The sequence below is a fragment of the Microcoleus sp. Pol12B3 genome, from assembly GCF_036701355.1.
GTDB lineage: Bacteria > Cyanobacteriota > Cyanobacteriia > Cyanobacteriales > Microcoleaceae > Microcoleus.
In genome coordinates, this window is the sequence record NZ_JAUBQS010000034.1 from 1 (window position 1) to 57,671 (window position 57,671).

General features: G+C 45.1%; 51 protein-coding genes, 1 tRNA gene and 3 pseudogenes (1 of these 55 running past the window's edge). 30 read left to right on the forward strand and 25 right to left on the reverse strand.

The annotated features are described in order from the left end of the window. A pseudogene (locus QUA53_RS17820) lies at positions 1-189 on the forward strand (transposase); the annotation flags it as partial. 268 nt (positions 190-457) lie between these two features. Here QUA53_RS17820 and QUA53_RS17825 read toward each other — a convergent pair. Continuing rightward, positions 458-1,063: a Uma2 family endonuclease gene (locus tag QUA53_RS17825; protein ID WP_333098851.1), complete on the reverse strand. Its 606-nt coding sequence runs from the start codon at positions 1,061-1,063 to the stop codon at positions 458-460. A gap of 190 nt (positions 1,064-1,253) precedes the next feature. On the opposite strand from QUA53_RS17825, the gene QUA53_RS17830 reads away from it, so the two are divergent. Together QUA53_RS17830 and QUA53_RS17835 are read left to right on the forward strand one after the other, a co-directional pair. Next, the gene (locus tag QUA53_RS17830) at positions 1,254-1,445 is read left to right on the forward strand and encodes a hypothetical protein (protein WP_333098853.1); all 192 of its coding nucleotides are present in this window, start codon (positions 1,254-1,256) and stop codon (positions 1,443-1,445) included. A gap of 21 nt (positions 1,446-1,466) precedes the next feature. Then, a pseudogene (locus tag QUA53_RS17835) lies at positions 1,467-1,799 on the forward strand (Uma2 family endonuclease); the annotation flags it as partial. Between the two features lie 62 nt (positions 1,800-1,861). On the opposite strand, the gene QUA53_RS17840 reads toward QUA53_RS17835, so the two are convergent. Then, a complete protein-coding gene (locus tag QUA53_RS17840) occupies positions 1,862-2,536 on the reverse strand; it encodes a methyltransferase domain-containing protein (protein WP_333098855.1) in 675 nt (224 codons plus the stop codon). Between the two features lie 50 nt (positions 2,537-2,586). On the opposite strand from QUA53_RS17840, the gene rfbC reads away from it, so the two are divergent. The 4 genes from rfbC to QUA53_RS17860 all read left to right on the forward strand — a co-directional run bounded on the left by rfbC (position 2,587) and on the right by QUA53_RS17860 (position 6,971). Then, entirely contained in the window at positions 2,587-3,132 is a 546-nt protein-coding gene (rfbC, locus tag QUA53_RS17845) for a dTDP-4-dehydrorhamnose 3,5-epimerase (RefSeq protein ID WP_333070549.1), read from the forward strand. Between the two features lie 2 nt (positions 3,133-3,134). Next, positions 3,135-4,007, forward strand: coding sequence for a dTDP-4-dehydrorhamnose reductase (rfbD, locus tag QUA53_RS17850; protein ID WP_333098858.1), 873 nt, complete (start codon positions 3,135-3,137; stop codon positions 4,005-4,007). A gap of 106 nt (positions 4,008-4,113) precedes the next feature. Then, positions 4,114-5,904 carry a hypothetical protein gene (locus QUA53_RS17855; RefSeq protein ID WP_333098860.1) on the forward strand — a complete coding sequence of 597 codons (1,791 nt, stop codon included), beginning with the start codon at positions 4,114-4,116 and terminating at the stop codon, positions 5,902-5,904. 92 nt (positions 5,905-5,996) lie between these two features. Then, positions 5,997-6,971 (forward strand): glycosyltransferase family 2 protein, encoded by a 975-nt coding sequence (locus QUA53_RS17860; protein WP_333098861.1) that lies wholly within the window; start codon positions 5,997-5,999, stop codon positions 6,969-6,971. A 135-nt stretch (positions 6,972-7,106) separates the two neighbouring features. Here the strand turns inward: QUA53_RS17860 and QUA53_RS17865 are convergent, their stop codons facing one another. The 5 genes from QUA53_RS17865 to smc all read right to left on the reverse strand — a co-directional run bounded on the left by QUA53_RS17865 (position 7,107) and on the right by smc (position 17,512). Next, positions 7,107-8,939 (reverse strand): DUF6798 domain-containing protein, encoded by a 1,833-nt coding sequence (locus QUA53_RS17865; RefSeq protein WP_333098862.1) that lies wholly within the window; start codon positions 8,937-8,939, stop codon positions 7,107-7,109. Positions 8,940-8,951: 12 nt separating this feature from the next. Beyond that, positions 8,952-11,132 (reverse strand): hypothetical protein, encoded by a 2,181-nt coding sequence (locus tag QUA53_RS17870; RefSeq protein ID WP_333098863.1) that lies wholly within the window; start codon positions 11,130-11,132, stop codon positions 8,952-8,954. A gap of 81 nt (positions 11,133-11,213) precedes the next feature. Further along, positions 11,214-12,236, reverse strand: coding sequence for an SGNH/GDSL hydrolase family protein (locus QUA53_RS17875; RefSeq protein ID WP_333098865.1), 1,023 nt, complete (start codon positions 12,234-12,236; stop codon positions 11,214-11,216). A 291-nt stretch (positions 12,237-12,527) separates the two neighbouring features. Beyond that, positions 12,528-13,553, reverse strand: a complete 1,026-nt coding sequence (locus QUA53_RS17880; protein WP_333098868.1) for a PRC-barrel domain-containing protein — start codon at positions 13,551-13,553, stop codon at positions 12,528-12,530. 68 nt (positions 13,554-13,621) lie between these two features. Continuing rightward, positions 13,622-17,512 (reverse strand): chromosome segregation protein SMC, encoded by a 3,891-nt coding sequence (gene smc / locus QUA53_RS17885; protein WP_333098870.1) that lies wholly within the window; start codon positions 17,510-17,512, stop codon positions 13,622-13,624. A gap of 365 nt (positions 17,513-17,877) precedes the next feature. On the opposite strand from smc, the gene murA reads away from it, so the two are divergent. From murA to QUA53_RS17925, 7 genes and pseudogenes are all read left to right on the forward strand, one after another. After that, positions 17,878-19,293 (forward strand): UDP-N-acetylglucosamine 1-carboxyvinyltransferase, encoded by a 1,416-nt coding sequence (gene murA, locus QUA53_RS17890; protein WP_333098875.1) that lies wholly within the window; start codon positions 17,878-17,880, stop codon positions 19,291-19,293. 129 nt (positions 19,294-19,422) lie between these two features. Beyond that, complete coding sequence (locus QUA53_RS17895) at positions 19,423-20,292, forward strand: M48 family metallopeptidase (protein ID WP_333098953.1); 870 nt, start codon at positions 19,423-19,425, stop codon at positions 20,290-20,292. Next, positions 20,271-20,352, forward strand: a tRNA-Leu gene (locus QUA53_RS17900). Before QUA53_RS17895 ends, QUA53_RS17900 begins: the two co-directional genes overlap by 22 nt. A gap of 205 nt (positions 20,353-20,557) precedes the next feature. Further along, positions 20,558-20,776 carry a hypothetical protein gene (locus QUA53_RS17905; RefSeq protein WP_333098876.1) on the forward strand — a complete coding sequence of 73 codons (219 nt, stop codon included), beginning with the start codon at positions 20,558-20,560 and terminating at the stop codon, positions 20,774-20,776. A gap of 416 nt (positions 20,777-21,192) precedes the next feature. After that, complete coding sequence (locus QUA53_RS17910; RefSeq protein WP_333098877.1) at positions 21,193-22,068, forward strand: DMT family transporter; 876 nt, start codon at positions 21,193-21,195, stop codon at positions 22,066-22,068. Between the two features lie 388 nt (positions 22,069-22,456). Next, positions 22,457-23,570, forward strand: a pseudogene (locus tag QUA53_RS29270) (ISAs1 family transposase); the annotation flags it as partial. A 402-nt stretch (positions 23,571-23,972) separates the two neighbouring features. Beyond that, a complete protein-coding gene (locus tag QUA53_RS17925; protein WP_333098884.1) occupies positions 23,973-25,760 on the forward strand; it encodes a cellulose-binding protein in 1,788 nt (595 codons plus the stop codon). Between the two features lie 17 nt (positions 25,761-25,777). Here QUA53_RS17925 and QUA53_RS17930 read toward each other — a convergent pair whose 3' ends face one another. The 4 genes from QUA53_RS17930 to msrA form a co-directional block, all read right to left on the reverse strand. Continuing rightward, positions 25,778-26,359, reverse strand: a complete 582-nt coding sequence (locus tag QUA53_RS17930; protein ID WP_333098887.1) for a DUF948 domain-containing protein — start codon at positions 26,357-26,359, stop codon at positions 25,778-25,780. 37 nt (positions 26,360-26,396) lie between these two features. Further along, positions 26,397-26,738, reverse strand: coding sequence for a YtxH domain-containing protein (locus QUA53_RS17935; protein WP_006632275.1), 342 nt, complete (start codon positions 26,736-26,738; stop codon positions 26,397-26,399). 121 nt (positions 26,739-26,859) lie between these two features. Continuing rightward, positions 26,860-27,165 carry a hypothetical protein gene (locus tag QUA53_RS17940; protein WP_333248988.1) on the reverse strand — a complete coding sequence of 102 codons (306 nt, stop codon included), beginning with the start codon at positions 27,163-27,165 and terminating at the stop codon, positions 26,860-26,862. A gap of 176 nt (positions 27,166-27,341) precedes the next feature. Next, on the reverse strand, positions 27,342-27,995 hold the full coding sequence (msrA, locus tag QUA53_RS17945; RefSeq protein WP_333098891.1) for a peptide-methionine (S)-S-oxide reductase MsrA: 654 nt from the start codon (positions 27,993-27,995) through the stop codon (positions 27,342-27,344). Between the two features lie 317 nt (positions 27,996-28,312). Here msrA and QUA53_RS17950 point away from each other — a divergent pair, with 317 nt between their 5' ends. Next, positions 28,313-28,450 (forward strand): hypothetical protein, encoded by a 138-nt coding sequence (locus QUA53_RS17950; protein WP_265236679.1) that lies wholly within the window; start codon positions 28,313-28,315, stop codon positions 28,448-28,450. A gap of 123 nt (positions 28,451-28,573) precedes the next feature. Here the strand turns inward: QUA53_RS17950 and QUA53_RS17955 are convergent, their stop codons facing one another. The 3 genes from QUA53_RS17955 to QUA53_RS17965 form a co-directional block, all read right to left on the reverse strand. Next, positions 28,574-28,762 carry a DUF6999 family protein gene (locus QUA53_RS17955; protein ID WP_333098894.1) on the reverse strand — a complete coding sequence of 63 codons (189 nt, stop codon included), beginning with the start codon at positions 28,760-28,762 and terminating at the stop codon, positions 28,574-28,576. Positions 28,763-28,875: 113 nt separating this feature from the next. Further along, a complete protein-coding gene (locus QUA53_RS17960) occupies positions 28,876-29,211 on the reverse strand; it encodes a hypothetical protein (RefSeq protein WP_333098895.1) in 336 nt (111 codons plus the stop codon). Between the two features lie 73 nt (positions 29,212-29,284). Beyond that, entirely contained in the window at positions 29,285-29,485 is a 201-nt protein-coding gene (locus QUA53_RS17965; RefSeq protein WP_333098897.1) for a hypothetical protein, read from the reverse strand. On the opposite strand from QUA53_RS17965, the gene QUA53_RS17970 reads away from it, so the two are divergent. Both QUA53_RS17970 and QUA53_RS17975 read left to right on the forward strand, forming a co-directional pair. Next, complete coding sequence (locus tag QUA53_RS17970; protein ID WP_333098898.1) at positions 29,475-29,654, forward strand: hypothetical protein; 180 nt, start codon at positions 29,475-29,477, stop codon at positions 29,652-29,654. The genes QUA53_RS17965 and QUA53_RS17970 overlap by 11 nt on opposite strands. 68 nt (positions 29,655-29,722) lie before the next feature. Then, the gene (locus QUA53_RS17975) at positions 29,723-30,739 is read left to right on the forward strand and encodes a hypothetical protein (RefSeq protein ID WP_333098900.1); all 1,017 of its coding nucleotides are present in this window, start codon (positions 29,723-29,725) and stop codon (positions 30,737-30,739) included. A 42-nt stretch (positions 30,740-30,781) separates the two neighbouring features. Here the strand turns inward: QUA53_RS17975 and serS are convergent, their stop codons facing one another. From serS to QUA53_RS18000, 5 genes are all read right to left on the reverse strand, one after another. Beyond that, positions 30,782-32,062 (reverse strand): serine--tRNA ligase, encoded by a 1,281-nt coding sequence (gene serS, locus QUA53_RS17980; protein WP_333098901.1) that lies wholly within the window; start codon positions 32,060-32,062, stop codon positions 30,782-30,784. Positions 32,063-32,436: 374 nt separating this feature from the next. Continuing rightward, positions 32,437-34,068: an iron uptake porin gene (locus QUA53_RS17985; protein WP_333098902.1), complete on the reverse strand. Its 1,632-nt coding sequence runs from the start codon at positions 34,066-34,068 to the stop codon at positions 32,437-32,439. Positions 34,069-34,116: 48 nt separating this feature from the next. Next, the gene (locus QUA53_RS17990; RefSeq protein ID WP_333098903.1) at positions 34,117-35,121 is read right to left on the reverse strand and encodes an ABC transporter permease subunit; all 1,005 of its coding nucleotides are present in this window, start codon (positions 35,119-35,121) and stop codon (positions 34,117-34,119) included. Further along, a complete protein-coding gene (locus QUA53_RS17995) occupies positions 35,118-36,662 on the reverse strand; it encodes a sugar ABC transporter ATP-binding protein (RefSeq protein WP_333098904.1) in 1,545 nt (514 codons plus the stop codon). Before QUA53_RS17995 ends, QUA53_RS17990 begins: the two co-directional genes overlap by 4 nt. Positions 36,663-36,843: 181 nt before the next feature. Further along, the gene (locus tag QUA53_RS18000; protein ID WP_333098906.1) at positions 36,844-37,890 is read right to left on the reverse strand and encodes an ABC transporter substrate-binding protein; all 1,047 of its coding nucleotides are present in this window, start codon (positions 37,888-37,890) and stop codon (positions 36,844-36,846) included. Between the two features lie 760 nt (positions 37,891-38,650). Between QUA53_RS18000 and QUA53_RS18005 the strand changes: the two genes are divergently transcribed. After that, positions 38,651-39,817, forward strand: a complete 1,167-nt coding sequence (locus tag QUA53_RS18005; RefSeq protein WP_333098908.1) for a glycosyltransferase family 4 protein — start codon at positions 38,651-38,653, stop codon at positions 39,815-39,817. 106 nt (positions 39,818-39,923) lie between these two features. Continuing rightward, positions 39,924-40,304 (forward strand): hypothetical protein, encoded by a 381-nt coding sequence (locus QUA53_RS18010; protein ID WP_006632268.1) that lies wholly within the window; start codon positions 39,924-39,926, stop codon positions 40,302-40,304. 161 nt (positions 40,305-40,465) lie between these two features. Here QUA53_RS18010 and QUA53_RS18015 read toward each other — a convergent pair whose 3' ends face one another. Continuing rightward, positions 40,466-40,714, reverse strand: coding sequence for a chlororespiratory reduction protein 7 (locus tag QUA53_RS18015; protein WP_333098911.1), 249 nt, complete (start codon positions 40,712-40,714; stop codon positions 40,466-40,468). A gap of 286 nt (positions 40,715-41,000) precedes the next feature. Between QUA53_RS18015 and sir the strand changes: the two genes are divergently transcribed. The 5 genes from sir (at position 41,001) to QUA53_RS18040 (ending at position 46,661) form a co-directional block, all read left to right on the forward strand. Then, a complete protein-coding gene (sir, locus tag QUA53_RS18020; RefSeq protein WP_333098914.1) occupies positions 41,001-42,989 on the forward strand; it encodes a sulfite reductase, ferredoxin dependent in 1,989 nt (662 codons plus the stop codon). Between the two features lie 250 nt (positions 42,990-43,239). Next, positions 43,240-44,028, forward strand: a complete 789-nt coding sequence (locus QUA53_RS18025) for a 16S rRNA (uracil(1498)-N(3))-methyltransferase (protein ID WP_333098917.1) — start codon at positions 43,240-43,242, stop codon at positions 44,026-44,028. A gap of 47 nt (positions 44,029-44,075) precedes the next feature. Continuing rightward, positions 44,076-44,492 (forward strand): lysozyme inhibitor LprI family protein, encoded by a 417-nt coding sequence (locus QUA53_RS18030; protein ID WP_333098919.1) that lies wholly within the window; start codon positions 44,076-44,078, stop codon positions 44,490-44,492. A 53-nt stretch (positions 44,493-44,545) separates the two neighbouring features. Further along, entirely contained in the window at positions 44,546-45,292 is a 747-nt protein-coding gene (locus QUA53_RS18035) for a PPC domain-containing protein (protein WP_333098921.1), read from the forward strand. A 211-nt stretch (positions 45,293-45,503) separates the two neighbouring features. Next, complete coding sequence (locus tag QUA53_RS18040) at positions 45,504-46,661, forward strand: tetratricopeptide repeat protein (protein ID WP_333098923.1); 1,158 nt, start codon at positions 45,504-45,506, stop codon at positions 46,659-46,661. A gap of 105 nt (positions 46,662-46,766) precedes the next feature. Here the strand turns inward: QUA53_RS18040 and QUA53_RS18045 are convergent, their stop codons facing one another. Then, entirely contained in the window at positions 46,767-47,219 is a 453-nt protein-coding gene (locus QUA53_RS18045; protein ID WP_333098926.1) for a hypothetical protein, read from the reverse strand. A 317-nt stretch (positions 47,220-47,536) separates the two neighbouring features. Between QUA53_RS18045 and QUA53_RS18050 the strand changes: the two genes are divergently transcribed. Both QUA53_RS18050 and QUA53_RS18055 read left to right on the forward strand, forming a co-directional pair. Next, the gene (locus tag QUA53_RS18050) at positions 47,537-48,154 is read left to right on the forward strand and encodes a triacylglycerol lipase (protein WP_333098928.1); all 618 of its coding nucleotides are present in this window, start codon (positions 47,537-47,539) and stop codon (positions 48,152-48,154) included. Between the two features lie 2 nt (positions 48,155-48,156). Further along, positions 48,157-48,768: an alpha/beta fold hydrolase gene (locus QUA53_RS18055; RefSeq protein ID WP_333098930.1), complete on the forward strand. Its 612-nt coding sequence runs from the start codon at positions 48,157-48,159 to the stop codon at positions 48,766-48,768. Positions 48,769-48,892: 124 nt separating this feature from the next. Here the strand turns inward: QUA53_RS18055 and QUA53_RS18060 are convergent, their stop codons facing one another. Next, positions 48,893-49,324: a VOC family protein gene (locus QUA53_RS18060; protein ID WP_333098932.1), complete on the reverse strand. Its 432-nt coding sequence runs from the start codon at positions 49,322-49,324 to the stop codon at positions 48,893-48,895. An 11-nt stretch (positions 49,325-49,335) separates the two neighbouring features. On the opposite strand from QUA53_RS18060, the gene QUA53_RS18065 reads away from it, so the two are divergent. Then, positions 49,336-50,148 (forward strand): TIGR00297 family protein, encoded by an 813-nt coding sequence (locus tag QUA53_RS18065; RefSeq protein ID WP_333098934.1) that lies wholly within the window; start codon positions 49,336-49,338, stop codon positions 50,146-50,148. Positions 50,149-50,323: 175 nt separating this feature from the next. On the opposite strand, the gene hetR is transcribed toward QUA53_RS18065, so the two are convergent. From hetR to QUA53_RS18080, 3 genes are all read right to left on the reverse strand, one after another. After that, positions 50,324-51,229 (reverse strand): heterocyst differentiation master regulator HetR, encoded by a 906-nt coding sequence (gene hetR / locus QUA53_RS18070; RefSeq protein ID WP_333077431.1) that lies wholly within the window; start codon positions 51,227-51,229, stop codon positions 50,324-50,326. A gap of 851 nt (positions 51,230-52,080) precedes the next feature. After that, on the reverse strand, positions 52,081-52,308 hold the full coding sequence (patX, locus tag QUA53_RS18075; RefSeq protein WP_333098936.1) for a heterocyst-inhibiting protein PatX: 228 nt from the start codon (positions 52,306-52,308) through the stop codon (positions 52,081-52,083). Between the two features lie 96 nt (positions 52,309-52,404). After that, positions 52,405-54,207: an FAD-dependent oxidoreductase gene (locus QUA53_RS18080; RefSeq protein ID WP_333098938.1), complete on the reverse strand. Its 1,803-nt coding sequence runs from the start codon at positions 54,205-54,207 to the stop codon at positions 52,405-52,407. A 300-nt stretch (positions 54,208-54,507) separates the two neighbouring features. On the opposite strand from QUA53_RS18080, the gene cysC reads away from it, so the two are divergent. From cysC to QUA53_RS18095, 3 genes are all read left to right on the forward strand, one after another. Continuing rightward, positions 54,508-55,038 (forward strand): adenylyl-sulfate kinase, encoded by a 531-nt coding sequence (gene cysC, locus QUA53_RS18085; protein WP_333098954.1) that lies wholly within the window; start codon positions 54,508-54,510, stop codon positions 55,036-55,038. A gap of 37 nt (positions 55,039-55,075) precedes the next feature. Next, positions 55,076-56,674 carry an SLBB domain-containing protein gene (locus QUA53_RS18090; RefSeq protein WP_333098939.1) on the forward strand — a complete coding sequence of 533 codons (1,599 nt, stop codon included), beginning with the start codon at positions 55,076-55,078 and terminating at the stop codon, positions 56,672-56,674. Positions 56,675-56,817: 143 nt separating this feature from the next. Beyond that, positions 56,818-57,671: the 5' portion of a polysaccharide biosynthesis tyrosine autokinase gene (locus QUA53_RS18095; RefSeq protein ID WP_333098942.1), read on the forward strand. It continues 1,471 nt past the right edge of the window; 854 of the gene's 2,325 nt are visible here — the first part of the coding sequence; it begins with the start codon at positions 56,818-56,820; the stop codon falls past the right edge of the window.

The following is a 57,671-nucleotide window of genomic DNA, read 5'->3' on the forward strand; positions in this document are numbered from 1 at the left end:
GGTGCTAGCTACTTGAAAATTGGCTGGAGTTGGGTCAAACAAGCTCTGAACAAGGGCTGGAATTTAATTTCTGTTATCTCTTTTTCTACTAATATTGACCCCGAACCAGTCAAGGCTTCTCGTTTACAACATCAGCAAAGAACTTACCGAATTGAGTTTCAAGCTACCACTGTAGTTTGGGCTAATTAAACTTTTGTCAGTCAATCAGGTTCTCTAGAGGTATGCGGCAAAGACAGCTCAGTTTTGATGGGCGAGTAATTAAATTCTGCTAAAATTTGATCCGTTTCGTAAGGCAACTCAAAGTATGAACGAAATGTATATTCTTAACCTTCCTGTAAGATTTTTTTCTCGATCATACTGTTTGAAATTGCAATGTGTTTATTTGTCAATAATTATAGCAAATCTAAATCATTTATACAGATTTGTAGGGTAGTGGCCCGTGCCTACCCTCTATCGCTTATCCCCAAACTTCTGTCAAATCCAAGACAAACCCCGGCAACACATCTTCACCGGACAAAGTAACAGGATTTTCCAGCACTTCTACATCTTGATTTTGCCTGTAAATTTCTACTTTTCTGTTTTTTCTATCTATCAACCACCCCAAACGAGCGCCATTGTTCATATACTCTTTCATCTTGGCTCGCAGCGGTTCCATGCTGTCAGTTTTAGAACGAAGTTCTACCACAAAATCAGGACACAAGGGAATAAAGCTTTCTTTTTGTTTTGGGGTGAGTGCATCCCACCTTTCTTGACGCACCCAAGCTGCATCGGGAGAGCGATCTGCTCCATTGGGTAAGTGAAAACCAGTAGAAGAGTTAAACGCTTTACCTAGTTTAGTTTGACGGTTCCACAACCAAAGTTGTCCTTCTATGTCGAGATTTTTGTATCCTGTTTCGCCTCCGGTTGGTGGATTCACGATTAATTCCCCTGTTGCTGTTCTTTCTAATTGTAATTCTCGGTTGGCGATGGCCAATTCAACGAACTGTTCGCGGGTAACGGTGAGTGTTAGTGTTAGTGGAATATTGAGTGCAAAGGCGGCGGATGATTGAGTTTGTGTCATCATGTTTGTCCTCAAAGTGATGCTTTATGGCAGCTTCATCCTAATTGGACAAAGCCAGAAATGCTGGATACTTTGTAACTTTTATGATAACACTGAAAAGTGCCATCTACAAAGTGCGATCGCGCTTTTGTCAACCAAAGCTCGATCGCATCTGGTATCATAGAAAAAAAGTTCCCCGCGCAGACGCAAAAACATGATAACTTCTACAGTTATTGCCCAATCGAAAATCTACTCTCTAGAAGCATGGATGGAAAGTCCACCGGATATGCAAGAGTGGGTTGATGGTGAATTATTGGAAAAAAATGGCATGACTCTCAAGCATAGCAATGTGCAAGGAAATCTTTACTTTTATTGGAGAACTTACAAAGACTCTAGCGGACAATAAGGGGAGGTTTATACTGATGTTCCTTGCCGCACCAACCAGCAGGGACGCTATCCTGCTGTTGCTTACCTTCCCCCGGAATTTGTCGCACAATTTGGCAATCTCAAAGTGCTGCCACAAAGTTTTCCTTTCGGTGCTGAAATTGTTTTGCCAACTGATCGGGCGGAAGATCTAATTGCTAAAGCTACAGAATATTTAGAATCGGGAAGTGAGGAAGTTTGGCTGGTATATCCTGAAAACCAATGGATTATTGTAGTAACAAAACAAACCATAAGCATCTTTATTGCTGGGGAAGTTATTAGCGCGCAAATTGTTTTACCAGGTTTTAGCATTCCAGTCGAGGAATTATTAAAATGAGCGATTTCCCTAGATTCTCATTTTCCACCTCTGACGGGAAGTGTCGATCTTGAGAAAGATACTCAATTCTTGTGTTTCGAGGCTTTAACAAACATTTGCCCTCCCAAAGCTCCCCACAAAAAAGGCAATTTTAAGTAAACTTTTAACAGCAAGGGCGAAGCGGGTCTGCCTTTCGTCGAAAACGGTAAAAATCTCGGTATAATCAGGTCAATTTCAAACCCGACAGTTTGTAAAAGCTCTTGCAGCGATAAATGCGTTATCGGTAATTGATGGTCGATAAAATCGTAATATTCCTTGTAGGAGTATTTAAAATTAGGCTGAATTACCAATAAAGAACCGCTCGGCTTGAGGGCATCAAAGCAAAACGAGATAATTTCTACAAGTTCCTCTTTGTTTCGGAGGTGTTCAAAAAAATTTGAGATAAAAATACGATCGAACTGTTCGGTAAAAAATTTATTAGACTCCAAATTTAAAACATCAATGTTCAGCACCTTCACATCAGGATTTGCAAATAACTTTGAATCGGGATTGAGGTCAATCAAACATTTTTTTTCAGCCCTAATTTGATTGATAAACTCGCAGTAACCGCCGCCAATATCTAAGATAGCTGATTCGGGAGGCACATAATCTTGTAAGAATTCGTCAATTAAAACTTTCCAGAGTGCCACCTTCGCTTGCATTTGTCGCGAATCAAAGCGGTTGGCATACAACTTTTTGAGATATGTGTCAGTTTTCATAGTAAAATAGCGTAGACTGAGTATGAGTTTATCACGCGATACAGCCAACTATGAATGTTATATCTACTGAAATACCGGAAGTTCTGATCGTTGAGCCGAAAATTTTCGGAGACGATCGCGGTTTCTTTTTTGAGAGTTTCAATCACAAAGTTTTTGTCGAAAAAACAGGTGTGACGGCAGAATTTGTTCAAGACAATCATTCCAAATCCTCTAAAAATGTGTTGCGCGGTTTGCACTACCAAATGCAGCAGCCTCAAGGCAAATTGCTGCGGGTAGTTGCTGGCGAAATCTTTGATGTAGCGGTGGATATTAGAAAAAGTTCGCCGACTTTTGGGCAGTGGGTTGGCTGTGTGGTGAGTGCAGAAAATAAACGGCAATTTTGGGTTCCAGCGGGATTTGCTCATGGTTTTTTAGTGGTTTCGGAGACGGCTGAAGTTTTGTACAAAACGACAGATTATTACGCACCAGCACACGAGCGGTGTATCCTGTGGAATGATCCCGATTTGGCGATCGACTGGCCGCTAGATGGTGACCAACCAATCTTATCAGCTAAAGACCAAGCTGGACAAACGTTGAAAAGAGCTCAAGTGTTTTGATCATGAAAATTTTACTCGCAGGTGGCAGCGGACAGCTAGCTCAAGAATTGCAGCCGATTTTATTATCTTCGGGAGAGGTAATTGCGGTCGATCGCACTCGCCTCGACTTATCCCAACCCGAAAGCATCCGTCAAGCAATGGCTGAAATTCAACCGGATTTAGTCGTCAATGCGGGTGCTTACACTGCGGTAGACAAAGCAGAAAGCGAACCGGAATTAGCAAATGCAGTCAACGGCATTGCGCCGGGAATTCTCGCAGAAGAATGCGAAAAACTGGGAGCAAGTTTAATTCACTTTTCTACTGATTATGTATTTGACGGCAGCCACGGTTCTGCTTATCTGGAAACAGATTCTACGAACCCACTGGGAACTTACGGTCAATCTAAGTTAGCAGGCGAGGAAGCAATTCGGAAAGCGGGAAACCGAAATATTATTATTAGAACCGCGTGGGTTTACGGCAACGGAGGCAAAGGCAACTTTGTCAAAACTATGCTGAGGTTGGGAAAGGAAAGAGAAGAAATTCGAGTAGTAACAGATCAGATCGGAAGTCCTACTTGGACGGGGGATTTAGCGGAGGCAATTTCGCAAATTATTCCTCTGCTTGGGCCAGAAAGTTTTGGGACTTACCAGTACACTAACAGCGGTGTTTGTAGTTGGTACGATTTTGCGATCGCCATTTTTGAGGAAGCAGCACAACTCGGCCTTCCCCTAAAAGTTCAGCGCGTAATTCCCATCACCACCGCCGAATATCCGACACCCGCAAAACGTCCGGCTTTTTCTGTCCTCTCTACGGTAAAAATATCAGCACTTCTAGGCACGTATCCTCCCCACTGGCGGCAAGGACTCAGAAAAATGCTGGCCAGAGAAGTGAAATAAAAAATCGAGGAAAACTCAAATCGCGAGGGCGAGTTTTGTTAATGAGTTACCTGTTATATCCAAAGTTTCTCACCTCAACTCGTCCCTACAAATTAAAAATCTCCCCATGTCTGAATCTATGAAAGTCAAGCAACAATATATTTTAATTGCCGCATCAGTTCTCGGAATCCTAATACCAGCGTCATATATTTTGTACTTGATATCCCAAGCGGGAGACTTGTCTAATTTTGATTATTGGTGGATGACATGGAATTTTTATTCAGTAGACGGTTTCTCTACAAATCCTTTTGATTGGATATTTCGGGCCAACGAGCATTTTGTCTTGATTCCGGCAATTATTTATGGCTTGAATATAGTTGTCACCCAAGGTTCAAATATTGGTTTATGTTTAGTTGCCTGGTTCTTAGCTTGGATTCAGTGCCACGTATTAATTGCTCTGCTGCCGTTAAAAATGAGGGTTTTTCCGCTGCTATTTATCTCGCTAGTTCTTTGTATTTCTATTTTTAACTTTACTCCTGCTGCGGCTCACAATTGGATGCGGGGATTCAGCGGAGTTCACTGGATAATTGCTAATTTATTTGTGATTTGTTCGATATTTTGTTTGCAATCCTATGCGACGCTTTTGTCAAGGAAGAAGGAGGCTCCGCCTCTGGATCTACATTACCAGGCTCTGCCTGGTAATGTAGAATGGAAACAAAATAAGTGGGTAATTGGCAGCATTGTTTTTGGCGTTTTAGCCTGTATTAGTTACAGCACTCCTTTAGCTTTGTGGCCGATATTGTGTGCTGCTGCTGTTGTGCTGCGGTTTCCTCGGCGAATAACTTGTTTGTATTTCATTGCTTCGATTGCAGTGATTGGCATTTATTTTTTAACTTATAAAACTCCATCTCATCACCCTTCTTTAACTAAAATCAACCCGCTCAAAACTCTCGAGTATATTCCCATTTATCTCGGCGGAATTTTTAGCGAAAATATTATTTTTGCTTCAATTATTGGTATAATTGGTTTGATGGCAGCAACTGGTTTTGTCGGTTATTGGCTATTGGTAAAAAAGGTCGATCGCCCAGATTGGCTGCCTTGGCTATCAATCCAACTTTACACGCTGCAAACGGCGTTAATGGCAGCGGTTAGCCGATCGGGATTTGGCGTCGAACAGGCCACCGCTTCCCGCTACGCGACACTCCCAGCTTTGTTTTGGATGAGCACAATTGTGCTGACAGTATTGTGGGTGCGCGAGTTGCAGCCAAAACCAAGAATTCAAGGGCGTTGGCTGACACCGCTGTTTGCAGTCGCGACAGTCGCGATTATTTTAATGTACGGGGTGGGAGGCGAAACTGCAATGGCGATCGCCCGCAGAGCCACCTATCAACCGTTAGTAGCATTATCACTGCAATTAGGAATCACCGACGTAACGCTAATTAAAGACCGCGTAGGCAACAAACCCGCCGCTTTTATCGGATTAATTGACGCCTTAAAAATTAACAACTTAGTGCCATTTAACCGAGACATCAAAAAACACAATTTCTGTGCAGCATTAGACACAAAAATCGACCCAAATTTACTGTCAGCGCCCAAAGACGGAGTACCCGGATTTTTTGATACAGCCACCGCACTTGCACCAACAGCAGCGAGAGTAATTGGCTGGGTAGGAGACCCCGAAAACAATGTAAAATGTATTGCCATTCTCAACCAAGAAAATGTCGTTCGAGGTTTCGCCATGTCAGGATTTCCGCGCCCAGATTTAGTTAACTTGTTTGGCCCTTCCTACGAATTCGCCGCTTGGAGAGGATACATTCAAACATCACCAACAGATAAATTATTGACAGCCTATGCTTCCTTTAAAAACCGCAAAGGTTGGGTAGCATTGCGAAACTCCCAAGTTATCAATAAAAACTAAAAAACCTCTCTTTCTCCTCCTCTGTGCCCTCTGCGCCCTCTGCGGTTAATAAAAAAATCTCATTGACAACACAAATGAAATAGAATAGCCCTATGCCAAAACATCTCAGCTTCGTAATCCCAGTTCACAACGAAGAAGCTACCCTCAAATTGCTGTTTGAAAAAATCCAACTTGTCATGTTTCAAACAGAAATTGACAGTTACGAAGTGATTTTCATAGATGACGGTAGCCGCGATTATTCGTGGCAAGAAATCACTGATTTAGCCAGCCAACATCCCAAAATCATTAAAGCGATTAAACTGCGCCGCAACTTTGGCAAATCCGCCGCACTTTCAGCAGGATTTCGCAATGCAGCAGGGATAATTATCTTTACTCTCGATGCTGACCTTCAGGATGACCCCGCTGAAATTCCCAAATTTTTACATCATTTAGAATCGGGATTTGATTTAGTTTCCGGTTGGCGAAAACAGCGGAACGACCCGCTTTCTAAAACTTTACCTTCCAAGCTGTTTAATGCTGTTGCGTGTTTGCTGACTGGGGTGCAAATGCACGATATGAATTGCGGTTTTAAAGCTTACCGTAGGGAAGTTTTGCAGTCGATTAAATTGTACGGGGAATTGCACCGCTACATTCCAGCTTTAGCAAACAATTTAGGGTTTAAAATTGGGGAAGTAGTTGTAGAACATCATCCGCGAAAGCACGGAAAATCTAATTACGGCTGGGAACGCTATGCGCGGGGATTTATTGATTTGTTGACAGTGTTAGCCACGACGCAGTATTTACACAAACCGGGTCATTTGTTTGGAGGTTTGGGATTATGTTTTGGCTTGGTTGGAACTGTTTCGCTGAGTTATTTGATAGTTATTTGGTTTCTGAATTTGGCGGGGATGAATTTTGGGCCGATCGGGAATCGACCTTTGTTATTTTTTGGGATTTTGTGTACAATTCTGTCGGTGCAGTTGATTTCTTTGGGGATTTTAGCTGAGTTGATGGCGCGGAATGTGGATGCTGATTATGTGGATAAGCAAATTAGCGAAATTATTGATGATTCTGGTTTTGATATTTAACCGCAGATTAAAGCTGATTAACGCTGATTAACGCAGATAAATCGGCGATGGAATTGCTTACAGACAAGCAAACTCTGTCTATGCTGACTCAGATAAAATTATAATTGGGATTTAACAAGTTTTACCAATTACCTCTTACCTAATTTTATACAGTATCCATTTGCCTTGTTTGTCTGCGATTTCCCCTGGAATATTTGGATGCCAGTCAGTACGAGTCAGGATATAATCGGCATGATAATTTTTGGCTACTTTGACTAAATCTGAACTGCTGCGGCGGATGAAAAAGTCATTTCCTCCCCAGATCATTTGCGGGTTTAATGGCACTCCTAAAACGGTTTCCATGCGACTTTGCCATTCTTTGATGCCTTTTTCGGTAAAGGGAAAGTTTTTGAAGTTGACGACAATCGCTCTTTCGGAGAAAAACTGAAAGCTGGTAACTGAAGGTGGAATTAATACGAGTGAATCGCGGCTGCTACTTTGCGAAAATCGGACAGCTAATTTGCTTAAGTCGTCTCTGGGAAAGGCATTGATATTAACTCTTGTTTGAAATACATTTAATATAGGTTTGGGCAGAATTCCTGCTACTCCAAAAACTAAGGTGGCGGTAGTTATTAAGGCTAATGTGTGAGTTATAGCCTGTTTGATCGATGTAGCTAGGGATGTTTTTTCTAAAATGAATGGGAAAGCGAGGATTGAGAAAAGGACGGGGATGCTAATTATGCGATCGCCAACTATTTCCCATGAATCAGTCACCGGATATATCAAGCTGAAAATTACCGTTCCTGCTGCTAAAATCCACAACAATATATTATATCGTTTGGGCAATACGTAATTTTTTGTTTGCCAAACTGATAATGCTAAGAAAATGATGCCCCTAAAAGGCAACGTTAGTACAGCTAACAGCAACAAGCTAACAGCTATTTGTTTTTCTCTGTAAAGTCGCTCGACCATCAAAGCTACAGCAATAAATATAATTATTTGAGCAAAAGGTACGGTTCTAGCTAACTGTAGTTTGGCGATAAAAGCCAGCGGGTAAACTTCTACAAATACGTAATTCAGAAACAGTGCAAAAATCGATGTACCAACAATTACATAAAAATTAATCTTGTCTTCTTTGGGCAATAAATAGGAGTTTTTGATGCAAAGCAAGCCACCCATTATGAAACATATAAAGTTGAACCAATTCCCCACATCCCAATTAGACGGGAGGATGTGGTGGGGGTTGCGGACTGTTGCGTGAATGTAGACAAACTCGGCGTTGTCGATAGTGTGAGTGCTGGTAGTACCTGTTAATAACATCGGTACGTAAACGATACTTGCCATTGCTGCTAAAAGTGCGATCGCTAAAATCAATGTTTTGAACTTCCGCTGTTTTACAGATTCAATAACTAAAACGGGAATCATCATCAATCCCGGCAACAAACCAACTAAAAATTGCAGCAGACAAGCCAGTCCAAAAAATAAATATCCGGTCAGCCATTTTTGGCGCAAACTAAAGTAAATGCCCCAGATTGCGAAGGCCATAGCGAAGGTACTGGGTACTGATTTATTGGAAAATATCAGCGTGTTACCAACATCTGTAAATGAAGCGGCTATACATAAAAAAGCCATCGCTGCAGCAGGTAGTTTTGAATTAGTATAAATATTGATAATTGCGTAGCAAGCTAGGATAAATGAACCGAAGGCTAGGAATTGATAAATAAAGTGCGCTAGGGGAATGCTGGTTCCTAAGTTTGCGAGCAAATAGATGATATAATAATAGTAGTATCTCGGATTGAATTTAACCATTTCCTGAACGTAATAGTCATTTTTGTAGAGTTCAGGATTTAACATAAATTTAATGGGTGGCACTTCGGGGAAATTGCCTCCAATTGGGAAAATATAGCCAGTGGCCATCAGGGAACCGATGATGACAAAAGTATAGAGAGATAGATTAAAATACCAGTGAGATTTTTGGTGTTTTTGCATTGACGGTTCCACTTACCTACTGACAGCCAAATTGTTAATCTCCAGTCGGCATTGGTTTGTTAAATCCTGTTTGCTGCTACTCAATACCTCAAGCAGCAGATAAATGGGATTTTTGCCCTCAACTAATAGATTTAAGCCGATCGCACTTTTTTGACTATAAGCCATCTCTGCTGAGTCTACTAATTTACCTTGCTTGTCCCACAAAGTCAAGCGCAGGACAACTCCCGGACATTGCTTGTTAAGTAAATTGAGTTTGCCTGTAACTTTCGCTTTGTCGGAGATGGAACCTAAATAGAGGAAAGATGTATCGAGTTTCTTGCTGTTTTTAATTGGATGAGTTACAATATTATATAGGTTATCCGATTCTTGACTGACTGAATAATTGGCACTTGTGTAGATTGATTGATGCAAACTAATCCAATCTAACTGCGTGCCCGGTCGATCGACTATTTGGCGCTGCATCGCCTCCAGAGCCCTAACTGCCGTTGCTGTATCAGTCGACCGCACCCTCCGGTAAACGCTGACAGTCACGCCGTTTTCTAGCTTAAACTGTTCCGGTAGCAATTGGAAATCGCGGGCAATTTCCCAGTTTTGAGTAAAGGCATCGTACACAACTTTAACAACATCTTGTTCGTGCGATCGCAAAACTTGTTCGTCACTCGGTAACACCTGCTGAAAGGGTGTAGCAACCACCGCATATTGTGACTGCAACAACTCCGGTAGCGGGTAAGTATCGCGCGAGTCAATTTGCGGCCTCCCGATGGTATTTAATTTCCACCAGCCCTCCGGCGGGTTTAATTTGCGGTTGGCTTGTCGGAGTATGTTAGCATTAAAACTGTTAGAAGCACCGGCAATATAAATCGGTTCTTCATTTGGTGCTAATTTTCGCAGAAATTCTACTAATTTTATAACTTCGTCGTAATCCGATCGCACTAACGGCGGAAAATTACCCACAAACAGTCTTGGCAAATCAATTTTCAGAGGAATTAACCCGACTGCAGCATTTACAAGCAGGTACAAACCCGCCGCGCCCAGCATAAAATACCGGAATTTTCCCTTGAGTGTCAGCCAAGCTGTCCAGAAAAATGTGGATAGTCCTAAAAGTGCGATCGGTGTAATATGAATTGTATAGTGCAAGTAGCCGTAACGCAAAACTAACAGCCATTCAACCACCGACAAAACCCCAAACAACGAAACAAAAATAGCCGTCGCCGGAACCAGCTTTCGAGTGAGAATTCCCGCAGAAAAACCAATCAGTACCAGCAGCCAAGTGCCCAAACCGTAAAAATCTGCATAACGAGTTAAAATATCATTTACAGGCAAACTCCAAGCGACATACAAATTGCGGTAGTCAACCGTCAGAGCACTGCGAGTAAAATCTCCCGCTACCAACATTAAAATAGTAAAGCTAGTTGCAGCTATCAATACCAATTTAACAGCGGATTCAAACAAGCTTCTGTAGGAAAACGGCACTGGGGCGTCCTTGTCTTTTGGAGACGACAACGACGTTTTTTTACAGTATATTAGTACAATAAACTCGATGAGAACCTGTAAAGTCGCTGCACCCAAAAATGCGATCGCACTATAAGCAAAATGACGCCGCAACAGAATCGCCGCCGCCAGCAAAAACCCAATTAACGGGATTTTCCACCAAGATTTCAGCTTAACATCCTGCAAATAAACCCAAATTGCCAAGGCTACAAACACACAGCCGCCAGTATCCAGATATCCCCGCAGAGTCGGTATCCAACTCATCGGAATTAATAAACTCAGCAGCACCGTTGACCAAAAGACCCGGCGGGAATAAACTGGAATTAGCTTTGCAGAAATTGCCCCCAGCAACAGGCGAAACGGCAGCACATAAATCAGGGATACGCTGAGAATGTAACTTAGTCGAGACTCGCCAAATAATAGAATAAACGGCACTAACGGCAGAGAGATTAACAGGTTTTTTTCCTTAGATAGCGATTCTATAACTCCGCGCCATGCTTTATCTGGCGACTCTCGAAATAAATTTGCCGTGTTGACTGTAGCGGTATTGTATCCCGCGTAATCCCACCAATAAAAAGTATGTTCGCTGGATACATAGATTGATGTTACTGCAACTGTGAGGAGAACAAGTAAAAACAGGAAAAACCCATCAATTAGAAATTTTCGAGGCAATTTAAAAGAAACAAAATCAAATAATCCCATCAGTCTAGCAACCCTAAATAACTTCTAAACTTCCTCTTTATCTCTTCCTTCGCGCCCTTTGCGCCTTCGCGGTTCGTTAACTTACTTTAAAACAGTACGTTGCAAAAAGCCTTCCAACTTTTCTGCATATTGCCGATTGGCGATCGCACTTGGATGAAGGTCATGAGGTAAATTATTATTGGCAGGTATTTTCAAATCAACAGAAATATCCGCCGTAGCAATTCCCTGCTGACTTAACTCCTCCAACATCTTAGCAGAACCTGTATTAATTCCCGCCACAACTAACTTAACACCATTAGCCTCAGCCACATGGTTAAACTCTTCAATAATTGCCTTAGAAACCTCGTGACTTTTGTACAATCCCTCTTCAAATTGATTGTAATTAACCTCCAAAAAATGGCTTAATGCAGAAACCCGCATCAGCGGGAACTCGTGATATTCAAGTTTTGCCATTTTGTAGGTAAAATTATTTTCTCCATTCAGCCTAGCATCGGGCTGGAATAAAATACCCAGTTTATTCCAAGCAGCCATTTGCTTTCTTCTCGCCCTTAACAAAGTATTGCGGCGGTCGTGAAATCCCGCATAAGCAATCACCGCCATTTTTGGTTTATTTCCTTGTTTGAGTGCTTCTTTGAATTGAATCAACGAGTGCAGCGTGCCATACCCGTTAACGCCAAAATTTACTATTTCATACTTGGGTAATTTTTCTTGCAGCAACCAAGCATAAGTTTCACTATCATTCAATGACCAACCGTAGGTAAAAGAACAGCCAAATATCCAAATTTCTGGCTTTGTGGACGATAAATTGTAAGTATTGAGGGGATGAGTTATTCTTAAACTATTATTGAGATGAGTGGCATTAAATGAGTAATTACCGTTAAGTGTCACCTTGAATTTACCAGGCAAATGCTTGTAGCCGAGTTCCGAGTCTTTGGTAAAAAAGTTACCTTTTGGTTCGACCGCAACATCAACATTTTCTATTTGCCAGGGTTTGTATCCCGCAACTCGCAAGACAATTTCAGCCGTGGTGGTAGATAAAAAAATTGGAAAAATTAGATATGTTATTAATCTGAAAATAAAGGTTTTAATAAAAGTTTTTTTCATAATTTAGCGTAGGGGCGGCTTTTACAAACAATATTTGAGGTTCACCAACAATTTAGATAAACCCGCCCCCCACACAGCCGATAATCTAGATTAACCTGATGTTCGAGATAGTCCAAAAAAAATGTAGATTCCGATTATTGGTTGGGCGGGGGCGAGTTTATTGTATTGTTGGTTTTACGCCGATATGGTTGGTGAAACCCGCCCCTACAGGCCATTGTAGGGGCGGATTTCACAACTATCTATTTCTAAAACAAACAATCTCGTAAACCCGTCCAACCGAGGGATTAATTTCTAATAACCAGGCTCCTCCTCATACTCAGGAGTCTTAGTTTTCTCAGGGATATTTACCCGAGGAGCCTGGTAAGGCTTCGGTGCCTCATCGTCAGCCCAAGCATCAGCCTCCACATCATCCTCGTACTCGTACTCCACCACTGGCTGCTTCGGGCGAGAAATCTCAGCGCGAGTGTATTGGGGTTTCTCCTCGTACTCCTCCTCTTCGTAATCGTCCTCCTCGCCGCCCCAATTATCCTCTTCGTAATCCTCGTAATCCTCGATTGGCGGCTGCTGTGCCTGCACCGCGCGCATCGGCGGCTGGCGAACCGCAGGCCGATTCCACTCTAAATCCTCATCCCAAGGAACTTCCTCCACCGCAGGCGCAGCTACGCGGCTCCGCATTTCCGGTGCAGGTATCCGCACGCCCGGGCCCAATTGATTTCCCGTAGCCACGGGTTTCGGATAATAACCTGCCTCGTCTTCTTCTCGTTCCCAAGGTGCTTGACCCAAACCGACGCGCTCGAGCAAACCCACACTAAGCTGTCTGAGCCTTTCCTCGGAACCTTCAAACACAATCAAGCGATTCGGGCCGCTGCTGACAATTTCTTCAATGCCCAACTCGTAAGTGCTGAGAACTTGGTCGGGGATTTGGGGGATTCCCAAGGAAGCGATAATTATAGAAACTAACTTACCGTCTTCGGGGTCGAACCTAAAGCCCCGCACCCTACCTAAAAGTTCGCCGGTTTCGGTAATAACTTCGCTGTTAATCAAAATGCTGTAGACTTCAACATCAACATCATCTTCGATCGCGCTCTCATCTTCCACCAACAGCACGTCGCCGATTTCGCTGACATTGCTGAGGAACATAAACTTCGGCATTCCAGCGACCGCAAATATATTATCACGCAGACCGATCGCCACAACTTCCCGCCGGTCAATGTCCACCCACAATTGACTGACCACCCCCAAGCGTTTACCTCTGTCGCGGGTGATGACTTGAGTGCCTAGAATATCGGAGCGTTGGCAGATTTGTTCGGATGTCATTCTAACTTTAATCCTGATTTATTAAGTACATATATCACTCAACACGAGCGTTAACATAAACTCCGGGACTACAACTTCAGTCCTATGACTTGAGTATAAGCTCCCCGTGCTTGAGTAACGCCAATTGTACGCTCAGCCGATTGAATCATAGGTCGCCGCAAACTCACAACAATAAACTGGGCTTGTTCAGACTGTCGTTTTATCATTCTAGCTAATCGCTCCACATTTGCCCCATCGAGAAACATATCCACTTCATCAAAAGCGTAAAACGTAGACGGGCGGTAGCGTTGCAGCGCAAAAATAAAACTCAGCGCCGTCAGCGACTTTTCGCCTCCAGACATGGAAGCCAGCCGCTGTACGGGTTTGCCCTTCGGGTGAGCCACCAAATTCAAGCCGCTGCTGAAGGGGTCTTCCTGGTCATCTAGCTGGAGATAGCCATCGCCTTCGGAAAGTTCCGCAAAGATAGTCTGAAAGTTCTCGTTAACCGCGTCGAAAGCTTCTTTAAAAGCGCGCCGCCTGAGTGTGGTAAAGTTTTCGATTCTCAACAGCAGTTCAGTGCGTTCTCCTTCCAATGTCGTCAATTTTTGACTCAATTCTTGAAGGCGCTCTTGAGTGCGGTTGTACTCTTCCAAGGCTAGCATATTGACAGGTTCTAAAGCTTGAATGCGTTTGGCGATCGCCTTTACTTCTTGCTGCAATTCCGTCAAATTGGCTTTCTCGACATTTTCAGGAATCGACGGCACGGGGTCGGGCATTTCCGCCCGCTGCGCTTCCAATAGAGTGCGGACTGCGCTCAATTGTTCCCGGCGTTCTTGCTGGGTTTCGTGAAGTTTTTGCAACTGCCATTGTAACTGTTGTTTGGCTAAATGCTGTTCTCGCAATTGAGATTCGGCCCGATCGCGCTCTCCCTTCTGCACGCCCAATTTTTCCTCAATTTCCCCCAAAGCCGCCTTAGCTGCGGCAATTTGTCCATCGAGTTCTAACTGCTGGGAAACAATGCGATCGAGTGCATCCGCCCCCGCATTTTGCTGCACTTGCCATTCCTGCAATTTCTCGCTGCCTTCCTTAATTTTGTCTTCCAAACGCCCGAATTGATTTTCCAAGTCTACAAGGCGTTGCTGGACGTTTCTCAGAGCCAATTCTCGCTCTTGCAGTTGCGCTTCCAGAGCGCGCAAACTCGATTGCATTTGCTGCCATTCGCTGTGACTGTTCGACTCTTCCAACTGCGCCAAAGTTTGCCGGTACTGCTGCAATTGAGTTTCCTGTGCGGGCAATTCTCGTTCCAGCAACTGCAATCTCGATCGCGAATTAGTTAATTCCTGTGTATTTTTCGCAATTTGCGATCGCACTTGTTCCTGTTGCGCTTGCAAATTCTTAATTTCCGAATCCAACTGTTCCAAGCGCAACTGATGTTCGCGCAAATTTTGTTTTGCTTCCATCAATTCTTGGCTGCGAGTTTTAACTGCAACAGAAGCGCGATCGATCGCAATTTTGCACCGTTCCAAAATCCGCTCAATTTCCTCCAACCTTTCTTGCAGAGATGCGATCGTCCGCGCTTCACTAGCAGCCTCACTAGCCTCAACCGTGCCAAAATGCAAGGTTGATCTGTTAGTAGAACTTCCCCCAGTCATCGCCCCGCTAGTTTCCAAAATTTCCCCGTCCAAAGTGACAATCCGGTACTGTCCCAAATAGCGACGGGCGTCGCTGAGGTTGCTAAACACAACCGTACTGCCAAAAACGTAAGCAAAAATTTCCTGATACCGCGAATCGCAATCAATCAAATTAACAGCCGCATCCACAAACCCAGCCGCGCGCCGCAAATTTTCATTCACCGAATACCTGCCGCCTCTAATCTTATTCAAAGGCAAAAACGTCATCCTTCCCGCCCGTTTTTGTTTCAACAATTCGATCGCAGCAGCAGCCACGCTGTCATCTTCCACCACCATATTTCCCATGCGCCCGCCCGCCGCTATTTCCAGCGCCAACTGATAGCGCGGTTCTACCCTGCCCAGTTGCGCCACCAAGCCGCAAACTCCGCCAATTCCGCTTTGCGCGACAATTTTTGCCGTAAACGTTCCCGTCGCTTCTTGCAGTGCTTGAAACTGCACTTCTAGTTTGTCTAATTTGCGCTGTCTTTCCCGCTGTTCTTCCAACAAACGAGTTTGAGTTTCCTGTTGCAGTTGCAATTCTTGTTCGGCTTCGACTAAAATTTGATTCAGCGATTCTACTTGCAAAGATGCCACGCCTTTGGTTTCCACCAGGCGAGATTGCTGCTCTTTTTTCGCTGCAATTTCCTGTTCCAATACTTGCAGCGATTGGTTTTGTTCTTGAATTTGACTTTGCAGGCGATCGGCTCTTTCGCCAATGGTAGCTTGTTCTGTACGCTGCGGTTCCAAAGTTTGTTGAATTGTTTCGATTTGGCGGTGCAGTTCCGTTTGCTGCTGTACCCAAGCTTCTGCCGTGGAGGCGATCGCATTTGCAATTTCCCGATTTTCATCTAAACTTTGCTGGGCTGCGTCCCGCTGTTCCTGCAAACTTCCTATTTGAGACTTAACATAAGATATTTCAATCTCTATTTGCTCCAAACTTTGCCGGAATTGGCGAACTTCTTCCTCGGTTTGTGCTATGTTAGCCGCCATTTGCCCAGCAGTTTTTTCCAAATCCTGTTTGCGGTTTTGCAGTTGCCGCCGTTCCGCTTCCTGAGTCGCAATCGTCGCTTGCAAAGCCAACAATTCTGACTCTCCCAAAGCTTTAACGCGGGCATTCAGCGCGTCAAGTTCGGCGGTTGCTTCTTGAATTTGAGTGTTAATTGTTTGCAGTTGTTCAGTGAGAGATGCAGAAGTGCGCTCGCCCGTTTCGATTTGTTCTCGCAGCTTCCATTCTTGCTGCTGCAATTGCCGGAATTTCAGCACAATTTCCCACTGCGACTTTTCTTGAAATTCCGCCCGCAGCTTTTGATATTTTTCCGCTTTTGTGCGATCGGAAGCAAGTCTGTCCCGCTGAGAAATCAGTTCTTTTTCCACAATCCGGCTGCGTTCTTCCACCTCCTTAACTTCATCCAACTTCTGCCTAGCTAAAGAGATTTTGCGATCGAACTGAGCCACACCAGCTAATTCGTCAATGATTTCTCTGCGTTCCTTAGAATTCATCGAAATAATGCTGGTAACGTCTCCTTGGAGCACGACGTTATAGCCTTCGGGATAAATTCGCAAGCGGTTGAGTTGTTCGTGAAGTTGAGTCAGCGTGCAAGGTTGGCCGTTAATGTAATAAGTTGAAGTGTAAGTACCTTGGCGAGTTACCCGAAGTTTCCGCGTCACACTCCACTCATCCGATTTTGGATTTTCGATTTTGGATTTTTTATTACTAGCGAGTAGTTGTCCGTTGTTGTCTTGAGTTGCTGCGATTTCAATCTCTTCTACGTCTTCAACAGATAACTCATCCGATTTTGGATTTTGGATTTTGGATTTTCGATTGACAGCAGATGAGTGGCCGTTGTTGTCTTGAGTTGCGGCAGTTTCTATCCCTTCGGCTTCTTCAACAGATAGAGGCGATTCTTGATTGACAGAAGATGATTGTCCGTTGTTGTCTTGAGTTTCGGCAGTTTCTATCGCTTCGACTTCCTCTGCTTCAACAGATAACTCATCTGCTGCATTTTCATCCTCATCTTCATCCTGGGCGAACCATTCCTCTCCCACATCTTCCAGCGCAAAAGTCGCTGTCACGCTAGCTTCGATCGTACCGCGTTTGTTTTGGGCGCTGTTCACCAAATCCGGCAAACGTTCAGCCCGCATTCCCTTAGAACTCGAAAGTCCGAGACAAAACAGCAAAGCGTCGAGGATGTTGGACTTCCCAGAACCGTTGGGCCCGGAAACCACAGTAAAACCGGGCAGCACGGGAATGGCCGTCGTGCCGCCAAAAGATTTAAAGTTAGTCAGTTCGATCCGTTTAATGTGAACCATATGCTAGGAGTAGCTTTGGCTCTAGGTTGTTGTCACAGGGTAGCACAGGCAATGGGGCGATCGACAATGTGTAAACTTTCTGGCATTGTCGATCGAACCGATATCTTACACCTTTGTCAACAACAGAGTCAGCTTTTACTTAAAAAGTTCGTTGACAAAGGTACAACATCTGTGATTTTAGCGATCGCTACAAATGAACGTAAATTTTGATACAGATAACTTCATGAGACTAGATCAACATTATTTGTGCGCTAAAACCTGAAAGCCTTGTCCAGATTGAATGTCAGCAAAGATAATTCCCAGATTTCCTCATGTTACCCCTAGACATATAAAAAGTTTCCGGTAAAATCGAACCAAAATTAATAATGTATAAAGTAACGAAACCCATTATGGAGGGCAAACCCATTACACCAGCTCAAAACTCCTCTAACCTGCCAGCTTCACCTGAAAGCGACCAACAAGTATTGCAAATTTGGGGTCGCCAGCCCCTTAAAGGACACGTTAAAATCAGCGGCGCCAAAAACTCGGCCTTAGTCGTCATGGCAGGAGCCTTGCTCTGCCCAGAGGATTGCCGTCTCCGCAACGTTCCCGGTCTAGTCGATGTCGCCCGCATGGGGCAAATTCTCTCGGCTGTAGGAGTCAAATTACAGCAGCACGAAGACGTTTTAGACATCAACGCCAGCAACCTCATAGACGCTCAAGCCCCCTACGAATTAGTCAGCCAACTGCGGGCGAGCTTCTTCATCATCGGCCCACTGCTAGCGCGTTTGGGATTTGCCAAAGTGCCCTTACCCGGTGGGTGTGCCATCGGGGCCCGACCCGTTGAACTCCACGTTCGCGGTCTGCAAGCCCTCGGTGCCGAAGTTCACATCGACCACGGCACCGTTCACGCTTACGTCAAAGGGCCGAACCGCCGCCTGAAAGGAGCCAAAATTTATTTGGACTACCCCAGCGTCGGCGCAACTGAAACTTTGATGATGGCGGCGACTCTCGCGGAAGGAGAAACCATAATTGAAAATGCGGCTCAAGAGCCGGAAGTCGCAGATTTGGCGAATTTCTGCCGCGCCATGGGAGCAAAAATTCAAGGCGCCGGCACGAATACGATCGTCATTTCGGGAGTTCCCAAGCTGCACGCGGTAGACTATTCAATTATTCCCGATCGCATTGAAGCCGGAACATTTTTAGTAGCAGGAGCCATCACTCACTCGGAAATCAGTTTGTCGCCGGTCATTCCCGACCACCTGACCGCAGTCATTGCCAAATTGCAGACAATTGGGGCGAAAATTATTGCAGAATCCCCCGACATTTTGCGGATAGTTCCCGGCCAAACTCACTCTGCCACAGACATTGAAACTCTGCCTTATCCCGGTTTCCCCACAGATATGCAAGCTCAGTTTATGGCTTTGCTGACGCTGAGCGAAGGCGACAGCTTGATCAAAGAAACTGTGTTTGAGAATCGCTTGCGCCACGTAGCAGAACTCAACCGCATGGGCGCCGACATTCGCCTTAAAGGCAATGTAGCGATTGTGCGCGGAGTGTCGCGGCTGTCGGGTGCGCCGGTAGTGGCAACAGATTTGCGGGCTTCGGCGGCGTTAGTGTTAGCGGGACTTGCAGCCGATGGTGTCACCACCATCAGTAGCTTGCAGCACTTAGACCGCGGCTACGAGCAGTTAGAGGTGAAGCTGCAAAAATTGGGAGCTAAGTTGCGACGGGTCAAAGAGGGTACAGACCCGGCGACTGCTGAGGCTCCTGTCAATCCCGTGCGATCGGGTTTAAAGTAGTCAGAAGGAAGAAGGAAGAAGGAAGAAGGAAGAGGAAAAAAGGAAGAAGCAAAAGAATTCCCCATGCCCAATTCCCCATGCCCCATTCCCAATTCCCTATTCCCAATTCCCCATTCCCAACTGACTAAAATGTCGAACATACCGCTCATCGGTTTGAAAGCAGACCAGTTTCGCCACCCGCTAGACTTGGAAGCCACCAACACGCTCAAACAACTGCCCGGCCTGGATTTGATGGTGCGGCAGTTGCTCGGACAACTGGGCGAACAGTTTTTCATGCTGGAAAATCTGGCTTCCAGCGTCCAAGTCGGCGAAAATCAATTGCCCCACCTGCATCAATTGCTAGTGGATGCCTGCAAAACTCTGGATTTGGAGGTGCCGCAGCTTTATGTCCGCCAGCATCCTATGCCGAATGCTTACACCTTTGCGATGCGGGGAAAACAGCCTTTTGTGGTGATGCACACTTCTCTGATTGATTTGCTCACGGACGAGGAGGTTAAGGCAGTAATTGCTCACGAGTTGGGGCATTTGAAGTGCGAGCACGGAGTTTACTTGACTCTGGCTAATTTAATTGTGTTGGCCGCCGGCCAAATTTCGCCTGTGGGAGCCGTACTCGCGCAGGGTTTGCAGGCGCAAATGTTGGAATGGTTGCGGTGTGCGGAATTTACGTGCGATCGCGCCGCCTTGCTCGCCACCCAAGACCCAAAAGTGGTAGCATCGCTGTTGATGAAACTGGCCGGAGGTTCGCCGACTTTAGCTCCGAAACTGAATGTCGATGCGTTTTTGGCCCAGGCGCGGGCCTACGACGACCTCAGCACCACTCAACTGGGAGAAATGCTCAAACAAGCTCAAACGGCTCAGTTGTCCCATCCTGTACCAGTATTGCGCGCCAGAGAGATCGATCGCTGGGCAAGTTCAAAAGATTATGAATCTTTGCTTGCAAGAAATCGATCGGTGTGTTATGATGGTGAAACCCAAAAGGGCGGGTGGCGAAATTGGTAGACGCATCAGACTCAAAATCTGACACCGAAAGGTATGAGAGTTCGATTCTCTCCCCGCCCACTGCTAAAAAAGCTAGTGATGCCTTAATAAAGAACTGTGTGTAAAGTAGCCCAGTAGCTCCAAGTGCAGATATCATCACTTGATATCGCCCTTGCTGGTGGCTTTGGTTGCTAGCTGAGTATTTTCCGAACTTCAGTTGAAATAACTCATGAGCAACCGCACTATTACTTTCATCTGCTTTTTTATGTAATAAAAACAGAAAGAGATGAGTAATGAGGCAAGCAATATACCTTCTTTGGATTTAGCCATCGTTCCAGGCACAGTTTATATCCAAGATTGTGTCTGGAATCAGTTAAGTAAACTGTATACTCTTGATTTAGCCACAGGTAAAGCAACATTCATCGGTAAGATCATTACAGAAGTGTATGATATTGCCTTTGTTGATTCACAACTCTATGGCATGGAGCGAGTACGAGTTCGATAAAATGCTCGTTGCTGCTGATTTCGCACCACTGAAAGATGAGAAAGATGTATCGGCTCAATAATTCGGGGCGGACTACCCACTCACGAACGATTTTGCGTCATTTGAGGTGCATCGTTGAGCGATTTACCCCGGATTATTGAGCGGGTACGGTAGAAATATATCTTGGGTGTCCGAAGAAAGGAAGGAAGAAATCCCAAACTGCAACCGAATTGCTTCCTTCCTCTATTCGGACATGATGGTATTGATTTATCTTCACCGCCCATTGCTAAAAAAGCTTAATAAATCTAGGGTTCCCGGTAGCCTACCTGGAACCCTAATTTATATGGCATGGGGAATCGGGCATGGGGAATTGGGAATTGGGCATGGGGAATTGGTAACAACAGTCAACAGTCAACAGTCAACAGTCAACAAATTTTATGGGTGAAATTGCCGCTTTAGGCGCTGCATTTGTCTGGGCTCTATCTTCCACCATCTGGCAGCGAGTGGGACAGCAAATCCCCGCAGTGGTGCTAAACTTGCTCAAAGGTGCGATCGCCCTTTTCATGCTCCTTGCCACTATACTAATTTTAGGTAAACCCTTACCCGCAATCAACCCTAATATTTTAGCAATGCTGCTCATCAGCGGCGGCCTAGGAATTGGCATCGGAGACACCGCTTTCTTTATCGTCTTAAAATATTTAGGCGCGAGGCGAACGCTGCTTTTAGAAAGCCTATCTCCCCCTTTAACAGCTTTATTGGGCTTAATATTTTTGCAAGAACAGTTATCGGCCATTGCTTGTACAGGCCTTCTTTTAACAATCTGCGGCGTAGCGTGGGTAATTGCAGAACGAACAGCCGAAACAACCTTATCATCAAAAAATCTTTGGCAGGGATTAGGTATTAGTTTATTAGGACAAACAACCCACGCCGCTGGAGCAATTTTATCCCGCGCCGCCTTCACTCAAATAGATATCGATCCCCTGTGGACGGCGGCCTTGCGTTTGAGCGGCGGTATGGCAGTCATGCTATGCTTTTTGAACCCAAAAAACCTTGATAGTTTCAAACAATTAAAAGCGCCAAAACTATTAGGTGCAATAATTATAGCAGCTTTTTTAGGAACCTATCTCGGAATTTTCCTACAACAGACTTCCCTGAAATATGCACCCGCAGCAATCGCTCAAACACTCAGTTCTACCAGTCCCCTCTTTATACTGCCTTTAGCGGTGTTGGCGGGCGAAAAAGTGAGCATTCGGGCTGTTTTGGGGGTAGTTGCTGCGATCGGTGGAATCGCCTTATTATTGGGTTTGAAGTGATAATATTTTACACAACAGAAGTGTTGCGTGTCCATAAACAATCAAAAAATAGGTTCTTGCGTACTTAGTGTGATTAAATATTAGTTTAAGTAGCCACAAACTAAACTACGTCTTAACTAACTGAAAAAACGCATGAATTTAAGTTAAATATTGCTAAAAAATCTTGCCCCGCAAGAATTTGGGGCATCTTTTGATAAAAATTAGCATACTAAGTAGGGCTTGCTGAATAAGCGATCGCACTTTACGTGGCTAGGGTAAGCTCATAAAATTTGGTAGGAATTGTACTTGACATACAAGAACCGAGCATGGTGAAGGAGAGAAACCTATCTAAAAACACAATCTCTAAGAAACATCATTGTGTCTCAAGGCTTTAAAATTAAATCTGTTGATGCCAAAAAAAAGTTCAGACCCTGTGAAAAATCCCAAAGCTGTGCTAGAAATTGGAGTTATTCAAAATAGTTTAGTTAAGCAATTAGGAGGACTAAAAGACCCCAGAGTACAGCGAAAGAAGAAACATCAACTCACCGACCTTTTAGTAATTTCAAGATTAGCCATAATTGGCGGCGCGGGATGGGAAGACATCGAGAACTACGGCATTAATAAACAAACCTGGTTAAAATATTTTTTGGCATTACCAAACGGTATTTCTTCAGATGATACGTTTCATCGGTATTTGAGTGCATAGATTCAGAAGCCTTAAATCAGTGTTTTCTCAATTGGCTAGAAACCTTGGTCACGAATATGGCAGGAGAGATTATACCTAGAGATGGCAAGACAATTAGGGGTTCATACGACCGAAATCAAGTCTTTGCAGCCCTTCATCTAATTAGTGCCTAGCCGAGTACGCAACGTCTGGTATTAGCACAGATGAAAGTAGAAAATAAATCTAATGAGATTACAGCCATTCCCGCATTATTAGAATTGCTGAATATCACAGACTTGATTATCACCATTGATACTATGGGAACACAAACAGAGATTACCAATAAGATTATCCAGGATAAAGGTGATTATGTCCTAGGACTTAAAGCCAATCACCAAACTTTATATAATCAAGTTCAGCAATGGTTTTAAACGGCGCAAGGGCAGAATTTTCATTTAGTTGATGTTAGCTATGTCAAACGTATTGCAACAGGACATCAGCGAGGGAAATTCGGGAAGTTTGGACTGTACCCGTTAGTGATCTTTCTCAACTTTATTAACCTAAAATCTAGGCAGGATTGCAAAGCCTGGTAATGTTTGTCCGTGTACGTCATGTTTGGAACAAAACTACTCGTGAAGTTCAGTTTTATTTAACTTCTTTAGATAGTAATCTTCAACTTATTGGTCAAGCTATCCGTAAAAATTGAGGGATTGAAAACGAAGCCCATTGGACTCTCGATGGTATTTTTGCTGAAGATGCTTGCCGGATTCGCTCTTTCCACAGTCAGCGCAATTTTACTATTCTACAACGTATTGGACTCAACGCTCTCAATCGCGAACAGGCTTATAAATGTAGTCTCTGACAAAAAATTAAACGGACATCTATAAACAACGATTATATGATTTAAGTTCTCAGATATTTTTTCATAGACTCTACATTAGATGACTCTGATTCCTTATGTCAAACCTAATTGAGATGCTCTTACCCTGGTACAGTATCAATTGATATTAACATTCGACTAGAATTCCCCTCAACTTCAAAAACTCCGAAAAAAGAAGATTTGGATAAAGAGGATTAGATTGGCGATCGCACTTGGGGACAGAAAGGGCGATCGCGCCTCCACTGAGATAGAAAAATGTTAATAAATGTTAATAATTTTATAGCTGATAGTTTGAGAAGGAGCTTTTTGATAACATATAAAAATTAAAACTGCCTCACCCACTTCGATTTTACCTAAAACAATCCAATTTTAGTCAAATTTATGTTTCGATTAAGTATCAGCTCGAACAAAAAAGCTCTGGGCTTTGTGCTGGGTTTATTAATTTTTGTCATTTTTATTCCCGGATGTTGGGCTTTAACAACTAATATTGCTCCCACAGCAGCACGGCAAGTAGATAGCAAAGTAGCTGTGCGTGCAGATGTACAAAATACATCAAATTCTCGCTCTTCTTTAGGAGTTGGGCTTAATGGCATTGCTGACTACTCCACACAATTACCATTTTTAGATGCTTTCAAATCTTCTAGAAGATGGATAACTCAATGCGTCAGCGGACAACCAAACTGTAAAGGTGAATGGGATACAGAGGAGTATAATCTTTTAAATCTTGATGCAAATGGGTGGGTAAAGTCTCTTCCATCCCCCGAAGATGCTCCTAAATATACTAGGGTAAGTACCCTATTACTTAGGGAAATCCCCAATCGCTATCCTTCAGGGCAATATATTGTTACCTATGAGGGTGAAGGTGCGATCGAATATAGCTTGGATGCCAAAAAAGATGAGGCTGCGTCGAAACCTGGGAGGGATATCATTAATGTCGATGCCACACAAGGCGGAGGCATAATGATTATAATTACTGCTACCGATCCAAAGAAAACAGGGAACTATATCCGCAATATTAAAGTTGTTCACTCTCAAGATGAACAGCTTTATCAAAGGGGTGAAATATTTAATCCGTTGTTTATAGACAAGATTAAAAAGTTTAGAGTATTGCGTTTTATGGACTGGATGGGGACAAATGGTTCGGAACAAAAAGACTGGTCTAACCGACCTAAACCTGAGAGTATATCCTATGCTTACAGAGGAAATGTTCCCATAGAAGTTATGGTGAAGTTAGCTAACAAAGTCCAAGCAGATCCCTGGTTTAATATGCCGCATCAGGCTACGGATGAATACATGACTAACTTTGCTAAAATGGTCAAAGATAGTTTATATCCGAAGCTGAAAGTTAATGTAGAGTATTCTAATGAGGTTTGGAATTGGTCATTTCCACAATCGAATTATGCTTTGAAACAAGGTAAAGCGAGGTGGGGAGATAAAGGCGATGCTTTTATGCAATGGCATGGAATGCGTAGTGCTCAAATGTGCGATATCTGGAAAAGCGTCTTTGGGGAGCAAAAGAATCGAGTTGTTTGCGTGTTGGGAACTCAAAGAGCTTGGAGAGAGTTAGGAAATTATGCTTTAGATTGTCCCTATTGGGTAGCTGAGGGCAATAAACCTTGTTATCAACACGGCATAGATGCCTATGCAATAGGGGGATATTTTAGTGGAAACTTGGGCGGGAAAGAAAGTGTCAGCAAAGTACAATCTTGGTTGAATGACGCCGATGGCGGGTTTGGCAAAGCTTTTAAGCAATTAAAAGATGGCGGGTTACTGCCGGGGTTCAAAGATAGTTTGTCTGATGTGGATAATGACTTTAAGTATTTCTTAGATGTGGCTCAAAAAAAAGGTCTTAAGTTATTTGTTTACGAGGGGGGTCAACATATTGTAGGTATTGAAGGAGTTCAGGATAACGAAAAACTGACCAAATTTTTTATGGAATTAAATAGGCGTCCAGAAATGTATGATATGTACACCCAATTACTGAATAGTTGGAAACAAGCTGGAGGCAGTCTTTTTATGCACTTTGTGGATGTGAGTTCATTTAGTAAGTGGGGAAGTTGGGGGGCTTTGGAGTATGTGGAACAAAAGGGTTCGCCTAAGTATGATGCTTTGATGGATTTTATTGATAAGAATCCTTGCTGGTGGGATGGCTGTGCTCTGGAGGGATGATGAGGAATTGGGTGCAATCAAGGATCGTTCGATCGCACTTCCTCAAACTCTTCAGCATCCCCCGGCAAACCCGAACCCTCGCTACTCCTCAACCGGGGCGATTCCCCATTACTCGCACCCGCACCGTAAACCCCAGAATACCTATCCTCCAAACCCGAATCCCTTAGCGAAAGCGCACTTCTTTGACTCGGCGACAATCTCTCTGTTGACCTGCGATTTGTCCCAGAAATCGCCGGCTTCCGAGTTAAAGTTTTCCACGCAGCCTTAATCCCAGTCACCACGCTGCGAGTCGTTACCTGCACGTTTTGCGCCTGCTTTTTGGCGCTACCAATACTTCGATCGACCTGTTTGACAACCTCCCCCGCACTTTGTACTCCCTCGCTGACATCATCCGTCAACTCGCTAATTTCCAGCCCCGTCAACCGAATCGCCTCCAAAGTGGGCGGAAATTCGCGAGAAAGCGTGTCAGCGAGCTTTTCCACGCTGCGGGCCGCCCGTGCCAGCGCTTGCACCGCAGGTATTAAAGTCACTAAAACAGCAGTCAGGCTAACTGCCACTAGCAAAATCGAAAGTCCTAGCCAAAATATGGGATCGCTCACTGGAATCTGGGATTGGGGGTTGAGAATTTCATGCCATTTAGCGGATGGGAGGGCGCGACGGGGGACTCACTTCAGCTTCAGCTTCCGACAGGGTTTGGCGTTCCCGCTGAGTCGCTTCCAAACCTGCCGCGATCGCCTCTTTGAGTCTAATCAAAGTTTCGTCCCAATTCCGGATGGCAGTTTCAGAAAGTCGATCGGCCTGCAACTGCACGCTAGTCGATAAATCTTCCGCCAACTCCGGCAAAGCATCGGCCGATTTTTTCAATATCTGCCGCGTCTCCTTGCCCGGTCGCGGTGCTATCAGCAAGCCAGTCACGGCCCCGATCGCAGAACCCACAAGCAAACCGCCAATAAATAATCCTGAACGTTTAGTTGACATTTGTATAACTTCTCTCCATACACCAATTTTAGGCACGTTTGCCCGATCGCAGCCCTTTACAAAGGTAGAAATATTGTTGAAAATCCTACTGAGTCAGCACGGGCGGCAATTTTAGGATAGCTTACCTCAAACGTCGATCGCGCCTGGACCAAAGCATCCGTCCCAAACCCAGCAATCCCAAAAGTTGCTGAACCTGTTGCAGTTGCAATTCCAGTTGTTGATAACGTAGTCGCAGTTGGCGGGTACCTTGCTGCCTTTTACCAAGGAAATCCGGCGACATACTGAGGACATTGCTGCTACAGCGTTCGATTGCTGCGATCCGAATTTCCAAACGTGCGATCGTCCGCCGAATTTTCCACACCTTCGCAGCGATATAAAAACAGACCATAGATATTAGTAGATTGATAATTACAACAGCACTCAGCATTTATTACCCATTTTCAAATACTACTAAGATATTCCGCTTTTTGTTGCGGACTAGGAGCAACTGCCTACCCGATATATTGTAGGGAGACAAAATTGTTGTGTCCTGATATATGTTTTAAGGACACAACAATGTTTTGTCCTGAACTATGTGTCCCTATCCCTAAGCTGTGTCAAGTTTTAAGCCTGAGACATAGCAGGCAAACAAACTTTTGTACCGCCCAAACCGCAATAACCGTTCGGGTTTTTAGCAAGATACTGCTGATGATAGCTTTCTGCGTAATAAAACTCAGGAGCATCAATAATTTCAGTCGTAATCTTGCCGTAACCGGCCTCCGTCAAAGCCTGCTGGTAAGCATCGCGCGAAGCTTCAGCTAGCTGCTTTTGGCTGGCTGAATACGTGTAAATTCCCGATCGGTACTGAGTACCAGAATCATTGCCCTGACGCATTCCTTGAGTAGGATTGTGACTTTCCCAAAAAACTTTGAGCAGCGTTTCGTAACTAATTACTTTGGGATCGAACACAACCATAACTACTTCATTATGTCCCGTCATCCCGCTGCAAACTTCGTTGTAAGTAGGATTCGGAGTAATCCCGGCCGCGTAGCCAACAGCAGTCGAAAAAACTCCATTTTGCTGCCAAAATTTGCGTTCTGCTCCCCAAAAACAGCCCAGACCAAACAAGGCAGTCTCCATGCCGTTTGGAAAGGGAGGTTTGAGCGGATTGCCGTTAACAAAGTGAGTTGCCGGTACCGACATCGACTCTGCCCGTCCCGGTAATGCCTCTTGGGGAGAGGGCAGGCTCGACTTTTTGCCAAATCCAAATAGCACCATAAGTTTGTGAGGGGATCTCTGATAAACGTCTTTACCTTACTTAATAATATCAGATGTATACTGAAAATAGCGGCCCTCTTAAAGGTAGAAGGTAAAAACCAGAAGGCAGATTTTTTTTACGGAAGGTTTTTGGTGATACTGCTCACTGCCAACGCAGTTTTAAATCACCTTATGCAGTGTTCTCTGTCACCAAAACATACCTAAAATATCACCTTTTGTTGAGGTAAAAATCACGCGGATTTTAGGCGAAACATCCGATTATTAAAAGTATGGTGTTGTAGTAGTTATTCAATACCATTTATTGGGAGTGTGTAGAAATGGGCGCTAAACCTTGCAGTCAACCTTTAAAATCTAATCCTTTTATTACTTACCGCGACCCAATTACAGGCAAGTGGATTGTGGTAAATCAGACTTTGCCCAAAGCAGCAGAACAAGCACAGCTAGCAGCAGCTTGAGTTCTGATATTAATTTTTGACCTAAAAATTAACCATTCTTTCAAACGGCAGGACTTACGCAAAAAGTTATTGGACGCGCTACTTATATTCGTAAGGTGCTTACGTTGCATCTACCTAAGCACCTTACTTGGAAAGATTTATCATTTCTTTTTGCAGTTCCAAATAGCGATAGAGATATTTCGCAATTATCCCGTGCAAAAACAAGTCGCGTGCCGCATTAAACGAACTATTGGGTGCTAGCGGATGGCGGTTGACAATTACATGATTTCTGTCGCAATTGCCAGTAATCTCGCTGAGGTAAGCCAAACCCATACTAACTCCAGCAACAAATAAGCTTGCGGAGACTTAGGGTGTTGCGGTTTAATGCTTTCGAGAGGCGAAGCTTCGGGAACCTCATAAAAGTGAGAAATTTGAGAAATCATAGGTTAATTGATATTTTCCACAGCAATTAACCTCATGTATCTGGCGGGGTAACAAAATTCTGTATCGAAAGGCAGGGATGTTCCCGCTTGTACTGAAGTTTTTGCTTCTAATTTGGTGTTTTTGAACAGGCGCGAAGGCAATTCGGAAGCGACGGCAATTGCTGTTTGTTTTTTGCCGAGTTCGATTTGAGATGCGGCGTAATTTAAAGCACTAACTCCGGTACAGCAAACTCCTTGAGTTGAGACTATTTCTAGGGGAGATAATTCGGAAAGTTCCCCGTGTACTGTGCTGGCAAATCCCGGTACTAATAAGTCTGGTAAAGTGGTAGCGCAGGCCAATAAGTCGATCGCCCCCGGTTCCAACTTTGACTAAAAAATCACGTCGCGGACAGCCAAACCTGCCATTTGACGGTTAGAATATAGTGTGCTGCTGTTTGTCGATCGCGTAGTAGCGCTGTTGAATGCCATTGCTGTTGAGAATTCGCTGCCTGACTCTCGAAGGGCGCGAGGAAATTTTTTTGCCAAGATACTCTTCCATCTCATCATTATTAATCGGTTCTCCCAGCAAAAATTTTCCCATCCGATTAATATAAGCACTGTAAATGGCGTACACCTCTAAAGTTGCTAATTTACTCGGGTTCGTTGGTTTGTTAAATCCAGCCAGAAAATATCTAAAATTGATTGTGCTTTGTGAAGTAGTGACCTTGCAAGGAAGAACCAGCTATCTTCTAGAGTCGCCGGAAATCAGGCAAGTTGAGCAACAGCAGCAACAAGTAACCTGAAGCGGGGTGAAGTTTATTGTAATTGAGCCAATATGTAACTAGAGTTCCTTCACTGCTTGGTGACTGAAATGGATATTGAAGAACTAGATGCTTGGTATTCTCAATCTCAACGACGCACGGCTGTCTCGCTGTTGATGAAACGAGTAGGCGTAACTCGCACTAGGGCTGAATGCTTTGTAAGGCTTTGGGTTTACTTGTCGGTGAAACAACTTCAGGAAAGCCAGCCCCGTCTCAAACCACCGCTGACGAAACTGGAATTGCCCTCAACAGAAGTGCTGTGCACTCACCGGGAAGCCGCCGAACTATTTTACTCCGATTCCGATCGCGGAAGCGATCGCGCTGCCGGCATGATGTTAGATAAATTAGCAGCCCTGGGGTTAATTAAAAAACACTTTGACGGTAACACTACGGAAATAGAAATTCAACCCGTTCCAGAAATTTTAAATATTTCCGAACCTCAAAAGCCTGTACAACTTCAATTAGATGATTTCAACCCCAGGTGCGACGCGATTCCCGTTGCCAATTTATTAGCCACCAATTACAACTGGATGAACCGCAACACAAACGCCGTACCCCAAAAAATCGCTAAAATACTCCGGCTTTTGGCCCGTCAATACTCAAAGGGAATGCGAGTTTTGCGGCGCTCAGATAACCTCAATCCAGTCGGGTTTTACTTACTTTATCCAACAGCTAGCGAATCAGAAATCAATTTTTTTAACGCTCCTAGCAAAAGCCTTCATTTAAGTTCTATTTCCGATATGGATCCTTTCAATATGGCGCTACCAGGAGATCAAAATAGCCAGTCAGTATTTATCCGCAGTTGGATGATCGATCCGCAGTATTTGTCAGAATACCGCATTACTTTTCTGGAAGACACACAAAAAGTTTTAAGCGAAATGCAAACAGATTTTCCCAATATTTGCGACTTGTACACGCTCATGATTCACCCCATGTACGAAAAACAGGCTCTGGCTTTGGGATTTCATAAGACTAGCAGTGATAGTCAGTTATCTGTTTACTGGATGTATCTGGCCTTGGATAGATTTTTAGCATTAAATATCAAAGAAGCCTTGCTCAAACTGTAGGGTGCGCAGTGCGCACCTTACCCCAATTTTAACTCAAAACTATTACAAAACTTCCCTCGCCAAGTATTGTTGCAGCACTTCCGGCACTTTTACAGTTCCGTCTGGCTGCTGGTAATTCTCCAAAATAGCCGCCATTGTGCGGCCCACAGCTAAACCGGAACCGTTAAGGGCGTGAACGAATTGAGTGCCTTTTTTCCCAGCTTCTTTAAAGCGAATATTTGCCCGCCGCGCCTGAAAATCTGCGACGTTGGAACAACTGGAAATCTCGCGGTATTTGCCTGCAGAGGGCAGCCACACCTCTAAATCGTAGGTTTTGGCGGCCGCGAAACCTAAGTCGCCGGTACACAGTGCGATCGCCCGATAAGGCAATTTCAGCGCCTGCAAAACTCCCTCAGCATCCTGCACTAATTTTTCGTGCTCTGCCTCGGAGGTACTCGGATGCACGAGTTTTATCAATTCAACTTTATTAAATTGGTGCAATCGAATTAATCCCCTCGTATCTTTGCCGTAACTGCCAGCTTCGCGCCGAAAACAAGGAGTATAAGAACAGTGATAAATTGGCAACTGTTCTGCTGTCAAAATTTCACCTCGGTACAAATTGACAACCGGAACTTCGGAAGTAGGAATCAGCCACAAATCGTCTTGGTCGCACTTGAAACTTTCTTCAGCAAATTTGGGTAATTGACCCGTAGCGGTGAGGGATTCAGTATTAACTAAAAATGGGGGAATAACTTCTACATAACCGGCTTTTGTGTGGCGGTCGAGCATAAATTGAATAATCGCTCTTTCCAGGGCTGCCCCGGCTCCCATTAAGCTCACAAAGCGGGGCTGAGCGATTTTTACTGCCCGTTCAAAGTTGATAATTCCTAATTTTTCGCCGATTTCCCAGTGCGGTAAAATACCGGGGTTTTGGGGTATGTATTCGTCTCCCCAGCGCCGGATTTCGACGTTTTCCTCTTCATTTTTGCCGATCGGCGTTGACGGACTCGGTAAGTTTGGCAGAGGTAGCAATAAAGCTTCTATTTGAGCTTTTAGGTCTTTTTCCTGTGCTTGCAGTTGGTTCGACTCGGTGCCGACTGCGTTGCCTTCTGCTTGCAGTTCCTGAACTTCGGGAGATTCGAGGGGTAAACCCGATTTTCTTTTTTGACCGATGAGTTTGGCAATTTCGTTGCTGCGGGCTTGCAGTTGCGATCGCTTCCCTTCCAACTCCCGCTGCTGTTTGTCTAATTGCAAAATCGGCTCGATTTCATAGTTACCTCCGCGCAGGTTGAGGCTTTCTTGCACGGCTTGCGGGTTTTCTCGGATTAATTTGAGGTCTAGCACAGATTTATTCTAAATCTTAGATTTTAGATCGGCTGGGACAAAACGAGATGATATAAAAGCTTTCTTAATCATTTACATATTAATTTATAAGTTATTCTGACTCAGAATTTCGGCGGGTATTACCCCTGAAGGGTGACACCCCACAAATGTCTGCTATACTTGCAAATATTAGTAGATGCACCCTGATAATTTTCTACCCCAGCCAGCGATGGTAGGGGTTTTTTGTTGTGTAGGATGAAATTGAAGTCCTGGACGCACTATCAGTCTAAAAAACCCGGTTTCTCGCGATTATCGTCTCAGATGAGGCAATTACGTCAAGAAACTGGGTTTTTGCATCCCAGACTAGGTTAGTAAGTCCTAAAATATCTTTCCGGTTAAAAGTTAAAGCCAGTGCGGAGCAACCAAACCCATTGAGTGTCGTTGCGGCTGTCATTCTCAGGATTAACAACGGCCCAAACACCAGGGGTGATGGAAATGTTGTCGTTGACCTGAAAGCGATAGAAAGCTTCAATGTGATAGGAAGTATCTCGCTCGCGGCGCACATTACTGCTCGTCACGCGACCTGGCAAACCCACTAAAATCCCCGGTAGGTTGCCTTCACCTCCCACATCTGGGAAACTGATCCCGATCGCTGCATACACAATATCAGCGCGATCGTCTCCGTCAACATTTAGCAAAACCACGCCACCTCTACCATCAGAAACGCTGCTAACACCGGAATTTTCTGCATTGGCGCGAGTATAAACGCCCCAACCGTGAACTTGCAAGCGGGGAGCAAGGCGGTAGAATCCTTGTACGGCTACAGAATCGCTGGATGTAGCAATATTGTCCCCAAACGGTCGCGCCGCCAGAAAACTGCCCGTACCGCCTGTGAGGTCGGCTTTACCGCTTGGTGCAAAGGTACGAGAATAGGCTACGCCAATTGCTCCGCGATCGCCCCGGTAGGCAAGCTGAACCAGAGCGTTGTAGGAACCGTTGAATAAACCGTTACTTTGCTGCGAGAGATTGGGATTGCCTGCTAGATAGCCTACAGTCAGGGTGATGTTTTTGGCCATCGTCCAGTTGACAGCAGCACCGCCACCTCCCCGGCGGTAGAGGGGACTGTATTGTCCGAACTTCGAGGGAATTCCCTCACTATCGCTGGCGATCGTTGGAGGAGTCAGCAAATCGGTAATATCTGAATACCCAACACCTGTCGGGCCCACGGTCAGCGAGAGATTAGAGGTCAGCGGGGTCACATACAATACGTGAGGGACGGTGATTGTGTTATCGACATTGCCATCAAAGTTCAAGGCCGTCATATTTGTACCCGTCTCGTCGGCAAGCCTGCCCAAGTTGCCGAATTCCAAACGGGTTCTCAGCATATCGCGACCGGTGAAACTGGTTTCAAAATTTAATCGCCCCCGGTTGGCAAGAATAGTGTTGGTGCGATCGCGCGAATCCCCAACACTGTTGCCGGAGGTATCTGTTACCACCACGATAATTTCCGCATTCAGCTTCGTCGTAGTAGAGAACTGATTCGCTTCTAGTTCTGCTGTGCGTGCATCTAGGGCATCGACTCGACCCCGCAACACCGATAATTCAGTTGCAAATTCTCCTTGCAGCTTTTGGACGATCGCTAAATCTTCCGCAGTAATCTGGTTGGTTGTTCCTGCGGCAATTAGTTCGCTGACTCGATCGAGACAGCTATTCAATCCTGCTGCAAATTCGTACCGCGTCAGCGCCCGGTTTCCTCTGTAAGTTCCGTCGGGATAACCGACAATGCAGCCGTAGCGTTCTACTAAAGATTGCAGCGCCTGAAACGCCCAGTCAGTCGGTTTTACATCCGAGAGTTGAGAGACAGAATTCACCTGCGCGAAGGGGTCTTCTGCCAAGGGATTTAACGGTTCAGGAGCAACTAATCTATCAATTGGTGCAGCAAAACTGGGGAATAATGTTAGTAGAAATACAGCAGGTAATCCCAGGATAAAAGCAGTAATCAGGTGATAAAAAGGAGGGATGTGCATAGAAAAAAGCTCCGAATAAGGAACCGATACACCGAATTAGCAATACCTTTACGCTGCGCTTGAGCCGGTGCGAACTTTGTCAATTGTTACTGCGATAATTATCACCAGACCTTTGACAACTAACTGCCAGAAGAAAGACACATTCATGAGAGTTAGTCCATTGTTGAGCAGGGCAATAATTAAAGCCCCCAGCAAAGTACCCCAAATAGTGCCAATTCCACCTGTGAAACTCGTTCCTCCCAAAATTACAGCAGCGATCGCGTCTAATTCGTAGCCTTGCCCCAACATTCCCGTAGCACTGTAGAGGCGCGACGCGCTCATAATTCCACCTAAACCAGAAAGCAACCCACTGACGCCATAGACAAACAACAGCACCCGACTCACCTTAATACCTGTCAATCGTGCTGCCCGAATGTTACCTCCCACAGCATAAATATGCCTCCCTAGAACAGTCCGCCGCAAGACAAACCAACTCGCTAAAACTGCGAGAAAAGCGATAATAACCAACCAGGGAATAGGGCCAACATAGCTGTTACCTACCCAAGCGAAATTCAAATTTCTATTGATAACTGTAGTGCCGTTAGCTACTAAATAAGCAACTCCCCGCAAAGCTGTGTAAGAACCCAGGGTTACGATGAACGGAGGCAAACCTAAATAGGCAATTAGCGAGCCGTTAAGTAATCCTAAAAATACTCCGGCTATTAATGCAGCCGGTACGGCAAACCAACCGAGACCTGGAACTAAGGAAACCAGCACCCCGACAACTGCCGTCACGCCCAAAATTGACCCAACAGAAAGGTCAATTCCCCCCGTCAAAATCACAAAAGTCATGCCGGTAGCTAGGACAATATTGATCGATGCTTGCCGGATGACATTGATCAAATTTCCTACTGAAAGAAAGTTGGGCGTTACCAGCGAAAAAATGATACAGATGCCAATCAAAATCGGCAGGATGCCGGCCACTTGGATGAAATTTTTCCAAGCTTGAGCTTTACTGGCTTTTTGGCGATCCCTTGATTGATTTCTGGTGCTTTTTACTTCTGTTTGACTCATGATTTTTTTACCTCTGTTGCCCCGGTGGCATAAGCCATAATGTTCTCTTGCGTAATTGCTTCCCCAGTCGCTCCGCCTACTTCACCGACGAGGCTTCCTGCTCGCATCACTAAGACGCGATCGCTCATTCCCACAATTTCCGGCAACTCGCTGGAAATCATTAAAATACCTACACCCTTGGCTGCCAAGTCGCTAATAATTCGATAAATTTCGCTTTTGGCGCCAATGTCCACACCCCGCGTCGGTTCATCTAGCAAAAGCACCTTTGGGTTGATAGCCAACCAACGCGCTAGCAGCAACTTCTGCTGATTTCCCCCAGAAAGATCCATTGCCCTGATGCTCGGACTTGCAAGGCGAATCTGCAAATTATTAATAGCATCATTGACAATTTTCAACAGAAAATTTGAGTTAATAATGCCAGCTTTTGCTTCTCGATCGAGGACATTCATGGTGATATTTTCACCCGAAGTTGCCTCCAAAAATAGTCCGAGAGCCTTGCGATCTTCTGGTACGTAAGCAATTCCGGCGGCCATTGCTTCATTGGGTGTCGAGACATTCAGAGGACGATTTTCGAGTTTGATTTCACCGCTTGTCTTTCGATCTGCACCAAAAATCAGGCGGGCAAGTTCTGTTCTGCCGGCGCCAACTAAACCAGCTAAACCCAGAATTTCGCCCGCATGAAGTTGAAAAGTGGCCGGCTTTACTTTGCGGCCGTCGCTTAAATTTGTTACCTCAAGAACAACAGCACCCGGTGTTATTTGATGCTTGTTTTCGTACAAATCCTGTAAAGAACGACCCACCATCATTTCCACCAGGCGATTGGCAGAAATTTCGTGCTTTTCCAGAGAGCCAATATATCCACCATCTCGGATCACGCTCACGCGATCGGCAAGGGCATAAATTTCTTCCATCCGGTGGCTGATATAAATAATAGCAATCCCCTCATTCCGCAAGCGGCGAACCACTTCAAAAAGCTTATCTGTTTCGCGGTCGGAAAGCGCGGCCGTCGGCTCGTCCATCACTAAAATTCGGCTTTTATCTTTTAGCGCCCTAGCTATTTCCACTTGCTGCTGTTCTGCAATTGAAAGTGTGGAAACCAGGTCGCCAGCATCAAAACTTGCATCGAGGTTTGTTAATACCTCAGCAGCCCTACGCCGCATTTCATCTTGGTCTAGAAATGTACCTCCTTTCTTCAGCTCGCTGCCCATAAAAATGTTTTCAGCAACTGTCAGATTGGGGGCGAGATTGAGTTCTTGATAAATAATCGCTATCCCTAAATTTCTGGCTTGACCGGGGTCTGTCATCTTAACAGCTTGACCGTCAATTCTGATTTCGCCTGCATCAGCTATGTAGGCTCCCGCCAGAATTTTCATCAGCGTGCTTTTGCCCGCACCGTTTTCCCCCATGAGGGCGTGGACTTCGCCTGGGTAAACGGTGATATTTACATCGTGCAAGGCTGTAAAACCGTGAAAGGTTTTTGTAATACCTTGCATTTCTAGTACGGGCTTAGTTTTAATTGAATCTTGAGTGCTATTTACCATTGTAAATACCGTAAGGAAATCTGCTTGACTATTAAACTTAGATCCCCCCTAGCCCCCCTTAAGAATGGGGGGAGAAGATTCTTCTCAAAGTCCCCCTTCTTAAGGGGGATTTAGGGGGATCTAGACTCGGGCAAAAACGGGATTCCTCAAGGGTTTTAGTCTTAACTTGACACGAAGAAGGTCACTCGCTTGTCCAGCCTTTATGTTGATTGACGTTTTCGCGAGTAATCAGCGCGACTGGAATCAGAATGTTTGGATTGGCTGGCTTGTTTCCTTTGAGAATGTCGTTGCCGACTTCAACTGCCTTGGCTGCCATGCGAAATGGATCTTGAGCTGCTGTAGCCACAAATAAACTGTTGTTCTGCTTGAGTGCATCTAAAGCTTCAGGTGCACCATCAACTCCCACAATGAAGAACTCGCTCCTTTGTGCTTGCTTGGCTGCTAATTCTGCACCAATGGCACAGGGGTCATTAATTGCAAAAACAGCATCAATTTTTGGGAAGGAAGTAAGCAAATCGCTCATCACTCTTAACCCGCCATCGCGACTGCCTTCTGCGTTCTGATCTTTGGAAAGAACTTTGAGATCGGGATATTTGGAGAGAACACTCTGGCAACCCTGAACTCGCTCGACCACTGAAGCGACGGGAGGCCCGTTGATAATCACAACGCTGCCTTTTCCTTTCAAGCGATCGGCTATATATTGACAGCTTACTTCGCCAGCTTGCACGTTATTTGAAGTAACTGTGGCATCAACGCCTCCCTCGGCGGCGGTATCAACTGCAATTATCGGAATTCCGGCTTGCTTGGCTTTTTCGACAACCGGGGCAATGCCTTTGGTGTCAGCAGCATTGAGTACAATCATGCTGACATTAGAGGCAATAAAGTTTTCGATTTGATTGAATTGCTGATTTAAATCGTCGCCGCTGGAAACGAGAGTTGTCTTCACGTTTGCACCGCCGATTTTCTTGGCTGCGGCCTCAGCGCCCTTGCCGACTTGTACGAAGAATGGATTGCCGAGGTCGCGGACTGCTACAGCAACTGATGAAAGTTCGGAGTTGCTTGTTTGCGTGCTGTTTTGAGCGTTCTGGGAAGCGGCGGTGCAACTTGCCAGAGTGCTGCTGAGTAGACTAAAAAGACTGAGTGCGATCGTTACTCGTTTCACCTCAAACTCCAATGAAGGCTCATTTGGAGAGAGTCGCTCGTAAATATGACCTTGCCAACCTAACATTAGCTTTGTTAGGTTTAAGCTCGAATACCTAATGTTTTAGGTGAGCGGCTTTTCTTTGTACATGATTGTACGAGATCGTGTTTATTTTCTGCTCGTAAAAATTTTCACTCATCTCGCCAGACTACTTTTGTTAACCGAAAAGATGAAGATTCAAACTATCTCCTCGATGCCAAAACAATCAACGATATTAATACTTATTTAATGCTTTATGAGCATTAACTTTTGGCAATGCGTGACAAATTTTTAGGAGAATATTTTCGACAAAATCTTTCAGAAGTTGCTTTTAAAACCTGGCACAGTCATATTAAATTTAACTCTCTATCTTGCTGATGATAACAATTAAAGACTGGCTCTATATCTATCTTTGGATAGACAATACTTTTACCAAAGACTAAAAATGCGATATCCTCGATCGACACCATCTGCTAATCCTCAGTCTGCTCGGACGCGCCGCACCAACTTAATAAATCTTAATTTTTGTTTGGTGCATAATTTTGTAAAAAATCATTAAGTTTACAGTAAATTACGGTAGATTATAGTAAGGTTCAAGCAAAGCCTCGCACTTACTCATGCAGCTACTTAAAAAGCCCTAGTAAAAAAGCAGATAGTCGCTCAAAACCAACGGTGAGATTAAGCGAGTCAAATATTTGCCTGTAAAACCTGCAACTACAGTCATTTTGACATGGTTTAAAAGCTCTGGATAATGGCGATCGCCCTTTTTGACAAAATCACTATAATGCAATAATTGTCTGCGCTGTCAATGGGTAAATCTGAGATGCGATCGGCAAATCACCTATTCTGTTTCCTAGAAATATTTGCCAGCGAAGGCGGCATTCAATCCTACGTTAAAGACATTCTCAAAGCTTACCTGTCCATAACCGCAGGGACAAACTCGCCGTCGCAAGCAGAAGTTTTGCTATTGCGAGATTCCCCAGACTGCAACAATCGTTACGAGTCAAAAAATCTGAAATTTTATTACCTCAAAACCGAGAATACCGGCCTGGGCCGTCTTAAGTTTGCTACAGTATTACTAAATCGCTTGCTGCACAAACGACCGCAGCGGGTTTTTTGCGGTCACATCAAACTCGCACCGCTAATTCAAATTTTGTGCCAACCCTTGGGAATTCCCTACACAATTTTAACTTACGGCAAGGAAGTGTGGGAACCGCTTGCTCCCAAATATCAAACAGCAATGAGACAAGCTGAGAGTATTTGGACTATTAGCAGATACACGCGCGATCGCACTTGCGAAATTAACCAATTAAATCCCGAAAAATTCCACATAGTGCCTTGTACTGTAGATGAAAATATATTTACCACTGGACCGAAGCCACAGGATTTATTAGAGCAGTACACTTTGGTTGGTGCTAAAATATTGATGACTGTAGCCAGATTGCGATCGACGGATATTTACAAAGGGGTCGATGTCACAATTCAAGCTTTGCCGCAAATAGCCGAAACTTTTCCGAATGTGAAATACTTAGTTATTGGCAGAGGAGACGATCGATCCAGATTAGCCACACTCGCTGATGATTTGGGAGTTACCGAAAGAGTAATATTTGCGGGTTTTGTACCGACAGAAAATTTAGCACCACATTACCTGTTAGCCGATGCTTATGTAATGCCATCCCAGGAAGGCTTCGGTATAGTTTATTTGGAAGCGCTGGCTTGCGGAGTACCCGTACTCGCGGGAGACGCGGACGGGTCGGCAGATCCGCTGCAAGATGGTAAACTGGGATGGCGAGTTGCCCACCGAGATTCAGCAGCAGTAGCGGTTGCTTGTGTGGAAATGCTGCGAGGAGAGGATAAAAGGTGCGATCGCCACTGGTTGAGGGAACAAACCCTGGCAAGATTTAGTTTTGAATCCCTTTGTCAATCCTTACAAGGAATTTTTCAACCCTCTCACTCAGATAAACTTTTGCCGTAGAGAGCGGTTTCTCCGTGTACAATGGGAAAATTAACTCGATCGACCGCCTGAATTTCTGAGTAGGATAGAGTTATGCCTACCTGCAAAGACACCCAAGGAGACCACCGTGAACCAAGGCACCCCCAAAATCTCTTTCCAGCTACCCCGTATTAGTAATTGGTTGATACTGCTGGGCATCGCCTGTTTGTTGGTGTCAATTGGTTTGGGTTGGATAGTTAAATCAGTGTTGATTTTAGTAGCTTTTTTGTTGCTGACGCCTGTGGTCGCATTTTTCGCGCTTCAGTGGTGGCTGAAACGCAATTTAATTGAGGACAATTGTCCAGTTTGTCAATACGAATTTACAGCTTTAAATCAAACTCAGTTTCAGTGTGCGAACTGTGGCGAACCTCTGAAAATAGAGGAAGGTCATTTTAGTCGCTTGACACCGCCCGGTACGATCGATGTTACCGCAGTTGAAGTATCATCGGTTCAACAGTTGGAAGATTAACCGATTTTGGATTTTAGATTTTAGATTTTGGATTGAAGAATTGAAGAATTGTTGACTTTTGACTGTTAACTGCTAACTGTTACCAATTCCGAATTTCCGATGCCCGATACTTCGACTACGCTCAGTATAAGTGCCCAATTCGCAGTTCCGCATTCCCAAAATTACTTTTCCAAGCGCACTGCATACCACTGCAAAAATTTTCCAGCCCCGACATCTAATTCACAATAAGTATCAATCAAATACTTAGCTTGATCTTCCACCCCAGATATTTTTTGCACGTCCTGCGGCAAATCTTCGTGTTCCTCGGTTAATACGGCTTTCAGCTTTTCTAACAGTTCCGCTGCCGTCAAAAACTGCTCTGACTGGTTTGTTTCTAAGACCACAAAGGTGTCTTCGTCATACAGTGACATAGTTTCAAAGGTTGAGGTTAATTATTTCTAAAGTTTCGTACACTTAAGCGAACCAAAGTATAAACTCTTAATTACAATTTTTCAGGCCGGGTTCGATCGTGTTACAATTAAGCACCATCAGAATTCCTAGCGGATTACCGTTATTAACTTAGTTGTTAACCGAGTTGTCAACAGATCCGACACAGCATTTCTGAGGAGATTTGTCAAGTGCAAATTTGTCAAGTGTCAAATTGTCAAGAAATATTCGATCGGCTGTATCTAATTATAACTGGCACTATACATTCCCATGATCACATCTTCCCCTTCAACCCCTGTTGCGCGCAAGCCCTCTAAAGCAGAAGGTCTCAAAGAACGCAGCAACTATTTACGAGAACCCGTTGCGACTGAACTGTTACAAGAAACTACCCACTTCACCGAAGACGGGATTCAGATTCTCAAATTTCACGGATCCTACCAGCAAGACAACCGCGACAATCGAGTTAAAGGACAAGAAAAAGATTATCAGTTCATGCTCCGCACCCGCAATCCCGGCGGGTTCACTCCGCCGCAATTATACTTAGCCTTAGACAAGCTATCTGAAGAATACGGCAACCACACGATCCGGGTTACAACGCGCCAAGGTTTCCAACTGCACGGCGTGTTGAAGAAAAATCTTAAAGCAGTGTTTTCCTCAATTATTAAAAATATGGGGTCAACCTTGGGAGCTTGCGGCGACTTGAACCGCAACGTCATGGCACCGCCAGCACCGTACAAAAATCGCCCAGAATACAAGTATGCGCTCCAATACGCCAATAATGTAGCGGATTTGCTGACACCGCAAACCGGTGCTTATTACGAAATTTGGCTGGATGGCGAAAAAGCTGTTTCGGCTGAGGAAGACCCCGCAGTGAAAGCTGCCAGACAGTCCAACCGCAACGGCACAACATTTGACGACAAGGAAGAACCGATTTACGGCCAGCATTATATGCCCCGCAAGTTCAAGTGTTCCGTTACCGTGCCGGGAGACAATTCAATTGACTTGTACTCTCAAGATTTGAGCTTGGTGGTAATTACCAATGAAGCTGGCGAGTTGCAAGGTTTTGACGTGTTTGCTGGCGGCGGTTTGGGCCGTACTCACAATAAAGAAGAGACTTTTGCGCGGGTTGCGGATGAGATTTGCTATGTTGCCAAGGATGATGTTTACGATTTGGTTAAGGCAATTGTAGCAACCCAAAGAGATTACGGCGATCGCACAGACAGACGGCACGCGCGGCTGAAGTACCTGATTAACGACAAAGGCGTACAGTGGTTCCGCGAAAAAGTAGCAGAATATTTTGGCAAGCCGCTAGAAGCATTTAAACCGCTGCCTGAGTGGAAGTATTTTGATTTCTTGGGCTGGAATGACCAAGGAGACGGCAAGCTGTTTGTCGGCATTTCTGTGGATAATGGCCGGATCAAGGATGAAGGTTCATTTCAGCTAAAAACTGCTTTGCGGGAAATTGTGCAGAAGTACAACTTGCCGATACTGGCGACGCCACACCAAAACGTGCTGATTTACGATATTTCGCCGGATATCAAACAGGAAATTCAGGGAATACTCGATCGATGTGGCATTCAGCGGGAAACTGCAATAGACCCATTGGTGCGTTATGGGATGGCGTGTCCAGCAATGCCGACTTGCGGGTTAGCGATTACCGAATCGGAGCGCGTGATGCCGAGCATTTTAGAGCGGATTCGGGCACTTTTGACCAAAGTTGGCTTGCAAGACGAGCATTTGGTGGTGCGGATGACTGGTTGCCCAAATGGATGCGCCCGCCCTTATATGGCAGAATTGGGGTTTGTCGGGAGTTCGCCGGAATCCTACCAGATTTGGCTGGGCGGTTCTCCCGACCAAACGCGGCTGGCAAAACCAATTGAGGAAAAGCTGCACGTCAAGGATTTTGAAGCTTTTCTGGAGCCGATTTTTGTTTATTTCAAGCAAAAACGGCAACTGAGCGAGAGTTTTGGCAATTTTTGCGATCGCGTCGGGTTAGAATCTATCCGTCAATTTGTAACCAACTACCAATCTGCTGACTCGATGACAACTGAGATAAATGAATTAGAAGTTACGTCTAGTAACGATGACGGGAACGAGACTGCCACTGCTGGCGGTGGCAAAGTCCGCCGTCGAATTAGCGTCCGCGATGAAATCTACAACGAGCTCAAGGAAGAAGCAGCCCGTCAGGGCAAGCCCATTACACAGCTAGCTACAGAAGCGATTTCTACTTATTTAAAAAAGATTAAGGAGGAAGCATAAGCCGATTTTCAATTGTCGATTTTTGCTCGCATCAAATAAAACTCACGCAAAAATAATATAAAGGCAGAGCATTTGCAGAAAAAACTTGAATTTGTAAGATAATTCCGGTTGTAGATGCTCTGCCTTTATTGTTTTTTAGCGGTTGAAACTCCGCCTGTCCATCTCTTCTCTTTTTCTCTTCCTCTGCGTTCTCTGCGTTCTCTGCGGTTAAATAAAAAAACATATTAGGGAAAGAGCAATTTAAAATCCAATGGCTCAATTACAAAGATTAGCAGTTACTGACACTCAAATTTGCGATCGCAAAATCGACTTAACTAGAGAACAGCAGCATTATTTAAATCGAGTGCTACGTTTGCAAGGGGGCGATCGATTTATTGCGATGGACGGCCGAGGGCATTGGTGGTTAGCAGTCCTAGAAGCCCAGGAAACCGGGTTATTTGCCTCAATAGCAGAGGAGATTTCTGTGAACAGGGAGCTACCAGTGGAAGTAACTTTGATGGCGGCTTTGCCCAAGGGAAACGGCTTTGACGAGGTTGTGAGACAGGCGACGGAGTTGGGTGTAGCAAGTATTGTGCCGGTAACGAGCGATCGAACTTTGCTCAAACCAAGCGATCAAAAAGTTGAGCGGTGGAGGAGAATTGCTGCGGAGGCGGCGGAACAGTCGGAACGTCAAATTTTGCCGATGATTTTAGAGCCTATTTCGTTTGATTTTGCTGTGAAAGATTGCGGTCAAAAAAATCGATTTATCTGTGTTGCTCGCGGGGAAAATCCGCATTTGTGGGATTGTTTAGTCGGTTTGGGTCCCCCCCAGTTTAGGACGGACACGGGGGGACTGCCCGTACAAAGGGGGGAGCAAGATGGCGGAGAATTATCGATTGTCATAGCTATTGGGCCGGAGGGTGGATGGACGGAGCGGGAGGTGAAAAAGGCGATCGAATTTGGTTTTGAAGCTGTTTCTTTGGGTAGTAGAATTTTAAGAGCGGTGACAGCTCCGATTGTGGCTTTATCTTTAGTTGGCGCGGCATTTGAGAAGTGCTAATATCAACAAATAATAAAGAATTGATAGGATAGGTGGGTTGACGGGGAATGAAAATAGAGTTGAGGAAAAATCGATCGCTCTTTTGGTCGAGCGCGCTTTTGGCAATTTTCGGTACACAATCAGTTTCTGCACAATCTCCGATTTTTCCCATTGCTCAACAGATTAATTGCGATCGCCCGCAAGGAGATGCACAAGTCAGAACTTGTATTCGGTTGAATTACGAAGCCTCGGATAAACGGCTAAACGAGGTTTACAAACAACTGATTTCCCAATTGAGTGGCGAAGAGCGGGCGCTACTTTCAGAAGCCCAATTAGGGTGGATTAAGTTAAGAGATAAAACCTGTGAATTTGAAGTTTATAAAAATCGTGGCGGTACGGGTTATGGAGGTTTCCTGAGTGAATGTTTGGATCGCATGACTAAACAGCGCACTGCGGCATTAGAAAACTATTTAAAACAAAGATAAAATAGGAAGTATACCGTACAACACCTGACAAGAATAAAGAGAAAAAAGTATTTATGAAAAGCCGCTCGCCCTTCACCCTCAGCATCATCTCAGCAATTGCAACCACCCTCGTCCCAGCAGTCTTCGCCCAGCGACCGCCATCAGTCAACGAAATATACATCGATAAAAATTGTAACCGTAACCAGCAACTACCGCAACTTGAAAGATTCACTATCTTTAGCAGAAACGAATTTACAACTAACGGTCAAAACTACTGGTTATACGCCGCCCGCTATCAAGATGGAGGCGTACTTCTCTGTATATCTAAGCCAAATTTTAATCAACCAAAACCTATAAATGAACAAAAAATACAAGCCAATTTTATTGACAAAATAGTCCGAGACCCCAACAACAAAACAGCCTTTATCATCGCAGTCAGAGAAGGAAACGGCCCCGAAGCACCAGTGACAAATTACGGCTTAGAATTGAGCAATGTCGATCGCCCAAAACTCACCTCCCTTTCCATCCTACAGCAGCGGGGAACCCTCACAGACGGCGAATCACGCCAACACAACTTTCAAGGACGGGCAGGTCAATCTATTACGATCGACCTCAAAAGCAGAGGATTCGACCACAACATAACACTGTTCGACACCAGCGGCAAAAATATTGCCCAAACTGCAGGTAACTCCCAGAATCGCCGAGAGTCTCAAATCGCCGTAAAATTGCCTAGTAACGGCACTTATAAAATAGTTGTTAAAGGAGGCGATCGTACAAGCAAAGGTTCCTACAGCTTAAGCATTAATTCCAATCAACTTTGACTTATATTTATTTTCACATCCACTCAACATCCCTCTCTACACATCCGCGTTCATCCGCGTTCATCCGCATACATCTGCGGTTAAAAAATCCAAATCTTAACTTTTCCCAACAGCCCAAAATCCCAAACAAAAAAAAGCCAAAGTTATTAACCACTAGCTAAACCAACCAAACATCAGCCAAGATAGAAATAACGCCATTGCCACAACCGCCATGACAGACATCAACCAAATAGCCGCCGCCCTAGAGGGTAAAAACTACAAACAAGCTGCCCAACTCATCAAACAACTACAAAAAGAATCCCCCGAAAATCCGTGGGTACAATACTATATCGCCCGCTACTACGAACTCACCAACAACCTCGAAAAAGCGCAAACAACCTATAAACAAATACTCCGCGACATCACCAACCCCAAAATCGTCTCCCAGACCCGCCAAGCTATTCAACGGATTGAAACCGCACAACAAAACCTCCGCCAACAAGCCATAGAAACCGCCAAAAACGACCCCAGCAACCTCGAGCCCGGACTCCTCATCCTCGAACCCGTGAGTCCCGAAAACAAACCCGCCGCCATTCAAAATATCAGCAGAATCTTTAAAATCGACGCCTACACAACCCGGATGCAAATCCAAAGCCGCGGCTGGAGACTCTACAAAACTGGCCCCATCGCCGAACTCCGAATTTACGGTCAAGAACTCCTCAAAGCCGCCATTCCCGTATTTTGGGCAACCCTAAGCGATATTCAAAAAATCCAAATCTTCCGAGTGCAGCACTTCCAGTCTCTCTCTTCCCCAGCCGTTGTTTGCAAAGATCAACTCGATCGACTCGGTGCGATCGAATTTAACTGGTCAGAAGTTACCCAAAGAGTAGAAGGCTTGTTGCCGATGTTCATCGAAGTCATGGACTACTCCCCCAACCGAAGAAAGGAGCAATTTCGCCACCGAGAAATCAGGCAAGATTACGCTCAAATCTGTGACTTACACATTCCCAGCAGAAACTGCATTCTGCGAATTTGCGACCAAAGTTACGAATTTCAACAAGGAGTTGATTTCACCAAAGCTTCGGCTGAGATCCCCACTTCACCGAACCCCAAAAACAAAACATCCAGAGTCAAAAACTCTCAACAAATTCCTCAAAGTACCACCCGAATTAACTGGAATCACTTACTGGAAATATTCGATCGCCAGCTTGACGTTACAGTTTGGTCAGAATTTACGCCCTTTGCCGAGACAGTGCTCGATTACACTAATATGTTGAGCAAGATCGAATCTCATATAGAAGTCGAGCGCAAATCCGAAACTCCTTGGGACTCAGCTTTTCAGCTATATAGCGGATTAGCCTTCCTCAGAAATGAAAAAAATAGGGAATAGAATAAAGAGTTAAAATTAAAAATGAGGAATGCCATTTTTTTTATTTTTAACCCCAGCATTTGGAGTTATCCAATGCCCAATTCCCTATTATCAATTCCCAACTTCCTATTTCGTTTTCACCTGACGAGCCATTTCCCGGAAATTGTTCATGCTGGGGCCAGGGGTTCGACGACTTCCATTTGGTGTCGGCATTAAATTATTAGGAGCAAAAGTCCGATTCGGTTCAGCTTGACTCGGCACTTTTCCGTTAGTTGCTGCCACTGCAGGTACCTTCACGGGTTCCGGAGTATTAGCAGGAACGCTAGCGACTGGTTCCTTTTCTTTCTTAGACTTTTTCTCTACCTTAGCCTTTTTAGCAGGTTCAGACTTCTCAGACTTCTCAGACTCAACTTTTGCCGGTGCGATCGCAACAGGCTCAGCCTTCGCAGGCGCAACTTTTGCTGGTTCCTTAGCTCCAGATTCGCCCAAATCTAGGAAATATTCTGACTTTTTCAAGCCCAAAAGTCTGGCGAAAAATCCGAAAATACCCCCGAAGAAATTTTTGATAAAACCAAACATTAGACTTACTCCTTTTGTTCTTTTAGAGAAATTTGTACAAGCTTGTCAACAAAGTTAGATTACGAGCTAGAGCAACCTTTGTCTACATTTCTTAATCAAAATTTACATTTGGCTGTATTTAAGCTACCTCATCAAAGCAAATTTTAAGTATAAATACTAGCCTTGCTTTGCACTTATTTACAAGTATCTCAGAATTTGTTAGCGATTCCCACTAATTGTCGATCGTACCTCGATCCGATTCACTAGCTGTCCTAGTAGTGGTAAAACTCCCTAGGGGAGTGATTTATGCTGTAATCACCAAGCAATTTTCCAGCAAAATGAACAGTTCGCTCGATCGCAATCCGGTCATCCTCCTACACGGCATCTGGGACACAAAGATTATTTTCAACACAATGTCCGCCCGCCTCACCGAACTCGGATGGTCAGTCTACAGCCTCAACCTAACCCCCAACGACGGCAGCCTCGGGCTCGACTTACTGGCCAAGCAACTCGCAGACTACATCTCTGAAACCTTCGATCCACAACAGCCTTTAGACATAGTAGGCTACAGCATGGGTGGCATCGTCAGTCGCTACTACGTCCAGCGACTCGGAGGAATCAACCGCGTACAGCGTTTCATCACCCTATCTTCCCCCCACCACGGCACCCTCACCGCTTATTCCCTACGCCTACCAGGATACCTGGATATGCGCCCCGATAGTGGCTTGCTGCGCGATTTAAATCAAGATGTGACAATGCTCAAACGCATAAACTTTACATCAATGTGGACCCCATTTGACATAATGATTGTACCGGCGAACAGCTCCCAAATGCCAGTAGGTAAAGAAGTTAAAGTCAACGTTTTGCTGCACCGCCAAATGGTAACAGAACCCCAAAGTATTAACGCATTAATTGAAGAACTAAAAGCACCTATTGAAAATAAAATTTCCACTTAAAAATGAATAGCAATTTCAGTCGCAACCCCGTCTTGCTAATTCACGGAATCTTCCGCAAATCGGGAATTTTTTACAAAATGTCTGCCTACCTAACTCAACTGGGATGGTCAGTTTACACCCTCAATCTCTCGCCTCATTGGGGCAATGCCAGCATAGACGAATTAGCCCAACAACTAGCAGATTATATAGACAAAAAATTTGCACCAGAACAACATTTAGATATAGTAGGATTGAGCATGGGCGGTTTAGTAACTCGCTACTACCTGCAAAGGTTAGGCGGGATTAACCGAGTCCAGCGCTTTATTGCCATATCTTCTCCTCACAGCGGTACTTGGATGGCTTATACTCTCTGGGGAAAAGGCTGCGTTCAAATGCGTCCTGGCAGTGCTTTTTTAGAAGATTTAAATCGAGATGCTGCCTTGTTGCAAAAGCTCAATTTTACTTCGATTTGGACAGATTGGGATTTCATCATTGTACCTGCTTCTAGTTCCCAAATAGCTGCTGCCAAAGAAGTAAAATTGTCTGTTTTCGCCCATGCCATGATGGCGAGAAGTTCCAGCAGTTTAAAAGCTGTCGCTGAAGCACTTTCAGAACCCTTGAAAGTTCATGATTGACCGTTTGATTCATTCTTGTATAATGTCAACTTTTGTAGGGCAGGTTTGACCTACAGTAATTGCCTAAAACCAACAATTTCCTAAACCCGCCCCCACAGGATGCAAATCGCTACCGGACTAAATATCAAACAGCATCCCCAACTTCAGCGTATTCGCTGCGACCAAAAATTGCTTCAGCTTCACAATAATACTTGAACTCAAGTATATTGTGGAAAGGGTCTTCTAAGAAAAAAGTACGGTGTTCTGTAGGCAAACCGACAAATCGCCGTCTCGGTTCTTGATAGAAATTTAAGTTGTTTTGCTGGGCTTTTTCTAGCAACGCTTCCCAGTCAGCTTCGGAAGTAAAAATTAACCCAAAATGCCGGGGATAGATGCCTCGCTGAGGCGTCAAAGGTTCGCGGCTGACGTGGGCGACAATTTGATGGCCGCACAAACCCATAATCGCAGAATTAGGCGATTCGCGACCTAGTTCGCAGCCGAGCCCGTCTACGTAGAACGCTTTTGTTTGGGCAATATCGGTCACGGGGAAGGCAAGATGAAATAAGACTTGGTTCATGGAGGTACTAAATGCAGAATTCAGAATTGTTCTTTAATTATTTATCTTGGTCTAATCCTTGGTTGGTGGCGATCGCCCTAAATACAGTTTTACTCGCGATCGCCACCATTGCTCCTAAAAAATTGCTCACTCCCGCTGGCCAATTTCACGGCTGGGTATTGGGCGTGCTCATTTGGGGGTGTTTGGGATGGCAAGGCTATGCTGTGGTGATGTTTTACTTTCTTGTCGGATCGGGAGTTACCCGCATCGGCAAAGCCCAAAAAGAAGCAGAAGGCATAGCGGAAAAGCGTTCAGGCGCTCGAGGCCCGGAAAATGTCTGGGGTTCGGCTTTAACCGCTACTCTTTGCGCTTTGGGAGTTTTGGCATTATCTATTTTAGGAGAGACAGGCAAGATGTCTGTGCCACAAGATGCTATTTCCCTGTTATTGCTGGGTTACGCGGCGAGTTTTTGCACTAAACTTTCCGATACCTGCGCTAGCGAAATCGGCAAAGCTTACGGCAAACGGACTTTTTTGATTACCAGCTTGCAGCCTGTACCTAGGGGTACGGAAGGGGCCGTAAGTTTGGAAGGAACGATCGCAGGTATTGTCGGCTCAATTCTGATCGCACTTTTGAGTTGGACCGTTGGTTTAATAGACTTGACAGGAATTGTTTTTTGTGTTATTTCAGCTTTTATTGCCACGAACATCGAGAGCGTGATTGGGGCGACGGTGCAATCAAAGTTCGAGTGGCTGACAAACGAGGTGGTAAATTTTTTTAATACACTCATAGGAGCGATCGCAGCGATCGTTTTAGCGGCCACCTGGAGAGCTTTTTTAGCTTAATTAATGCTGGACGCATTTGCGACCTAAGAAACCGGGTTTATTACGATAATTCAAGGCATTAACGCAGTATTTTTCCACAGAAACCCGGTGTCTGCCTCGCGAGCTATCAGCTATTAATCATTAGTCATTAGTCTCCCGCAATCAACTCATGACTAATGATTAATAGTTAATCAAACTAAGCGTCGTCTTGCGGTCCAAAAACCATTTGTAAAATCATCGTCGGTTCGCCCCGCTTGTGATAGCGATCGGCCCAATTGCGAATAATTTCATCTAATTCCTCAAGGGCTTGGTCGAGGCGTTCCGGCGGAATATCCAAAGTCTCCATAATTCGCATCACATTCGGTTGTTTTTCCGCCCAATCCTTCATCAGCCGGAAATATCTAGCCGTATCCTCCACCATAGTAAATGTTCGCTCTTCCTGCTCTGCGGGAGAGTAAGTAGCGCGAGTGAGGGCATAAAACGGCATTCCCCAAGGAGAATCAATACGAGTAACTGTCCCAGAATAGATCAAGCGCCGCTTAATGTGTTCTGCTAGAGCTTCGCTCAAAGGCATTCGCCTTTCTGGAGACATATCTTCTTGCGATCGCCTGTGCAGAAACTCTATCAATTCCATAAACTGAAAAGAATTGATCAGTTGAGCGTCTGGCGGATTCGGAGGAATCTTGCCTTCGAGATATTTTTTTTCATCTACAGTCAAATTGTTTCCCGGAATGCGAGGGCGTCCCGGCATCCAACCATACTGTTCTAACCAGACATAAGGAAACTGAATCAAATACCTAGGTTCTTGCGAACCCAACATTTTCAGAAGTTTTCCCTGAGTCAGAGCTTCCCGGACTTCTTCAACAATCACCTTCACTCGTTTAGGCTCAATGTGATGCAAGTGTCCGGTCATCCGCAGGTTGTTGTCCTGCTCCATATAAGTCATATAAATGGCACACTTAGCCGCCGTTGCGGCCGCGTCTAGAAACGCCCCGTGCCTGTGCCCACTGGTTCTCATGGCGCTAAACGCCAGATATAGCATGATCTGATCCATTGCACTAGGGCTGAGGCTTTTGACCAGATCCAAAGAGTCATTTTTCATCACTATCCCCGAAATAGCCAAATTAGGAGGCATTTTGTTATCCTCCATTAAATTATTGCGAGAGCGCCGAATCAAGCATAGCCGACTGTCGCCGGAAAGCTTGCCAGCTACCCTAATATTCAGGTTAGTTAATTTCCCTGAGGTAACAGGGGCATGGGCTTAAAGGCTATCCACACCGCATAAGTGGTTCTTATTGGTGGCCAATTTAAGTAGATTGCTGCACCCTCTGCGCTGACAGTTTACCTATATAAGTTAGTTATCGCACGTTTATTATAGTGCAGCCGTTGAAAATTAAACCCTACCTGTGGGGGGGAGAAGGTAAATAACTGTTGCGCTCCCAGGAATTTGAGGCGACTCCGAGCTCCTAATTCTTGAATAGTCATGGATGCCGAAACCAAGTTCGATCTACTAAAATAAGGCTGTTGCATAATTGGGGGAAGATTTTGATGGTTTTGTGGGATGGGATCTCGTAGGCCGTCTGCTGTATTTTCACAGCAGGCGGGATACCCCACAAGAATCGTCCTCAAATTGTGCAATGCCAAAATAAGGCTTAGATCGCGAGGGATATCGGTTCAAAAACCCAGACGATCGGAGGCCTGTGGTTAGTTACTGTTTAATTGAAGCGTTTTCAATACAAAACCGCCACATACTAGAATCTATCTCTAGGCAGATGGCGGTTCCCCGTTTATATGCTAACATTTATCACACAAAAAAGAATCTCCTCAGAACTGTCCACAAAAAGTGCAGTTGTCGCTTAACCTGAAAAACTAGAATCCCAGAAAATCCGATCGAGTGCTCAAATGAACGGCCCGAAGCAACTCAGTTGTGGTAATCACTTGCGTCCAGTGCGATTAGAAATCTTGTAGCGGATGAGTGTAAACATTAGGCTCAGTAAAATTTCTGCGTCCGCTGCCCCTCTCAGGACCGCGCTCACCCTTTTGTTGAGTTTGGGCTGACAACATATATTGGGCGGTGGCAGTTGCGACAATGGGGAGCGAAGATTCAAAAGCTTGAGCGGCGCTGGCACTCAAGGTAATGCCCAACAGGCTCAGTAAAGCAATTGCAGTGTAGGTTTGCATGGGTAGTATCCGTGTCAGTGTCTATTACGTGATACGGACTTGCCCCGATCGATCAGGATAGATATCTGTGCAATTTTCGGATCTGTGCAAAAAACCTTACGTCTTCAATTCTACTGCTCCCGCCAGCAGCCAAGCGCCTGCCGAATTCAGCCTGCCCCATACTGTCAGAGGCTTTTCGGTTTCGCAATTGTGTAAAAATCTGTCGGTTTCCGAGTCCAAAGTCACGAGTTGCCAAGTTTGACCGGCTAAGGATGCAGGGCTTGTCAGCGTTAGTGTCCAGTCTTGTTCGCCGAGGCGGCGGAAAATGCCAGAAAATTGGCTGTGGGTATTTGCTGTTTGACTGCTTGGTTTCTCTACTGACTCCTCACATTCGCCGCTGGCGGGATATGCTTCAGGCCGATCGAGATAATAGCGCTGGCAATCGAGCCAGTCCGATCGCCCCCGTGTCAAATTAAATAAAGGAATAACTGCAGCACTCGCCTCGGAATCTTGCAGCAAAGCTTCCTGCAAAACTCTCACCGGCAACTCTCGCGGCTGACATCCAGATTCCGCGCACAAAGCCGCCGCCATCCCCGCCGCCTGTCCAATATTCATTACCGTCGGTTGCAAGCGAGTTGCACCGTTGGCGATGTGAGAGACGGAAATATTTTTTTCGCAGACTAACAAACCGTCTGTACTCGCAGGAATTAGGGCGCTGTAAGGAATGGTAAACGGAGTTCCCGTCCAGCGCCCCCCCCAGCGGATGGATTTTGGCTGCAAGGGAATGTCGCCACTGGGGTAGTGGTGGTCGTTGGCATAATTCCCGATCGCAATTGTTTCACAAATGCCCTGATAATTTATCGGCAACTTCGCGACTCTTCCACCGGCAATAGGCAAAATATCTTGTTCTCTGACTGTACTTATCCCTCGCAAGCGCCGACTTTCTCGGTAATAAGGATGTAAGGCAAAGGAAGAAAGAAGGGAAGAATTTTGTTGATTGTCGATCGTGGACATCGGGAAAATGTTCTGTGCTAAGCCGTAGCGGGGGCCGAGTTCCGTTTGAATGAAGCGGACAAAACTTTGAGTGTGCCACACACTTTCTTGCAGGAATTCTTGTCGAGATGCTTCAGATTTAATGAGTCGATCGACCCCTTCACCATAATCATTACCTCGAATCGGCCAATTAATCATCAACAATCCGCCCGGAAGCCTGCCGTAATTGAGAAATTGTTCGGGAGTGTAACTGTCCCAAGCACCGATAAATTGATCGGGATTGTCAATAGGCGGCGCGGGAATTTCTGGCCCGGCCACACCTTCGCCAAAATCCTGCATGATTGCCACCCAAGTCGGAGCTTGCACCGAATAGCTCTCTGTGAGATCATTAGAGGCGATCGGCGCGCTGGGTTCTCCCCACTCGGCTTGGAATTCCCAACCCCAGCGGTGTCCAACCTCCGCTAAAGCCAGCAAATCTCCCAATTCCGTTGCATCCAAAGTGATTTTGGCCGAAACCGTAAAATCTGCAAATTGAACGCCAGAAATGCGATCTCCTTCATACAGCACATCGTGAGCTTTTTGTCCCGAAATCCAGTGTAAGTTCGGCAAACATTTAACCCAATCAGCGAAAATTTCAGCACCGGTGCGGGGATCGTAAGTAAAAAAACTTACCCAGCCCCAATCCAAACCTCCCGGCTGTCGCTGCTGGAGTTCCCGCAAAAATGCGCCCCACAAACCGGTTTGAAAAGCTGCTAATTCATTGCCATCGGGGGCAGAAACGCCTGCTGCAGTCAGCATTCCTCCCAGCCAGGGGAATTCGCTTACTAAAATAGTTTTGGCACCTCGGCGGGCAGCTTGCACGGCTGCTGCGGTGCCGCCGGTGCCGCCCCCGACTACCAAAACATCTGCTTTTAAGACCGAAGACATGGGCAATACCATTTTAGATTTTAGATTAAGGCAATCGGGGCGCTACGGATAGATATTCGGCGTTGGCGATCGCGAAGTGAATTTTACTTTGTAAAGACTTGACAAATAATAAATGGGGAATTATACAACGAGCGCACACTTTTATTACTAAATGACTGCATGAGCGATCGCAACTTTTGATTTGTCATTGTGTGCGCGCAAATATTTGCAATTTGACAGCGCGAATAACGATAATAGAAAAAAGGGAACAGCATCTATAAAGTTTTACGTCTTAAAAGTTTCCGAGTTACTAATAAACGGCTGAAAATGGAAAAAGGTTTTATTTTGTGGTTCACCGGGCTGAGCGGTTCCGGCAAGACAACTATCACCAAAGCTCTGGAACCCGAATTGAAGGCAAGAGGTTGCAAAGTTGAAATATTGGATGGAGATGTCGTTCGCACCAACTTGTCAAAAGGTTTGGGATTTAGCCAAGAAGACCGAGATACTAATATTCGGCGGATTGGATTTGTAGCTCACCTGCTGAGCCGCAATGGAGTAGCCGTAATGACTGCAGCTATTAGCCCCTACAGAGCAATTCGCGACGAAATTAGAGCAATGGAGCCCAATTTTGTTGAAGTATATATCACCGCGCCGTTAGAAGTGTGCGAAGGTCGCGATGTCAAGGGACTATACGCTAAGGCCAGAGCAGGAGAAATTAAGGGTTTTACGGGAATTGACGATCCTTATGAAGAACCGCTCAATCCTGAGATTATTTGTTACACAGAGCGAGAAACTGTGGAAGAGAGTGTTAAAAAAGTTCTAAGCAACTTAGAAGAGTTGGGTTACATTTGATGGTGGCGGGGTAGGAAGCGGATAGGGGCAAAAGGCGATGGTGAGCAAAAACTATTCAAAATTCAATACTGTCAAAGGTTTCACGGTCAAATTTTTAACAGTGTCAGCGCTGGCTGCAGGTTCATCTCCGGGGATGGCTCAGTTTTTGCCTCCTCCTCCTGCTTTCTCTCCTCCTCCTCCTCCTCCTGGTTCTGCTGTTCCCGTACCCATGCCTCCTGTTCAGGGATTTCCGGCGATTCCGGCAAGTGAACCTTCAAGTGTACGATCGGAAGTTTACACTTTAGGCGCGGGCGATCGTATCCAAATGGACATCTTCAACGTCCCAGAATACAGCGGGCCCAACGGTCAACACCAAGTACAGGCCGACGGTTCCCTGAGTTTGCCGTTAATTGGCAGCGTTTCGGTGTACGGGATGACCCTAGAACAAGCTTCTAATGCTGTTAAAGACAAATACGGCAAATACCTCAAACGTCCTTGGATTACCCTCAAACTGCTGGCAGCGCGTCCTTTGCAAATTGCGATCGCGGGCGAAATTAACCGCCCCGGAGCCTATACAATATCCTCAGCAGCAGGCCCCGGAGGCACAGCAGAGCAAATGGGAACTCAAATGCCAACGATATCGCGGGCTCTGCGAATGGCCGGCGGAATTACGCAGTCAGCAGACGTGCGGCAAATCAAAATCCGCCGCCCCCAGCGCAACGCACCTGAACAAATTATTAGTGTGGATTTGTGGGAATTATTGCAAAACGGCGATTTGCGAGCAGATATGACTTTGCGCGACGGCGATACTATATTCATTCCCACTGTAACTAGCCTCAACCGCCAAGAAGCACCGACTTTAGCAGTAGCTAACATTACCGGACAAAGCACTCAACCAATTAATATTGCTGTGGTGGGCGAAGTAACTCGCCCCGGTACTTATACTTTGGCAAAAGAGGCTCAAAGTAGGGTACAAGAGAATGAAATGGGTGAAAATTCTGGTTTGTTTGCTGCCAGCGAAACCAACAGCGGGGAAACAGTTTTGCAGCAAACTGTAACGAGGGCAATTAAAATGGCCGGCGGCATTACGCCGGTAGCTGATATCAGACAAATACAAGTTCGCCGCCTGACACGGGCGGGTACAGAGCAAATTATTAATGTGAATTTGTGGCAACTTTTGGAAGGGAGAGATGTATCCCAAGATTTAGCGCTGCAACAGGGAGATACGGTAATCGTTCCCAAAGCCGAAGATATCGAGGGAACCCAAGATGAACAAGTGGCTAATTCTAATTTTTCACCTGATACGATTAAGGTGAACATTGTGGGAGAAGTCGTGAAGCCAGGAGCGATTGCGGTGGTTCCCAACACTACTTTAAATCAAGCGCTCGTAGCAGCGGGAGGTTTTAATAAAGCGCGCGCTCAAATGGATTCGGTAGATTTAATTCGCCTCAATCCTAACGGCACAGTTTCCCAGCTAACTGTTAAGGTTAATTTTTCTGCAACTGCCAATGAAGAAACTAATCCCAAACTAAAAAATAATGATGTAATTATGGTAAGGAGATCGGGTCGCGCTACGTTCTCGGATAATGTAGGGGGGACTCTTGCTCCTCTCAGCCCGCTGTTAGGAATATTTCGGTTGTTCGATATTTTTCGGTGATTTGAATAGACTGGCATTAACACGTCAGAAACCCGCTTTCTAGAAAAAATAGCGGTTTGGTAATGAAATATCTAGGAATCAACAGGTTTCCTGAAACTCCGCCAGCGGTACAGACGTTTAAACTAATAAGTTGTAGAAATCAAATGAAACCAGGGAAACAATCTCAAGTAGCACTGTTTAATCATAAAAAAGCCGCTGATCTGCAAAAAATTTCTTCCGGGCTTTATGCAGAAGATCAATTTTTAGGCAGAGAGAAAACCGAGGCAGAAGAGTTAAGTTTTTGGGAAGTTTGCCGCAGTCGCTCTATCTTAGTCATCGGCGTAGCAGCGGCAGTAACCACCGGGGTTTTCGCCTGGACACTGAATCAAAAAAACGAGTACGAAGGGCGCTTTCAATTATTAGTAGAACCCGCGGTTACGCAAAATACTTTAGCAAAAATCTACTCCGGTGAGCTGAAACTGCAACCAGCGGCCCCGGCGACCGAAGAAAAGGGCGGTTTTGACTACGAATCCCAAATTCAAGTTTTGCAAAGCCCGCAAGTAATGTCGCCGATTATTAAACAGTTGCAGGCTAAGTATCCCGAAATAAATTACAGCTACCTCTTGAACCAAAAAGCAGATAATTTGCCGTTTTCTCAAGAAACCAGGCTGTCAATTAATCGCTTCAAAAATACCAAGATTATCGAAGTTAGATATCGGGATTATGACCCGAAAAAAATTCAGTTTGTTTTGGAAAAAGTTGCGCTTGGCTACCGCAACTACAGCGTGCAAGATACCACAACTCAAATTAGTCAGACTCTGGATTTTGTGAAATCGCAAATTCCCAACCAGCGAAAGCGTCAACAAGCTCTGCAAACAGAAATTCAAAAGTTGCGGCAGCAGTACAATTTCATAGATCCGCAAATTCAAACCCAACAACTCGCGCAGCAAATCAGCCAACTTCAAACGCAAAGATTGGACGCGCAAACGCAGCTCAATCAGCAGAGATTGCTCTATTC

Bases quoted from the DNA above. Each gene is read 5' to 3' on its own strand.
- QUA53_RS17825 (WP_333098851.1), bottom strand. From the start codon at position 1,063: ATGATGACACAAACTCAATCATCCGCCGCCTTTGCACTCAATATTCCA.
- QUA53_RS17830 (WP_333098853.1), top strand. From the start codon at position 1,254: ATGATAACTTCTACAGTTATTGCCCAATCGAAAATCTACTCTCTAGAA.
- QUA53_RS17840 (WP_333098855.1), bottom strand. From the start codon at position 2,536: ATGAAAACTGACACATATCTCAAAAAGTTGTATGCCAACCGCTTTGAT.
- rfbC (WP_333070549.1), top strand. From the start codon at position 2,587: ATGAATGTTATATCTACTGAAATACCGGAAGTTCTGATCGTTGAGCCG.
- rfbD (WP_333098858.1), top strand. From the start codon at position 3,135: ATGAAAATTTTACTCGCAGGTGGCAGCGGACAGCTAGCTCAAGAATTG.
- QUA53_RS17855 (WP_333098860.1), top strand. From the start codon at position 4,114: ATGTCTGAATCTATGAAAGTCAAGCAACAATATATTTTAATTGCCGCA.
- QUA53_RS17860 (WP_333098861.1), top strand. From the start codon at position 5,997: ATGCCAAAACATCTCAGCTTCGTAATCCCAGTTCACAACGAAGAAGCT.
- QUA53_RS17865 (WP_333098862.1), bottom strand. From the start codon at position 8,939: ATGCAAAAACACCAAAAATCTCACTGGTATTTTAATCTATCTCTCTAT.
- QUA53_RS17870 (WP_333098863.1), bottom strand. From the start codon at position 11,132: ATGGGATTATTTGATTTTGTTTCTTTTAAATTGCCTCGAAAATTTCTA.
- QUA53_RS17875 (WP_333098865.1), bottom strand. From the start codon at position 12,236: ATGAAAAAAACTTTTATTAAAACCTTTATTTTCAGATTAATAACATAT.
- QUA53_RS17880 (WP_333098868.1), bottom strand. From the start codon at position 13,553: ATGACATCCGAACAAATCTGCCAACGCTCCGATATTCTAGGCACTCAA.
- smc (WP_333098870.1), bottom strand. From the start codon at position 17,512: ATGGTTCACATTAAACGGATCGAACTGACTAACTTTAAATCTTTTGGC.
- murA (WP_333098875.1), top strand. From the start codon at position 17,878: ATGTATAAAGTAACGAAACCCATTATGGAGGGCAAACCCATTACACCA.
- QUA53_RS17895 (WP_333098953.1), top strand. From the start codon at position 19,423: ATGTCGAACATACCGCTCATCGGTTTGAAAGCAGACCAGTTTCGCCAC.
- QUA53_RS17905 (WP_333098876.1), top strand. From the start codon at position 20,558: ATGAGTAATGAGGCAAGCAATATACCTTCTTTGGATTTAGCCATCGTT.
- QUA53_RS17910 (WP_333098877.1), top strand. From the start codon at position 21,193: ATGGGTGAAATTGCCGCTTTAGGCGCTGCATTTGTCTGGGCTCTATCT.
- QUA53_RS17925 (WP_333098884.1), top strand. From the start codon at position 23,973: ATGTTTCGATTAAGTATCAGCTCGAACAAAAAAGCTCTGGGCTTTGTG.
- QUA53_RS17935 (WP_006632275.1), bottom strand. From the start codon at position 26,738: ATGTCAACTAAACGTTCAGGATTATTTATTGGCGGTTTGCTTGTGGGT.
- QUA53_RS17940 (WP_333248988.1), bottom strand. From the start codon at position 27,165: ATGCTGAGTGCTGTTGTAATTATCAATCTACTAATATCTATGGTCTGT.
- msrA (WP_333098891.1), bottom strand. From the start codon at position 27,995: ATGGTGCTATTTGGATTTGGCAAAAAGTCGAGCCTGCCCTCTCCCCAA.
- QUA53_RS17950 (WP_265236679.1), top strand. From the start codon at position 28,313: ATGGGCGCTAAACCTTGCAGTCAACCTTTAAAATCTAATCCTTTTATT.
- QUA53_RS17955 (WP_333098894.1), bottom strand. From the start codon at position 28,762: ATGGGTTTGGCTTACCTCAGCGAGATTACTGGCAATTGCGACAGAAAT.
- QUA53_RS17970 (WP_333098898.1), top strand. From the start codon at position 29,475: ATGGCGTACACCTCTAAAGTTGCTAATTTACTCGGGTTCGTTGGTTTG.
- QUA53_RS17975 (WP_333098900.1), top strand. From the start codon at position 29,723: ATGGATATTGAAGAACTAGATGCTTGGTATTCTCAATCTCAACGACGC.
- QUA53_RS17985 (WP_333098902.1), bottom strand. From the start codon at position 34,068: ATGCACATCCCTCCTTTTTATCACCTGATTACTGCTTTTATCCTGGGA.
- QUA53_RS17990 (WP_333098903.1), bottom strand. From the start codon at position 35,121: ATGAGTCAAACAGAAGTAAAAAGCACCAGAAATCAATCAAGGGATCGC.
- QUA53_RS17995 (WP_333098904.1), bottom strand. From the start codon at position 36,662: ATGGTAAATAGCACTCAAGATTCAATTAAAACTAAGCCCGTACTAGAA.
- QUA53_RS18000 (WP_333098906.1), bottom strand. From the start codon at position 37,890: ATGTTAGGTTGGCAAGGTCATATTTACGAGCGACTCTCTCCAAATGAG.
- QUA53_RS18005 (WP_333098908.1), top strand. From the start codon at position 38,651: ATGGGTAAATCTGAGATGCGATCGGCAAATCACCTATTCTGTTTCCTA.
- QUA53_RS18015 (WP_333098911.1), bottom strand. From the start codon at position 40,714: ATGTCACTGTATGACGAAGACACCTTTGTGGTCTTAGAAACAAACCAG.
- sir (WP_333098914.1), top strand. From the start codon at position 41,001: ATGATCACATCTTCCCCTTCAACCCCTGTTGCGCGCAAGCCCTCTAAA.
- QUA53_RS18025 (WP_333098917.1), top strand. From the start codon at position 43,240: ATGGCTCAATTACAAAGATTAGCAGTTACTGACACTCAAATTTGCGAT.
- QUA53_RS18030 (WP_333098919.1), top strand. From the start codon at position 44,076: ATGAAAATAGAGTTGAGGAAAAATCGATCGCTCTTTTGGTCGAGCGCG.
- QUA53_RS18035 (WP_333098921.1), top strand. From the start codon at position 44,546: ATGAAAAGCCGCTCGCCCTTCACCCTCAGCATCATCTCAGCAATTGCA.
- QUA53_RS18040 (WP_333098923.1), top strand. From the start codon at position 45,504: ATGACAGACATCAACCAAATAGCCGCCGCCCTAGAGGGTAAAAACTAC.
- QUA53_RS18045 (WP_333098926.1), bottom strand. From the start codon at position 47,219: ATGTTTGGTTTTATCAAAAATTTCTTCGGGGGTATTTTCGGATTTTTC.
- QUA53_RS18050 (WP_333098928.1), top strand. From the start codon at position 47,537: ATGAACAGTTCGCTCGATCGCAATCCGGTCATCCTCCTACACGGCATC.
- QUA53_RS18055 (WP_333098930.1), top strand. From the start codon at position 48,157: ATGAATAGCAATTTCAGTCGCAACCCCGTCTTGCTAATTCACGGAATC.
- QUA53_RS18060 (WP_333098932.1), bottom strand. From the start codon at position 49,324: ATGAACCAAGTCTTATTTCATCTTGCCTTCCCCGTGACCGATATTGCC.
- QUA53_RS18065 (WP_333098934.1), top strand. From the start codon at position 49,336: ATGCAGAATTCAGAATTGTTCTTTAATTATTTATCTTGGTCTAATCCT.
- hetR (WP_333077431.1), bottom strand. From the start codon at position 51,229: ATGAAAAATGACTCTTTGGATCTGGTCAAAAGCCTCAGCCCTAGTGCA.
- patX (WP_333098936.1), bottom strand. From the start codon at position 52,308: ATGCAAACCTACACTGCAATTGCTTTACTGAGCCTGTTGGGCATTACC.
- QUA53_RS18080 (WP_333098938.1), bottom strand. From the start codon at position 54,207: ATGTCTTCGGTCTTAAAAGCAGATGTTTTGGTAGTCGGGGGCGGCACC.
- QUA53_RS18090 (WP_333098939.1), top strand. From the start codon at position 55,076: ATGGTGAGCAAAAACTATTCAAAATTCAATACTGTCAAAGGTTTCACG.